The following is a 57671-nucleotide window of genomic DNA, read 5'->3' as shown; positions in this document are numbered from 1 at the left end:
CGCCTGCCGGGTCACAGCCAGCTTCACCGCACCGTCGGTCCAGCGCTCCAACAGGCCGGCGACGGTGCCGCGCTCCACCACATCCTCCACCTCCTCCAGCAGTCGGCGGCGGGCGTCGTAATCCACGGGCAGGCGGTTGTCGGGATCGACGAGGCTGAGGTTCCACAGCTCGCAGCCCTGATAGATGTCGGGCACGCCGGGGCTCGTCAGCTTCAACAGGGTTTGGGACAGCCCGTTGACCATGCCAATGCGCGCCAACGAGGCCTGGAAGGGCAGGAAGGCCTCCAGGAACGCATTGCGGCGGGTGACGTCGAGGGCATCGTGGATGAAGCTGACGACCGCCCCCTCATAGGCCTCGTTCGGCGCCGCCCAGGTCGAATGGACCTTGGCCTCGCGCATCGACTTGGTCATGGCGCCGACGATGCGCTCGGCGAAGGCGGTCATCGCCGATTGTTCGATCTGCTCGACCGAGGCCCCGGTCAGCTCCGCCGGCCAGGCCCCCAGAAGAAGCTGATAGAATAGATACTCGTCGTTGCGGTCGGGGGGGGCGGTGCCCTCCACGTCGCCGCGGCGGGCGCGCAGAAGCCGGCTCCAGGTCTGGACCTGCCGCTCCCACTCCTCCGGCATCTCGGACAGGGCGTAGAGGCGGGCGCGGGTGTCCTCGCCGCGCTTGGTGTCGTGGGTGGTGCTGGCCAGCATGTTGCCCGGCCAGTTGCGTGCCCGGTCCTGGTTGGCACGGTGGAAGGCAGAGACGCTGACGCCGAAATGGTCGGGATGACCGCCGACCTCGTTCAGCGCCGCCAGCCGGTTGTAGCGGTAGAAGGCGGTGTCCTCCAGTCCCTTGGCCATCACCGGCCCGCTGTACTGCTGGAAGCGCATGGCGAAGCGGGTGACCTGCCGGTGGCTGTAGCCGCTCTTGGGTGCCGCCACCAGATCGGTGGTCAGCAGCCGTTGCAGGAAATCATAGACCGAGCCGTCCGGCCCCTGTTCCGCCCGCCGCGCCTGTGAGATCGCCCAGTCGATGTCGCGGCGGTCGAGATCGCTCGGCACGCCGCCGTCGACATAGGTGCGGTAGACGGGGAAGCGGGCGATGGTCTCCTTCAACGCCTGATGCAGGATGTTGGCGGTGAAATCGGCGGTGGCGGGGTTGGAACGGGCGATGCGTGCCGCCTTGCGCGACAGCACGTTCAGCTCGCTCGCCATCTCGCTTTCCATGATGCGGATCTTGCACTGCCGCACCACCTCTTCGAAATCGTCGCGCCTGCCGATGAAGTCGGCGTAGAGGCGGGTGAAGGTCTCCTCCGCCTTGGGATCGACGAACAGGCCGCCCATCAGGTTGGCGTATTCGTAGCCGGTGGTGCCGTCGATCGGCCAATCCTCGCGCAGCCGCTCATGCCGGGCGAGGATCTTCTCCACCACCAGGTAGAAGGGCTTGGAGGATGCCGCGACCAGCCGCTCGCAATAGCCCCTGGGGTCGATCAGCCCGTCGATGTGGTCGATGCGGATGCCGTCGAGCGTGCCGTCCTCCACCATCTTCAGCACCATGCGGTGGGCGAGGTCGAACAGCTCCGGCTCGTCCATGCGCAGGCCGGCCAGTTCGTTGATGTTGAAGAAGCGGCGATAGTTGATGTCGTCGGCCGCCACCTTGAAATAGGCGACGCGCCAGTTCTGGCAGCCGATCAACTCGTGCAGGTGGCCCCAGCTGTCGATCTCCCCCTGATAGCCGCGGAAGACGGACAGGCGCTGGTTGATCGCGTCGGCCACGTCCGGCCGGGTCGCCACCAGCTCGGCCAGCTGCGCCTTCAGGTCCGACGCGCGACGAAGCTGGTGCGGGCGCGCATCGGCCAGATGGGTGAAGGCGTCGGCAATCCGCTCCAGGTCCGGGTGGTCGCTGCCCAGGATGGTGCCGTAATCCTGCGGCCGCACCGGCAGCTTGTGGGTGCCGTAGGCCCAGACGGCGAAGCTGCCGGTCTCGTTGTCGAAGCGAAGCTCCAGTCCGCCCGACACCAGCACAGCGCCATACTGGTCGCCCAGGAACGGCACCAGCACCTTGCCCTGCAGATAGCGGTAATCGGATTCCCATTCGATGTCGAAATACCCGGCATACGGGCTTTCAGGTCCCCACTCCAGAACGTTCAACCACCATTCGTTGTCGGCGCCGCCGACCCCCATGTGGTTGGGCACGAAGTCCAGGATCTGGCCGAGGTTGTTGCGCTTCAGCGCCTCCACCAGATCGCGGAAGTCGTTCTGGTCGCCGACCTCCGGGTTCAGCTCGTTGTGGTTGACGATGTCATAGCCATGGGAGCTGCCCGGCCGCGCCTTCATGTAGGGGGAGGCGTAGAGATGGCTGACGCCCAGACGGGCGATATAGTCGGCGATGGCCGCGGTGCGGTCGAAGCCGAATTCGCCATTCAGTTGGACCCGGTACGTCGCACGAGGGATCGGCTTGCCGGCGGCGGGGGCCATGGGTGTGTGCTCCTCGGAGTATGGAAGGGCGGAGTTGGGAAGAGCCATTGGGATCGGCTGCGTGATCAACTGCGGGCAGGGGAGGAGGACGGGCGCGCCGCGGCCAGGATGGCGGCGACCGCCGCAGGTTCCGGCGCGTCGGCCAACTCCTCCAGCGTCATCGACAGCTTGCGGCGCCAGTTGGGGTACTGGTCGGTGGTGCCCGGCAGGTTGACCTGATCGCGCTCGCGGGTCAGGTCGTCCAGTTGCGCCACCGCCAGCGCCGCGTTGGTGCGGGCGAGGAAGGCATGCACCGCATGGTCCAGCGTGTCGTCATAGGGACTGTCGGCACCGAAGCCGGCGGGCAGGGCGATCTCGGCGGCGCGTAGCGCATTCACCAGGGCGCCGCGGTCAGCCGACCGGCGGGTGCGCTGCTTCTCCTCCTCGTCATCCGCCGGGTAGAGGCCCTTTTCGGCCTTCAGCGCGATGTCGTCGCCCTCCCACCAGCCGCGCAGCGTGGCGAGGTCATGGCTGCCGACGGTGGCGAGCGCCAGCTCCGGATACTCGTCCGGCCCCTTGAAGGCGCCGTCCTCGGTCCATTCGAAGAAGACGACGCGGTAGCTCAGCACCCCGGCCTCGGTCATCCGTTCGCGGAAGCCCTCCGGAACGGTGCCGAGATCCTCGCCGACGACGAGGCAGCGCTGGCGCTGGCTCTCCAGCGCCAGGATGCCCAGCAGTTCCTCCATCGGGTAGGCGACATAGGCGCCCTCGCCAGGCGAATTGCCGTCGGGGATCCAATAGACATGCTGGAGCGCCATCGCGTGGTCGATGCGCAGCGCGCCGGCATGGCGCATGTTGGCGCGGACCAGATCGATGAAGGGCTGATAGCCGGCCACACGAAGCGCCCGCGGATGGAAGGGCGGCAGTCCCCAGTCCTGGCCAGCCGGATTGAACAGGTCGGGCGGCGCCCCGACATGGGCGGCGTCCACCACCGCCTGCGGCGTCATCCAGGTCTCAGCCCCGCCGGCATCGGCGCCGACCGCGAGGTCGCGGTAGAAACCGATCGTCATTCCGAGGTCGGATGCGCGCTCCGCCGCCGCGCGCAGCTGGTCGTCCGCCAGCCATTGCAGCCAGACGAAATAGGCGACGCGGTCGGAATGCTCCTTGGCGAACTGCTCCACCGCCGGTGCCTCGGCGTCGTGGAACTCGGCCGGCCACTGGTGCCAATCAGCCTTGCCCTCACGCGCAAAGCGTTCGCGCAGCGCCTGGAAGGTGGCGAAGCGCTCCAGCCCGATTCCGCCCTCGGTCCAGAAGGCGTCGAAGGCTGCGCGACGTTCCGGTTTCGCGGATGTCTGGAAGGCGGCGAACAGCTTTTCCAGGATCGGCAGCTTCAGCCTGGATACCGCCGTGTAATCGACATTGGCGGAGGCGCGGGCCGCCTCCAGTGCCTGCCGGAACTCGGACGAGGCGACCTGCCTGCGCAGGTCGGCATCATCGATGAATTCCGGCACCGCGGTGACGTCGATGTAGAGCGGGTTCAGGAACAGCCGACTGGCCGGGGAATAAGGGCTGGCATGTTCGGGGTTGTCGAGGAACATGGCATGCAGTGGGTTCAGCCCGACCACCGCCGCTCCGCGCGCCGCGGCGATGTCGGCCAGCGTCCGCAAATCGCCGAAATCGCCGATGCCCCAGTCATGGTCGCTGCGCAGGGTGTAGAGTTGCGCCGACAGACCCCACAGCTTTTCCCCCACCAGAATCGGCGTCGGCAGATGGCAGCGGGCCGGCGCCAGGATCAGCCGGGTTTCCGCCACGCCATGCTCCGTCTCGACCCGCAGCGTGTGGTAGCCGGCCTTGTCCAGCTTGCCCAGCGGCAGGCGCCGCTCGGCATAGGTCACGTCGCCCACGGTGATGCAGCGGCAGCGCGGCAGGCTGCCGAAGCCGACGACGCCGCTCTGCGTCTCCCCGCTTTCCAGCGTCAGGGTGTAGCGCAGGGTGCGGGTGCCGTGGGGCAGGGTGACCGGCGCCGTCACCGCCTCGCCCGCGCGGCGGACCACCACCGGGGGTAGGGCGCGGCCATATTCCTCCTCGTCAAGCCGGTCGAGAAGGGCAAGCGCGGCGGCCTCGTCCCCCGCCTCGACCCCCATGGCCGATAACAGGGCGCGGATGGTCTCCTCGCTGGCCGTCACCGTTTCCCCGGCGGCATTGTCGAAGGAGCGTTCGATGCCCATGCGGTCGGCCAGCCGATCGAGCGCCGAGGCCTCCTCCAGCCACAGCACCACCGACCAGGGGCCGAGCGTGTCGCCGGTCAGCCCCTCGCCTTCCGTCCACAGCACGCGGCCCGTGGCCTCGGGGAAGCCGGAAGCCGGCGTGTCGGCCAGATTGGCGAAGGCATGCAGCCGGCTGCCGTCGCCCAGCTTCCAGCAGACGGTCAGGCCGGTCTTGCCGACCACGCCATGGCCGGATGCACCGCCGGGAACGCCGTCCAGACGCGGCACGATCTCCGTCCGGCGCAGAGCCAGGGCGCGGCGATACCAGTCGAGCCACTCCGCATGCTCCGGTGTCCCACGGGCGTCCCAGTCCAGCTTGGCCGACTCCGCCGTTTCCGGCGCGGTCGGATCGGGAATGCGGGCGCGGGCGTCGGGGTCCTGGAATTCGGGGAACTTGGCGAACTCCTCCGCCCGGCCCTTGCGCACCGCCTCGGCCAACTCCTCGCCGAAGTCGCAGAAGAAGGGGAAGGGTTTGGCCGATGCCCATTCCTCGCCCATGAACAGCATGGGGATGCCGGGGCCGAGCAGATAGAGGATGGTCGCGGCGCGCACCGCTTCGGCCTTGGCGATGTGGGAGATGCGCTCGCCGAAGGCGCGGTTGCCGATCTGGTCGTGGTTCTGGATGAAGGTGACGAAGGCGGTGGGCGGCAGATGCGCCGACGGCTCCCCGCGCAGCTCGCCGTCGCGGTAGGCCGACGGATCACCCTGGAAGGCGAAGCCCTCCGCCAGGGCGCGGCCCCATTTGGCCGGATCGTGGGCGTAGTCGGCGTAATAGCCGCCGTCTTCGCCCGTGGCCGCGCTGTGCAGGCAGTGGTGCAGGTCGTCGTTCCACTGGGCGGAGTGCCAGCGCGGGTCGCCCTCGCGATGGCGGGCCAGGAAACGCGCCTGGTTGGCGTCGTTCTCCAGCACCAGATGGACATGGCGCTGGTTCTGGAAATGGCTGTGCACCCGCTCCGCCAATTCTTCCAGAACATGGCGATCGCTGTCGTCGATGATGGCGTGGACCGCGTCCAGCCGCAGGCCGTCGAGGTGATACTCCTCAAGCCAATAGAGCGCGTTGTGGATGAAGAAGTCGCGCACCGGCCCGCTGCGCTCGCCATCGACGTTGATCGCCGCCCCCCAGGGCGTCTTGTGGCGGTCGGTGAAGAAGCTGTTGGCGAAGGCGTGGAGGTAATTCCCCTCCGGACCGAAATGGTTGTAGACGACGTCGAGGAAGACCATCAGCCCGCGGGCATGCGCCTCCTGCACCAGGGTCTTCAGGTCCTCCGGCCGGCCATAGGCGCTGTCGGGGGCGAAGGGCAGAACGCCGTCATAGCCCCAGTTGCGCGTGCCGGGGAAGTCGGCCACCGGCATCAGCTCGATCGCGGTGACGCCCAGCTCGACCAGGTCGTCCAGCCGGTCGATGGCCGACAGGAAGGTGCCTTCCTCGGTGAAGGTGCCGACATGCAGCTCGTACAGCACCGTCTCGTGCCAGGGCCGGCCGGTCCAAGCGGCATCGGTCCAGGCATGGACGCCGGGGTCGATCACCTCCGACGAGCCATGCACGTCATCCGGCTGGAAGCGCGACGCCGGGTCGGGCACCGCCAGCCCGTCCGGCAGGACGAAGCGGTAGCGGCTGCCTGCCTGTGCCCGCGCGGTGGTCAGGCTGAACCAGCCGTCGCCCTGGTCCTCCATGCCGACCGGCTGGCCGCCATCGTCGATCGACAGCAGGACCGACGCCGCCGACGGCGCCCAGATGGAGAAGCGGACGGAGCCGTCTGCCTGCACCTCCGCCCCGAAGGGCATGGAATGGCTGCGGCGTCGCTCGTCCACCGGGGCGATGCGGTCACGGTCGCGGCTGGCGATTTCCGGCCCGGCATCGGCGCGGATGATGGCGGTGACGCCGGCCAGCGGGATCGCCACCCAGTCCGGCCGGTTGGCAAGCTCGTAGCCGACCTCGTACAGCGCCTTTTCCAACAGGAAGAGCTTCAGCAGCGCCGGCGCCGCCTGCGGGTCGCGCGGGAAGCCGGGGCAATCGCCGATGGCGTTGCGGTAGCCGTCGAGGAAGGCGGCCGAAGCGGCGCCCTCCCACCAGGAGAGCCACGCCGTGCGGGCATCGCGCGACGGCCCGTCGATGTCGGCCGGCATCGCGTCGCGGGCCATGGCGGCGGCGTAGGCGATGGAGCGCAGCATGCCGGCCACATCGCGCAGGATGCAATGCTTGGCCCGCCGTTCGGCCAGCGGCCGCATCGGCTCGCCTTCGAAATCGACGATCTGCACGTCGCCGCGCGACACCAGCACCTGACCCAGGTGATAGTCGCCGTGCAGGCGCATGGCGCTGAGGTCGGCGGTCGGCGGGATCAGCGCGTCGATCTGCGCCATCATCGCCGCTTCGCTGGCGGCGAGAGCCGTGGCCTGAGGCGCGATGGCCGGGTCAAGCGTCGGTGCCGCGGCGCGCAGCCGCTCCAGCACCCGCTTCGCCAGGGTGCGTACGCCGCCCGCCCATTCCTTCAGCCGCTCCGCCGTCGCCGGCTCCGGTGTGAAGGCATCGCCGCCGCCGGGGGTGGCGAGCGCGCGGTGCAATTCCGCCGTCCGCTGGCCGAGAAGGCGCAGGAAGGCGACGCTGTCGGCGTCGGCGGTGGCATCGCCGGCCTGGGCGGCATCGCTGTCGGCAAATCGGGCGACACGGTCGTTCAGGTATCCGGTGACATGGCCCCAGGCGTCCTTGGCCTCCGGCACCAGTTCCTGCATCACGCACAGGGTGGTGGAGCCGGAGCTGTTGGCCCGCTCCACCCAGCCCAGCAATGCCGGCGTGTTGGGGAACTGCGCGACCTCGGTCAGGAAGCGGCTGACCTCCAGTTCCGGGTGGGTGCCGGGCTCCAGCTTGCGCAGGCCCTTCAGAATGGCGACGTCGCCGACGCGGATGGAGGTGTTGGATTGTTCCGCCGTCATCCGGTGCAGCGGGGCGTCCGCGCCCAGCCTGTCGCCCAGCGCTTCGCAGGCGCGGGTGTGGCCGGCGGTGAGGCCGGGGGACAAGGCCGTTTCGCCCGCTTCCAGGTTACGGTTCAGGACGGCGCCCAGCAGCGCACGGACCACGCCGTCATCGGCATAGCCGTCGCGCAGGCGGCCGGCGACCGGCAGATCCTCGGTTCCCTTGATCACCGACGGATCCTCCCCCGTGCCGCGGTCGAGGATCAGCGGAAGCTGGTAGAGCTGCGGTTCCCGCCCCGGCGGCTCGACGCGCAGCAGGCAGAGCTGCGCCTGCGATCCTCCGGCCAGGGGCAGGGGCAGGGCATCGACGATGCGCACGACCGGACGGCCGGCATCCTTGGCAGCATACCAGCGGCGGGTCAGCAGATGGTCCGGCAGCAGGGAGTCCTGGAGACGCGACAGGATCTCGCCTTCCAGAGGGCTCGCCAGGACATTCGAATGGGCGTGTGGCTGCGGCGCGGTGGGCACGAGGGCTCCTCCCCTGTTGAGCGCTGGGTGGCACGTCGCTCAAACAGCACGGAGGGAGGGAGTTCCCGCACCCGCGAAGCCGCTTCTACGAACGACCGCGCCCTTCTCCCGAAAGAGTGGTCAGACAGTCCGCGGGTGGTGCGGCAGATGGGCAAGGCGGCCGATCCGCTCGGCCACTTGCAGAGCCTCGACGACGTCGTCGAGCCGCCCGTCGCGCATCAGGTTGTGCGCGTGGGTGTTGAGCGCGGCGACGACGGCCCGTTCATCGGACACCCCGCGCGCCGGCTGACCGTCCGGGTCGAGCACGGTGGCGCCCAGCGCCGCCATTGCCTCCGCGGTCAGGTTCACGGCCTCGGACAGGGCCTCTTCGTCGTCTTCCGCTGCGGTCAGGATCGGTTCCAGAAGCTCCGCAAGGAGACGGGGGGTCATGGTGCTAATCCTCGGTGACATTCTCAGGCCGTCCCCATCGACGTCGATGCTGCATGTTCTTTCGATACAACAGCCGGAACGAAGGAAAGGTCCGTCCCGCCGCTCCACCCGCGGCGACAGCCGCGCAGGTGGAGACGGCACATGGGAACCGAGTGCAGGGCTGGCAAGCGGGAGCCGCCGTCAACTGCCCCGATGGGAGAGGGGCAGGGCGGCCGGCTACGCCGTCAGGTCGAAGAAACCGCGAACCAGTTCGCAGAGACCTGGGACCGGGTTAGGCCGTCGAGCGAGAGCGTGAAGGTGTTGTTGGCGTCGCCCGTCACCGACAGCCCGAATTCGCTGGTGGTGAAGCTCGCCACCACTCCCATCCCGTCGGCACGGTCGTTGAAGCGCGCCATGATGTCGGAAAGACTGAGCGAGCTGTGGCGGAAGCTCAGCACGTCGACACCCGGTTGGAAATCGGTGACCGTCGTCACCGACGTGCCCGACCACAGGACATAGGAAAGGTTGCCGCCGCCCCCCGGATAGGAGGTCCAAGCCTTCGGATCCTGCCAGAGCAGGTTCGGGGGAGTGGCGAAGTCGACGAGGACGGTATCGGCACCGGCGCCGCCGGTCAGGCGATCGTTGCCGGTCCAGGCCACCAGCGTGTCGTCGCCGTCACCGCCGTTCAGCGTATCGCTGCCCGATGCCAGCCACGTATAGAAACGTGCGTCGTTGAATCCGACCGCCAGCAAATAGTCGTTGCCGGTGCCACCCTCCACGACCGCGCCGCCGCCGCTGCCGAGACCGCCATTCAACGTGTCATTGCCTGCGCCGCCCAGAAGGCGGATCGGGGCGGTGGTGCCGCCTGCACCGATCCAGTCGTCCCCGGCACTCCCGGCAACGGTGGGAACCGATGGATTGATGATCGGGGTGATGAACACCCGCAGCCGCTCGACATTAGCCGGCATGGAGTGGTTGAAATAGCCGCTGTTGCTGTCTTCGATCAGGACAACTTCATCGATCCCGGCATTCGCACCTTCGGTCACCAGAACGCCGGACGAATGAACGTAGTAGGTGTCGTTGCCGCTTCCGCCATTCAGGGTGTCGTTCTGCGCGCCGTACAGCGTGTCGTTGCCGGTTTCGCCGAACAGCACGTCGCTGAAGTCGCTGTAGCCGATGTAGGCGCCGACCATCGTGCTGTTGGAGATCGTGTATCCGTCGATCCCGTCCAGGATGTCGTCGCCGGCACCGCCGTTCAGGATTCGGACATGGCCGGGCGCGCCGTCGAAGGCGATCCAGCGGTCGTTGCCGGCAAGGGCCGCCATGTCGTTCGGCATCCGGCCTTCCCGCTTGCCGAAAACGTCGTAATGGACGCGGGCGGTCATCAAGCCGGCATTCACCGCATCGCGTACGTCCGGGTAGGCCTGGAGATACCACGCCTCGTCGAAATTCCCCGACGGGGCAGGGGGAAGCGGCGGGGTCGGCTTTGCGTAGAACGCCACCCCTTCGTAGCGATAGCTCGGCAGGGCCGCCATCACCCCGTCCCGCTCGCTTTCCGACGCGGTGAGGAAATGGTTGCCGGTGGCCGTGTCCAGGAACCGGTAGACGGGCTGGGAGAATTGATAATCCGGCGTCGCGGAAACAAGAAATGCCTCCGAATCCTCCAGGCGGAAATTGTCCGACATGTTCTGGAGGATGTAATCCCGCTCGACGGCGCTGGCGGTGTAGAAATGCTCCCCCGTATCCAGCCTGATGAAGCGGGCCACCGACACCGGAGTGCTGGCACTGCCTCCCGGCAGGAAAGCGACGCCTTCATACGTCATGTCGGCTCTTGCGGCGATGATGCCATCCCGTTCGGCCGTGCTCCCCGTATAGAAATACTCTCCCGTCCTACGGTTGAAGAAGCGGAAGGCTTTGGAGGATACAACGCCCATCTCAGTGGCCGCCATATGGTTAATTAACCACAAGTAGGCTAGGGCAATAACCCTTCAAAATCAAGACCCATTTGTTTCGCAGTATCGACAGAAGATTACTTGGATCATTCCGCCGGGATGGGAGCGTTGAGGGACCGCTCGACGAACTGGTAGACGACCACATCCGGCTTGCGCTCCTCGATCAGCGGCTTGTCGAAGCGCAGCCCCTTGTGCTCGGTGACGACTGCCTCGCGGAAGGTTTCGGCAATGTAAGGGATCATGGAGATGGTGAAGGAGTCCCGGAACCACACCACGCTCGGCGCGGTCGGCAGGTCGGCACGCAGAATGTTCTGGACGATGCCGTTCGGCATCGAGGCGTCGGCGCTGCGAAGCTTGGGCGGTCCGGCGAAGTCATAGCGGACCTCCTCCTCCTGGTAAACCGCCGCCAGTCCCAGCATGCGGGCGAGGTCGAGGTCTGCGCCCTGGCGCATGGCGAGGGTTCGCTTCATGTCGGCCGGGGTCAGCGGCGTGAAATCCGGACGGACCGTCTTGATCCACTCCATGATCCCCTGATATCCGATGGCGAAGGCGGCCTCGACCGTCCAGTGCGTGTCGGCCTGGTGGTAGACTTTCATGTCCTTCTTGGCGGCGACGAGGTCAGCGGTCATGTCCTTGAACACCAGCGGCGAGCGCCGCTCCGCCAGTCGCCGGACGATCTGGTCCATCCGGCTTTCCGGGTTCACCAGGGTGGCCCAGGCCGGCAGTTCCTCGCGGTACACGCGCTCCTTGTTGGGAATGGCGACCATCAGCATGGGGATGCCGCGCTCCGCCAGCCAGGCCTGCCGCCGCTCCATCACGTCGATCCAGCGGTCCAATTCTTCCGGCGTGAAGCGGTCGATGCCGCGCGTCTGCTCGAGCGCATGTTCGCCTGTGTAGAACAGCCAGCCGTCCCGGCCGAGCACGACCAGCGGCGAGGTGCTCTGGCCGAAAACCTTGACCCGGATCAGGTTGTTGGCGAGCACGAGATGGTTGCGGAAGCCGAAATGGTCCTTCAGCCATGCCTCGAAGCGCTGCGGCAGGACGGAGAACTCCTCGACGGTACCGGGCAGGTCGGGCAGCGCGTTCGGCGCCCGCATCTCGGTCGCCGTCACACCCGTTCCCACGGATACGATCTGGCCGATCATGGGCAGCAGGAGGAGCGCCAGAAAAAGTCCGATGCACAGCTTCTGCAAAAGCGTGCTGTGCACGATACCGAGAGTCACCGTTCGCATGGTCAGAACCGGAAGTAGATGAACGGGTTGTAGGTGCCGGCAGCGAGACTCATGACGGCCAGCGCGAACATGCCGAGCAGACCGGCTAGGTACAGCGCCTCGCCCGTGCCGACCAGGATGCGCCCGCCGGCCGCGCTCCGCGCCGCGTCAAGCCCGGCCCGCACCAGCCGGCCAAGCACCGGTGTCGCCGCGACCACGCCGATGACCAGCGCGGTGGCGGTCTCCGGCGTCAGGAACTGGAGGACGTGGGGCGCCAGAGGGCTTGGCTGGCCGGCTCCGGCCATGGCCTTCAGGAAGGTCCAGGCATGCCCCAGCGTGTCGGCGCGGAAGAACACCCAGCCGATCATCACCACCAGCAGCGTGTAGGCGTGGCGGATCGCCGGCACCGACCGGTCGAGCAGCCGCGCGATACCCAGCCGCTCGAACACCAGGAAGGCGCCGTGCCACAGACCCCAGACCACGAAGGTCCAGTTGGCGCCATGCCAGAGGCCGCACAGGAAGAAGACGACGAGCAGGTTCCGGTAGGTGACCAGCGGCCCGGCACGGTTGCCGCCCAATGGAATGTAGAGGTAGTCGCGGAACCACATCGACAGCGAGATGTGCCAGCGGCGCCAGAACTCGGTGATCGACTGTGCGATGTAGGGATAGTTGAAGTTCAGCGGGAAGTGGAAGCCGATCATCAACCCCAGCCCGATGGCCATGGTCGAGTAACCGCAGAAATCGAAGAAGATCTGCAACGTGTAGCAGAGGATGCCCAGCCACGCGACCGGCAGGCTCAGCCCTGTGGGTCCAGCGCGAAAATCTGGTCCGCCGCCACCGCCACCGTGTTGGCGATCAGCACCTTCTGCGCAAGGCCGATCACGAAGATCTGAATGCCCTCGGCGAACAGGCCCGCGTTGACCCTGCGGTTGTGGATCTCGTCCCGGATGTCGTGGAAGCGGATGATCGGCCCAGCCACGAGTTGAGGGAACATGGTGATGTAGACGGCGACGTAGATCAGGCTGCGCTCCACCGGAACCTGCCGGCGGTAGACATCGATCAGGTATGACAGCGCATGGAAGGTGAAAAACGAGATGCCGAGCGGCAGATGCACCTGCGGCGGGTCGGACAGCAGGTTCGGGGCCATCGCGGCCAGCATTTCGTAAAAGAAGCCCAGGTATTTGAAATAAACGAGGATGCCCAGGTTGACGACCACACCGGCACCCAGGGCGAGTTTGCGGCTCCGCCCCTCTCCCCCGGCGATCCATAGCCCGAAGGCATAATTGATGAGGATCGACAACAGCATGACGTAGGTATAGATCACCTCGCCATACGCATAGAAAATCAAGCTGAATAAAAGGAGGGTGGCGTGCTTAAACGGCAATGAGTAATAGCAAAAAAGAAATACCGGCAGAAAATAAAAAATGAACAAGATAGAGCTGAAAACCATATTTCACCCGAATTTCATATTCACTGCGCGCTCATGGTGCCGGACTTTCCAGATGAGAAGCGCGTCGGTCCTGAACGACACTCGGCATACCCCAAATCGGGGAGGTGTCTAGACCCGCTCGACCATGATGGTGGTGGGAAAATGCTCGCCCTTCCTACGGTTGAAGCAGCGAAGCGGTCTGGGAAATACGTGGTCTTGCGCCATAGCCATAGCCGCGGAAATGTTGGTCAACGGCACGCAAATTGACGCAACATCATTCCTATAGCAAACCTCTTTTGTTACCCCTTATGGGGTATGAAATGTCGTACCGCCTTCAGTCCAGAAAATCGTCGCGGCTCAGCCCGTAACGCTTCAATTTGTCGTAGAAGGTCTTGCGCGGGATGTTCAGCGCCTCGATGGCGGCCTTCACGCTGCCGCGATGACGGGCGAGTTCGGACTGGATCAGGCCCTTTTCGAACAGATCCACCTGCTCGGCCAACGACAGAGTGGACGGTGCCGACACCGGCACAGCTGCCACATCCTCCAGCCCCAGCACGAAGCGGTCTGCGGCGTTGCGCAGTTCGCGGACATTGCCCGGCCAGTCCTGGCTCATCAGACGCTGCATCTGCTCGCGAGAAGGCACGCGCGGTTCGCGGTTGTACCGTGTGGCGGCCTGGGCGACGAAATGCTGGAACAGCAGCGGAATGTCGTCCCGCCGTTCGCGCAGCGGCGGGATGGTCAGCACCACCACGTTCAGCCGGTAATAGAGGTCGGCACGGAACGTCCCGGCATCCGCCGCCTGCCGCAGGTCCGCCTTGGTGGCGGCGACCACCCGCAGGTCGACCGGCACCTGCTCGTTCGATCCCAGCGGCTCGACCACCCGTTCCTGAATCACCCGCAGCAGCTTCACCTGCAGCGACAGCGGCATGCTTTCGATTTCGTCCAGGAACAGGGTGCCGCCGCTGGCATGCTCGATCCGGCCGACGCGCCGCTTGGCGGCGCCGGTGAAGGCGCCGGCCTCATGCCCGAACAACTCGCTCTCGAAGATCGATTCCGGCATGGCGCCGCAGTTCAGCGCGACGAAGGGATTCTTGCGACGTCCGCTTGCCTCGTGCAGCGCGCGGGCGACCATCTCCTTGCCGGTGCCGGTTTCGCCGAACACCAGAACATCGGCGTCGGTATCGGCGACTGCTGATATGGTGGTGCGCAGCCGCTCGATGCCGGGGGTGCGGCCGACGATGGTTCCGGCGGGATCGGCGCCGCCGGCGATCTGCGCCCGCAGCCGGCGGTTCTCCATCACCAGCCGGCGCTTCTCCACCGCGCGGCGGGCGATCTCGGTCAGACGGTCGGACGGGAAGGGCTTCTCCAGGAAATCATAGGCGCCGTTGCGCATCGCCTCGACCGCCATCGGCACGTCGCCATGCCCGGTGATCAGGATGACCGGTAGGTCGGGATCGATCTCCTGCACCCGCGCCAGCAATGCCAGCCCATCCATCTGCGGCATCCGCACATCGGTGACGAGGCAGCCCGGCCAATCACGGCCGAGATGGCGCAGCGCCCGCTCCGCCCCGTCGCAGGCCGTCACCTCGAACCCCGCCAGTTCGAGCGCCTGCTGCCCGGCAACCCTCACCGCGCGCTCGTCGTCCACGAACAGGACGCTGCCGGCGTCATCATGGGCGGTGCTTTCGGAAAGGGACCGGGTCATGCAGGCTGCTCCGTGGTCTTGAGCCGCAAAGTGAAGACGGCGCCTTGGCCGGGCTTCCCGTTCCGGTTGGCGGCGGTCAGGCTGCCGCCGAAATCCTCGACGATGCCGTGGCTGATCGACAGGCCGAGCCCCAGCCCCTCGCCGGCCTCCTTGGTGGTGAAGAAGGGAACGAACAGGCGGGGCAGGTCGGCCTCGGCGATGCCGCTGCCGGTATCGGCGATGCTCAGCAGCGCCTCCCCGTCCGCCGTGACCAGCCCGATGCGCAGGCGGCGCACGGGACAGCCTCGCATGGCGTCCGTCGCGTTGCCGATCAGGTTGACCAGCACCTGCTGAAGCCGCACATCCTCGCCCACCACACGGACCGGCCGGTCGGGCAGGTCGACCTCGACCGCGATATCGTCCCGCCGCAGTTTGGACTCCAGCAGCGCCAGGGCTTGCCCGACGGCGGCATGGACCGACACCGGCCCCAGCGTGCCGGAGGCGCGGCGTGCGAACCCCTTCAACTGGCGGGTGATGGCCGCCATGCGGTCGGTCAGTTCCGCGATCTCCGCCAGGTTGTCGCGCACCGCGTCCGTCCGCCCGCGCTCCAGCAGTACGACCGCATTGTCGGCGAAGCTGCGCATGGCGGCCAGAGGCTGATTGATCTCATGCGCGATGCCCGCCGACATCTGGCCCAATGCCGCCAGCTTCGCCGCCTGGGTCAGCTCGTTTTCCGCCGCGCGCAGATCGGCGGTGGCGGCGGCAACCCGACGTTCCAGCTCCGCCCGCGATTCCTCCTGCAGGGCGATGCGCTCGACCAGGGCGACGCGGCGGAGCGCCACGGCATAGGCGGTGAGTGCGGCCATCGCCACCACTGCCGCGGCGAGCAGGCCGGCGACCCAGGCGCGGGCCGTCACCGGATCCAGGCTGGTCAGGCTGTGCAGGGTCCAATCGCCGCCGGGCATGGCCACCGACGACAGCAGATAGTGGCGAAGCCCGCCCTTTTCCTCCAGCGCGATGCGGTCGGACGCGCCGCCGAAGACCCAGGGCAGCACGTCCAGCCCCTCGCCGGCGCCCTGCGGGATGATCGGCAGACTGATCGGCAGCCGGCGGGGCAGGGCGCGATAGCGCCAGGACGGCATGTTGGTGATGAAGACCACCCCGTCGCGGTCGGTCACCAGCAGCTTTTCCTGCCCCGGCGCCCAGGCCCGTTCCAGCCGGTCGAAGCCCAGTTTCAGCACCACCGCGCCCACTGTGCGGTTTTCCGCCACCACCCGGTTGGCGGTGTAGTAGCCCGGCACCAGCGAGGTTGTGCCCCGCGCGAAGTGGTGGCCCTCCCCCTGGTCGATCGCCATGCGGAAATAGGGCCGGTAGGAGAAATTCTCACCCACGAAGCTGGCGGCGTCATTCCAGTTGCTGGCCGCCACCGTCGTGCCCTTGGCGTCCATCACATAGAGCGCCAGCGCGTCCAACGCCTGCGCGATGTCCTCCAGCTTGCGGTTCAGCCGGTCCATCGCCGCCGGCGACGGATAGGCCAGCAGGGCGCGGACCTCCGCATCCTGGGCCAGCGCCAGGGGAACGGCGGCATGCCGCTCCAACTCCGCCCGGAGATTGGCGTTGTAGAGTGTCAGCTGCGCCCGCGCACTGTCCCGCAAATCGTCCTGCGCCAGCGACGACGCCCAGCCGGCCGCCAGAGCCGCCGCCACCGGCACGCCCAGCAGCAGCGCCGCCATCAGCAACCGGCGCGGTCGTTCCAGCGCCCGTGCCACCATCTGCACCGCGCGGGACGGCGGGGCAGGTGCCGGTGGAGCGGCGGAATGGGCGGTGGAATCTGTCGCCGGGTCGTTCGGATCGCTAAGCAACAGCGTCTTTCGTCTTGCTGCGCCGCAACAAAGATGCCGCAGCGCTGTGAAGTGTGCGGATTTTCGCACATCGGAACGGCCCGTGTCGTGCGGATTCTCGCCCTCCGTCATTCGCCAAATGCTTGATGTTGCTGGATTCAGCAATTGGCCCACCGCTTGCTTTCACAGGCAATCAGTTGGGGGCCGCCCGCCCAGCCGGCGCCAAAGCCGGACGAAAGAACGGGCACCCCGTCAGGAACGCCGTTCCAAGGAACGCCACGAGGAGAGCAACATGAGCGCACACGCCATCGACGCGCGCCGGGACGGGGCGAAGAAGCCCTTCTACACCAACCTGACCTTCCAGGTTCTGACCGCCATCACCATCGGCATCCTGCTGGGCCATTTCTATCCGTCCATCGCGGTGCAGATGAAGCCGCTGGGCGACCTGTTCATCAAGATGGTCAAGATGGTGATCGGTCCGATCGTCTTCCTGACGGTCGTGACCGGTATCTCCTCGATCGGCAACCTGAAGAAGGTGGGCAAGGTCGGCGGCAAGGCGCTGCTGTATTTCGAGGTTGTGACCACCTTCGCGCTCGGCATCGGCCTGCTGGTCGTCAACCTCGTGCGTCCGGGCGCCGGCATGAACATCGTGCCCGGCCAGTTGCAGGCCGATTCGGTGCAGAAATACGCCACCACTGCCAAGGAACACGGCTTCATCGACTTCGTCGTCGGCATCGTGCCGGACAACGTCGTCGGCGCGTTCGTCCAGGGCGACATGCTGCAGATCCTGTTCTTCGCCGTGGTGTTCGGTGTCGCGCTGTCCGCCATGGGCCAGAAGGGCAAGGTGGTCGAGGACATCTTCGACAAGATCGGCCACGCCCTGTTCGGCGTGATCGGCATCCTGATGCGCGTCGCCCCGGTCGGTGCCTTCGGCGCCATGTCCTTCACCATCGGCAAGTACGGCATCTCCTCGCTCACCGCGCTAGGCCAGTTGATGGCGTCGGTCTACATCACGATGGCGATCTTCGTCTTCGTCGTGCTGGGCGGCATCGCGAAGGCCTATGGCTTCAGCATCTGGAACTTCATCCGCTACATCCGCCAGGAACTGCTGATCGTGCTCGGCACCTCCTCCTCGGAGTCCGTGCTGCCGCGCATGATGGAGAAGATGCAGAAGTTCGGCTGCTCCAAGCATGTCGTCGGCCTCGTCATCCCGACCGGCTACTCCTTCAACCTGGACGGCACCTCCATCTACCTGTCGATGGCCGCGATCTTCATCGCCCAGGCCTTCAACGTCGACCTGACGATCTGGCAGCAGCTCTACATCCTGGTCATCCTGATGCTGACCTCGAAGGGTGCTGCGGCGGTGACCGGCGGCGGCTTCGTGACGCTGGCCGCCACCCTGTCGGCCACCGGCGTGCTGCCGATCGAAGGTCTGGCCCTGCTGCTGGGCGTCGACCGCTTCATGTCGGAAGCCCGTGCCCTGACCAATCTGGTCGGCAACGGCGTCGCCACCGTCGTCGTCGCCAAGATGGAAGGCGAGTTCGACGAGACCAAGGCGGTCGCCGAGTACCAGCAGCACTTCAAGGAGCCGGCGCTGGCCCGGCTCTGACGATACGCAAAAGACACGCGTCACGCATGCGGGGCCGGATTTGGAAATTCCAAAGATGATCCATCCGGCCCGTCCGCGGATCCTGTAAGGTAAGGGGGACGGTTCGATTTGATTCGAATCGTCCCCTCACCGTTTGCGGGCGATGGTTGGCGCATCAGTCCGAATGGGCTATAACCGCCGATCAGGTGAAGTGAACGCAAAGAATTAACTGAAATCTTGTTAACCGGAGGAAGAGACCCGATGTCCGGCGATTTTGAGGCGATGGCGCTTGAGTATCACCGCAACCCGCGGCCCGGTAAGCTGGCGATCGTCGCGACCAAGCCCATGGCCAACCAGCGCGATCTGGCGCTGGCTTATTCGCCGGGCGTGGCCCACGCCTGCACCGCCATTGCCGAGGACCAGTCGAAGGCGGCGGAGCTGACCTCGCGCGCCAATCTGGTCGCGGTGGTCACCAACGGCACCGCCGTGCTGGGCCTGGGGCACATCGGTCCCTATGCCGCCAAGCCGGTGATGGAGGGCAAGGCCGTCCTCTTCAAGAAGTTCGCGGGCATCGACTGCTTCGACATCGAGCTGAACGAGCTGGACGTCGATGCGCTGGTCGACACCATCGTCCGGCTGGAGCCGACCTTCGGCGCCATCAACCTGGAAGACATCGCGGCCCCCGCCTGTTTCGAGATCGAGCGCCGCTGCCGCGAGCGCATGAAGATCCCGGTGTTCCACGACGACCAGCACGGCACCGCCATCGTGGTTGGCGCCGCCGTGCTGAACGGTCTGGCGCTGGTCGGCAAGGACATCTCCAAGGTCAAGGTGGTCTCCACCGGTGGCGGCGCCGCCGGCATCGCCTGCCTCGACCTGATGCTGTCGCTGGGCGTCCGCCGCGAGAATGTCTGGCTGGTCGACCGCATCGGCGTGGTCCACAAGGGCCGCAACGAGGAGATGAACGAGTACAAGGAGGCCTACGCGCACGACACCGAGGCGCGCACGCTGTCCGACGTCATCGACGGCGCCGACATCTTCCTCGGCCTGTCCGGCGCCAAGGTGCTGAAGCCGGACCTTTTGTCCCGCATGGCCGACAAGCCGCTGATCCTGGCGCTCGCCAACCCGGAGCCGGAGATCATGCCGGATCTGGCACGCGAAGCCCGCCCGGATGCGATCATCGCCACCGGCCGGTCCGACTTCCCCAATCAGGTCAACAACGTCCTCTGCTTCCCCTTCATCTTCCGCGGTGCGCTGGACGTCGGCGCCACCACGGTGAACGAGGAGATGAAGATCGCGGCGACCCACGCCATGGCCAATCTCGCCCGCGCCGAACCGTCGGACGTGGTGGCGGCGGCCTATGTCGGTGAATCGCTGCGCTTCGGCCCGGACTACATCCTGCCCAAGCCCTTCGACCCCCGCCTGATCGTCGAGGTGTCGTCGGCCGTCGCCAGGGCCGCGATGGAATCCGGCGTCGCCACCCGGCCGATCGCCGATTTCCGCGCCTATCGCGATCAGCTGAACCAGTATGTCATCCGCTCCGGCCTGTTCATGAAGCCGGTCATCACCAAGGCCAAGACCGCGCCCAAGCGCGTCGTCTATGCCGAGGGGGAGGATCCGCGCGTCATCCGCTGCGCCCAGGTGGTGGTGGACGACGGCATCGCCCAGCCGATCCTGATCGGCCGCCGCGAGGTGATCGAGCGCGTCATTTCCGAGATGGGCCTGCGGCTGAAGATCGGCCAGGATGTGGAGGTCATCGAGATCATCCGCGACCCGCGCTATCACAACTTCACCGAACATTACCGCAAGCTGATGGGCCGCAGGGGCGTGTCGCCCAGCCATGCCGCCAACGTGGTGCGGACCCAGCCGACGGTGTTCGGCGCTTTGATGGTCCGCCGTGGCGAGGCCGACGCGCTGGTCTGCGGCACCACCGGCCGCTTCAACGAGCATTGGGCGCACATCTGCGGCCTGATCGGCCTTCGCGAGGGCGTGAAGGTCGCCGCGACGATGAACGCGTTGATCTCGCAGAAGGGCGTCCACTTCATCACCGACACCTACGTCAACCCCGACCCGACCGCCGAGCAGGTGGCCGAGATCGCCCGGCTGGCGGCGGACGAGGTGAAGCGCTTCGGCATCGAGCCGAAGGTGGCGCTGCTGTCCCACTCCAACTTCGGCAGCGCCGACACGCCATCGGCCCGCAAGATGCGCGCCGCGGTGGAACTGGCGTATGAGCAGATGCCGGATGTGGAGATCGACGGCGAGATGCACGCCGACGCCGCCCTCGCCCCCGCCATCCGCAAGGAACTGCTGCCCGACAGCCGCCTGAAGGGCGAGGCGAACCTGCTGGTGATGCCGACGCTGGACGCCGCCAACATCGCCTTCAACATGATGAAGATCCTGGGTGAGGCGCAGAATGTCGGCCCGATTTTGCTGGGCGTCCAGCGGCCGGTCCACATCGTAACCCCGTCGGTCACCACCCGGGGTCTGGTCAACATGACCGCCGTGGCGGTGGTCGACGCCCAGCTTGCCGACCCGGTCAACGCCGCCCCGACCCCGCCGGTGGGCGTGGGGGCTTAAAACGGCCGCGAACACGGCTGCGTTTCCGGTGCAACCACCAACTCCCTCTCCCACCGAAGGTGGGGGAGGGTTGGGGAGGGGGCAAGCGTAGCGCCATATCCCTTCCACCGCATTCAATTCGTGCTATCCCTTACCCGTAGCCAACAGGAACGGCACGGGGCATGAGCAACCAGCGCAAATCCGGCAACTCCGCTGCCGCCACCGCCGCGGCGCTGGTGGGCCAAGCCGTGCCGCTGCATCAGGCCGGCCGGCTGGCTGAGGCGGAAGCCCTTTACCGCCAAGCGCTGAGCTTCCAGCCACGTCATCCCGACGCGCTCCACCTGCTGGGCATGATCGCCTGCCAGACCGGCCGCCTCAAAGAGGCCGCCGACCTGATCGGACAGGCGGTGGCGGCCAAGCGTGACGTTCCCGATTACCACGCCAACCTCGCCTACGCCCTCCAGGCCCTTGGCCGTTCGGCGGAGGCGGAGCGGGCGGCCCGCAATGCACTGCGCTTGCGCAACCCATTCCCCGAAGCCGCCAACACGCTCGGCAATGCCCTGAACGCCCAGGGCAAGGCGGAAGAGGCGGCGACCGCCTACCGCGCGGCCCTGCGCGCCCGCCCCAATTATGCGGAGGCCGAGGGCAACCTCGGCGCCGTGCTGCGCAGCCTCGGCCGTTCGGCGGAGGCCGAACCGTTGCTGCGCCACGCACTCGCCGCCAACCCGGCGCTGACGGAGGCGCGCGCCGCTCTTGGCCTCGCGCTGCTCGACCTCGGCAGTTCGGACGAGGGTGAGGCGGCGCTGCGCGATGTCCTGGCCCGCAGGCCCGACCACGCTGCTGCGGCGCTGGCGCTGGCCGGCTCCCTGCGACGCCGTTGGGGGGATGCCGAGCCCGCCTACCGACGCTATCTGGCGTTGGAACCGGCGGATGCCGAAGCATGGAACGCCTTCGGTCTCGCCCTGCAAAACGCCGACCGCATCGAGCAGGCGGCGGAGGCCTTCGCCCGCGCACTGCGGCTGGCGCCGGCGATGGCGGAGGCGATGACCAACCTCGGCACCATCCGCCGCTTGCAGGGTCGGGCCGGGGAGGCTGCCGATCTCCAACGACGTGCGCTGGACCAGCGCCCCGGCTATGCCGCCGCCCATACCAATCTGGCGCTCGCCCTTCAGGATCTGGGCGACGAGGCGGGAGCCGAACAGGAATTCACCCGCGCGCTCGACGCCGATCCGGCACAGGCGCTCGCCCGCTTCAACCGCGCCATCCTGCGCCTGCGCCAGGGACGGCTGATTGAGGGGTGGGAGGATTATGCGTCCCGCTTCGACTCCGGCCGGCTTGGCCCCAAGCGGCCGTTCGGCATCCCGGAATGGGAGGGGAACGACCTCGCCGGGCGCCGCCTTCTGCTGTGGGCGGAGCAGGGGCTGGGCGACGAGTTCATGTTCGGCTCCCTGCTGCCGCAGGTCATCGCCCGCTATCCCGACCTGATCGTCGAATGCGAACCGCGGCTGGTGTCGCTGTTCCAGCGCTCCTTCCCCGGTACGACTGTACGAGCCCCGACGCGCCGGCCCACCGATGTCGACTGCCATCTTCCTTTCGGTTCGCTGCCCCGGCTGATGTGGAGGGCGTCGCCCGTCCCGGCGCCTCCCGCCGGCTGGTTGAAGCCGGACCCGGAACGGGTGGCCGCATGGCGGCAGCGGCTGGATGCGCTCGGGCCCGGTCTGGCGGTCGGCATCGCCTGGACCAGCCAGCGCATCACCACCGAACGCCGCCAGTCCTATACGGAGCTGGAAGACTGGCTTCCTTTGCTGCGCCTTCCCGGCCTGCACCCGGTCAGCCTGCAATATGACGGACGCGAGGAGGAGATTGCGGCGGTCGAGGACCGGTACGGCCTGCGCATCCACCGCTGGTCCGATCTGGACCAGATCGGCGATCTGGAAAGCACGGCGGCGCTGATGGCCAACCTGGATCTGGCGATCACCGTGGCGTCTTCCGCCGGAGAGATGGCGGCGGCACTCGGCGTGCCGGTCTGGCGGCTCGGCCGGCGGGACTGGACCAAACTGGGCACCGGGGTCCGCCCCTGGTTTCCGACCATGCGCTGTATCCATCCACAGGACAATACCGGCATCAGCGACGCCATTCCTCTGGCAGTGCAGATGGTTACCGGACTTTCTGCAGGTGGCCTGTGAGCGTCATCGACCGGTTCGCCGAAGCGCTTCGCCACCATCAGGCGGGCGCTCTTGCAGATGCCGAACCGTTGTATCGGCAGGTTCTCGATGCGGAACCGCATCACGCAGACGCCCTGCACCTGCTGGGTGTCCTCTACCATCAGATCAACAAAAACGAACAAGCCATTGGTTTGATCGATAACGCCGTTGAACTTGCGCCGCATGTCGCCGACTACCACGCCAACCGCGGCATCGTGTTGCAACGGCTGGGCAGGCTGGTCGAGGCGGAGGCTGCCCAGCGGCAGGCGTTGGAGCGGGACCCCGGCCATGTGGGCGCTCACTTCAATCTGGGACTGGTGCTGGCGGCACAGGACCGCTTGTCGGAGGCGGCTTCCCATTATGCGGAGGCTGCCCGCCTGTCACCTGGCTTGGCCGACGCACACTTGAACCTTGGCGCCACTCTGCAAGGGCTCGGCCGGGCGGAAGAGGCGCTTGAGGCCCACGCGAAGGCGGCGGAACTGCTGCCCGGCGATCCACGCCCGTGGACCAACCTTGCGGTCAGCCTGCGCCACCTCGGACGGATGACCGAAGCGGCCGACGCGCTGCGTATGGCCGCGACACTGGGCGGCGGCGGCAACGACCCCGCGACGTTGTCGGCATTGGCCGCTGCGCTCCACGCGGCCGGCCGGACGGAAGAGGCGGCCGAGCGCTACGCCGACACATTGCGGATCGACCCGAAGAACTCGTTCTGCCTCAACGGGTTGGGCCTTTGTCTTAAAGCGCTTGGTCAGCTGGATGATGCCGCCGTCTGCTTCGATGCAGCGAGCGCCAACGAGCCCGACCATGCGGAGGCACTGGACAATCTCGGCAGCATCCGCAACGCCCAAGGCCGTTATGCCGAGGCCGAGGCACTGCACCGGCAGGCGATCGGCCACCGCTCCGATTTCGCTGGGGCGTGGAACAATCTGGGCAATGCCCGCCACGCCGCCGGCCGCACCGCGGAGGCATGGCGGGCGTGGCATACGGCACTGGCACTCGATCCCGCCCTGGCCGAAACCCACACCAACCTTGGCAACGCCCTGCGCAACACCGAGCGCTTCGCAGAAGCCGAACGATCACAGCGCCACGCCATCCTCCTCGCCCCGCTGGAGGCGCCGGCCCGCAACAACCTGGGCCATCTGCGCCAAGGCCGGCACGACCATGCCGGAGCGGCAGGCTGCTATCGCAGCGCCCTGGCGCTGGAACCCGCCTATGGCGAGGCCTGGAGCAATTTGGGGCTGGCGCGCCAGCGGCTCGGCGACGCCAGTGGTGCAGAACGCTGCTACGACCGCGCCTTGTGTCTGCGCCCGGATCTGTCGCTGTCCCACTTCAACAAAGGCCTGCTGCGGCTGGAGGTCGGCGACCTCGACCGTGGCTGGCCCGGCTATGCCTGGCGCTTCGGGTCGGGGCAGGTCGGGCAGGGACGCCAGCCTCGTGCACAGCCATGGCGCGGCGAGGATTTGACCGGCCGGCGCCTGATGATCTGGGGAGAGCAGGGGGTGGGCGACACCATCCTGTTCTCCGCCCTCTGTGCTGAGTTGGCCGGCCGCGCCGTCTCCACCATCCTGGAGGTCGATCGCCGGCTGGTGCCGCTGTTCGCCCGTTCCTTTCCGACCCTCAGGGTCAGGGCGGAGGCATTGGACGGGCAGGGGCGGGAGGCGATGGCGATCCCGGATTACGATCGCCATGTGCCGATGGGCTCGCTGCCGCGGGTCCTGCGCCGCCGGCAGGCCGATTTCCCGCCGCGCCCGTCCTGGCTGGTCCCCGACGCCGCCCTGGTCGAGCGATTGCGCCGACGATTGGAGGCGCTCGGACCCGGCCTGCGGGTGGGCATCGGCTGGCGCAGCCAGATGATGACGGCGGAGCGCAGCACCGCCTATCTGCCGCTCGATGCCTGGGCGCCGCTGTTCGCGCTGCCCGGAATCCAATGGGTGGTACTGCAGTATGGCGATGTGGAGGAGGAGGTCCGACAGGCCGAGCAGCGCTTCGGCATTCGCCTGCACCGCTGGGACGACCTGGACCGCAAGGACGATTTCGACGGCGTGGCTGCGCTGATCGCCGGGCTGGATCTCGTCATCTCGCCGGCGATGTCGGTTGGCGAACTGGCCGGCGCGCTCGGCGCGCCGATCTGGCGCTTCGGCGGTCGGGACTGGACACAGCTGGGGGCGGGGGTGCGTCCCTGGTATCCATCGATGCGCCTGTTCCAACCCCGGCCCGGCGAACCGCTGTCGGCGACGCTGGACGACATGGCCCGCTGCCTGACAAGGCTCGCTTCCAAAGCGGTTCCTCCTTCAGGAAGTGGTTCAACCCCTTCCAGCAAGCCGTTGTCGGAGCGAGCTGTCTCCTTGCATCGACAGGGTCGTTTGGCCGAGGCCGCCGCCCTCCACCGCAAGGCCGTTGCCGCCGATCCGCTGAACCCGCCGGGCTGGACCAACGGCGGTCTCACCCTGCTCGGATTGGGGCGAGGCGAGGCCGCCATCCTCTGGCATCGGCGGGCGCTGGTCCTCAACCCGGCTTTCACCGAAGCGATGGGCAATCTCGGCGTCGCCCTGCAGGCTGGTGGCCTACCGGTGGAGGCCGCGGCCCTGCACCGCCGCGCCGTCCGGCTGCGTCCTCAGACCGCCGAGAACTGGGGTAACCTCGCCGCCGCCCTGCTCGTCGGCAGACGCTATAATGAGGCCGAGGTCGCCTCTGCCCGTGCGGCGGCGCTGTCGCCGGCCCTCGCCGGGGTGCTCACCACGGCCGCCGCCGCACTGAAGGGACTGGGACGCTTCGAAGAAGCAGCCCGTCACAGCCGCAGGGCACTGCGTATCCTTCTGGTTTCGGCCAAGGGCTGGTCGAACCTGGGCATGGCTCTGGCCGGGCTCGGAGGGTGGAGCGAGGCAATGCACGCCCACCGTCGCGCCGTGGCTCTCGCTCCCGCTCTGCCGGACATTCTGCTCAACCACGGCCATACGGCGCTGATGCGGGGGGAGCGCAGGCTCGCCCGCGCCTGCGCCGAACGGACCCTGAGGCTCGCGCCCGGCCGGGGGGAGGCGCGCATGAACCGCGCCCTGCTGCGGCTGGCCGAAGGCGACATCGCCGGCGGATGGGAGGATTATTCCCACCGTTTTGCCGCCGGCGACGCGGCACCCCGCCGCTTCTGCATTCCCGAATGGCAGGGCGAGGATTTGGCGGGCCGCAGCATCCTGGTGTGGGGCGAGCAGGGGCTGGGCGACGAGATCCTGTTCGGAACCACGCTGCCCGATCTGCTCCGCCAAGCCAAGCGGGTGATCGTCGAGTGCGACCGGCGCCTGACCAGCCTGTTCGCCCGCGCGCTGCCGGAGGCCGAGGTGCGGGCGCCGACGCCGGATCATCGGATCGGCCTGCGGGACGCCGATGTCCATGCGCCGATGGGCACGATCGCCGCCCGGCTGCGGCCCGGCCTGCGACATTTCCCGGCGACCTCCCCATTCCTGACGCCGGACGACACATCGGCCGCAATCTGGCGTGCGCGGCTGGCGGCCCTGGGTCCTGGCCTGCGGGTGGGCATCTGCTGGCGCAGCAGCCGCATGACGGCGGACCGTGCCGGCGCCTACAGCCGCATCGCCCAGTGGGGACCGCTCCTCACCGTGCCCGGCATCACCTTCGTCAGCCTTCAGTACGACGAGCATGCGGCGGAGCGGGCCGACGCCCTGCGCCACTTCGGCACGACCCTGCACCACTGGCCCGACCTCGACCAGCGCAACGACCTGGACGGGGTGGCGGCGCTGATGGCCGGCCTCGACCTCGTCGTCACCGCGCCCACCTCCGTTGGGGAACTCGCCGCCGCGCTGGGCGTTCCCGTCTGGCGGATCGGCATGGCGGCCGGCGACTGGTCGTCCCTTGGAACGGCGGTCCGGCCGTGGTTTCCATCCATGGCGCTGGCCATGGCGTCGACCGGCGATCCGGCCGGCCATGATGCCGCCCTATCGACGGTGGCACAGCGCCTTCGCCGTCTGGCTGACGCCGCTGGCACCGCGACCTGACCATCCGAGCGGAAGCGTCAGCGCGATTCCGCATTGCGATTCCCGTTCGCGCCCATTATCGACTATGCCCGCCGGGTCCCGCGCGGGGTGGATGACCCGGCGCCCGCGCCGTCGTAAGCTGCATCGTCGGCCGGCCGGCATCAGCGGGAATTGAGAGAAAGGACGGTCGGTGCGGTCTGAGGACGCTCTTGCCAACATAGACGTCGCGGTGCTCGCCGGCGGGCTGGGCACGCGTATCCGGAGCGTTCTGGGCGACACGCCGAAGGTCCTGGCCCCGATCGCTGGCCGTGCCTTCCTCGGCCATCTGCTCGACTATTTGTCCACATACGGATCGCGCCGCGTTGTGCTGTGCCTGGGCCATCTGGCCGACCGGGTGACCGCTTGGCTCGCCCGCGGCGATTCGGCCGGAACCATCGACGTGGTCTGCCAGATCGAGCCGCGGCCGCTCGGCACAGCCGGTGCGCTGGGCTATGTGCGAAAGGAACTGCGCAGCAGCACCATCCTGGTGGTGAACGGCGATACGTTCCTGGATGCCGATCTGCGCGCCTTCGTCGCCTCGCACCGCCTGTCGGGAGCGGAGGCATCGGTCCTGTGCGTGACGGTCGAGGATGCCTCCCGCTTCGTGCGGGTGGAGATCGGACCGGACAGCCGTATCCGCAGATTCCCGGCGAAGGCGGCGGGGGCCGGCACCATCAATGCCGGGGTCTACCTGTTCTCCGCCGCCTTCCTCGACCGCTTCATCGCGGCGGGGGCGGTCTCGCTGGAACGCGATGTGCTGGAAAAGCTGCCTCCCGGCACGCTGAACGCCCATGTCGCCAAGGCACGCTTCCTCGACATCGGCACGCCGGAAAGCCTTGCCACCGCCGCCAGCGTGATCGCCGGCCGGGAAACCTGACGGCCGCTATTTGCCCCTGCGCGCGCGGTGGTCTGTCGCTGGACAGGCGCAAGGTGCCGCGCCAAGATGCGCTGACCGACTCGATCCCGCGTGCCGTGGCGGACTCGCCGCGCCGCCTCTTCCGGACCAGTGCCATGGCCGTCATCCTCATCCGAGCCGACGCTTCCCCCACCATCGGCACCGGCCATGTCATGCGCTGCCTCGCCGTTGCGGAGGTTCTGCGCGACCAGGGGCACGAGACATTGTTCGCCGCCGTGGAGTCCACCCCGGCCATCGACCGCCGCCTGTCGGCGGACGGCTTCCGCCATGTCTCCATCGCCGGCCCGGTGGGGGAGGCGGCGGATCTGGCCGCCACCCGCTCTCTGCTGCGGCGGGAGCATGGCAGCGCCGTGATGCTGGACGGCTACCGCTTCGGCGAGGCCTATCGCGCCGGGCTGCAGGCGGCGGGCGCGCGGGTGCTGGCCTGGGACGACCTCGGCGACGGCACCCCGTTGCATGCCGACCTTGTCGTCAACGCCGCACCGCAGGCGGCGGCGCTGCCCTATGAGGCGATGGCGCCGGGTGCCCTTCTGCTGCTCGGACCCGGCTACGCCCCACTGCGGCGGGAGGTGCGTCTGGCCGCCCGCGAACCGATGCGGAGCATCGCCGAACGGCCCGTCCTGCTGGTGACCTTCGGTGGTTCGGACCCGCTGGGGCTGACCGGCCCGGTGGTGAAGGCGCTCGCCGCGGCACGGCCGGACGGCTGCCGGATCGTCGCGGTCGTTGGCGGCAGCAACCCGCGCGCGGCGGAACTGGCGGCACTTGCCGACGGCCTCGGCCCCGATGTTGCGGTGGAAATCGATTCCCCGCGCATGGGCGCGCTGATGGCCGACAGCGGGCTCGCCGTTTCGGCCGGCGGCGGCACCATGGGGGAACTGGCCGCCTTGGCGGTGCCGACCCTGCTGGTGGTTACCGCCGACAATCAGGCGATGGCGAGCAGCGATGCCGCGGAGCTCGGCTGGAGCGAGGCGGTGGACGCCCGCGGCAGCGATCCGGCAAGCGCGGGAAAGACCATTTCCGAACGAGCGCTCGCTCTATGGACCGACGTCCCGCGGCGGCAGCGGATGCAGGACGCCGCCGCTGCGCTGCCGCTGGATGGGGAAGGGGCGGTGCGCATCGCCCATGCTTTGACCGGACGAGCGCCGTCGCTCTCTCCCATGGCCGGTAGTGCCGCCCGGCGACGGACGGCGCCGGCCTGAGCCTTCCCCCTCACGCCGTCAGCTGACCACGCGCCAGGTTCCGTCGCCCTGCTGGCAGGCCGTGCCGAAGCCCTGCTGGGTGCGCCCCTGGACCACGATGGTGGTCTGGTATTCGCGGCAGAGCTGGCCCTGCGGCCCGGTGCCCTCGCGCACGGGCGTGTAGCTGCCGTAATTGCCGGTATCCGGATTGTTCCAGCGCACGGTGCTGCCGGTGGGGGCGCTGTAGGCGTTGACCGCCGCCTGCTGGGCATAATTCTGATCGGCACGGTCGAGCGAGGCGCCCGCCGCATTGCCCAGCGCAGCACCCAGCAGCGTGCCGACGCCGACCGCCACCAGCTTGCCGCTGCCGCCGCCGAACCGCGAGCCGGCCAGACCGCCGACCACGCCGCCCAGCACGGTGCCGGCCGTCTGCTTGTTGGCGCTGACGCCGCCGTAGGAGTCGCCGTAGCCGGGCTGGGCACAGCCGGCAAGCGGAGCCGCGAGCAGGCTGGCGGACAGCGCGGCGGCGAGGAAGGGGCTGGCTTTCATGGTGGCTCTCGTCCTGTTGGGTCCTGTTTGGATCGGCACGAAACTGTTCGTTCCTGACGCTATCAACATGGCAGACCCGCGACTTATTCCCGGTGCGTGACGCGGTGCCTCGCTTGCCCCTATGATCAGGTCAACGGTTCCGCAAAGGAACCAATGACAAGCCCTTGGGAGGGAACGAACATGCTGCCCAACGCGGACAGCTATGAAGGGGTGTCCCGCGCCTTCGCCTGGCGCGTCCCCGATCGCTACAACATCGGTGTCGACGTCTGCGACCGCTGGGCCCAGTCCGAGCCGGACCGCATCGCCCTGATCCACAAGCGGCGCGACGGCGGGGTGGAGGAATACCGCTTCGCCGACATCCGCGCCCTCTCCAATAGGTTCGCCAACGCGCTTGCCGCCCAGGGCATCGGACGCGGCGACCGCGTCGGCATCCTGCTGCCCCAGGCGCCCGAAACCGCGGTCAGCCATGTCGCCGTCTACAAGCTGGGCGGAATCGCGGTGCCGCTGTTCTCGCTGTTCGGGGTGGAGGCGCTGGAGTACCGGTTGGCCAATTGCGGCGCCCGCGCGGTGGTGACCGATGCAGCCGGGGCGGCGAAGATCGCCCAGATCCGCGATCGCCTGCCGGAGCTGCGCGCGGTCTTCCGCATCGACGGTTCGGGACCCGGCTGCCTCGACTGGCACGCGCTGTGCGACGCGGCGTCGGACGACTTCGCCCCGGCGGACACCGGTCCCGACGACCCGGCCCTGATCATCTACACCTCAGGCACCACCGGCCAGCCGAAGGGGGCGCTGCATGCGCACCGGGTGCTGCTGGGCCATCTGCCGGGCGTGGAGATGTCCCACGACCTGTTCCCGCAGCCGGGCGACCGCATCTGGACACCGGCGGACTGGGCGTGGATCGGCGGGCTGCTCGATGTGCTGCTGCCGGCCTGGCACCATGGGGTGACGGTGGTGTCCCACCGCTTCGAGAAGTTCGATGCGGAGGCTGCCTTCGCCCTGCTGGCCGAGTTCCAGGTGCGCAACGCCTTCCTGCCGCCGACGGCGCTGAAGATGATGCGGTCGGTGAAGGCCCCACGGACACGCCACGCCATCGCCATGCGCTCCGTCGCCAGCGGCGGCGAGACTTTGGGTGCCGGGCTGCTCGACTGGGGGCGCGAGACCTTCGGCGTCACCATCAACGAGTTCTACGGCCAGACCGAATGCAACATGATCGTCTCCTCGGCCGCCACGCTGATGGCGCCGAAGCCGGGCATCATGGGGCGCCCCGTGCCCGGTCATGACGTGGCGGTGATCGACGGCGAGGGCAACCGCCTGCCGCCGGGGCGGATCGGCCTGATCGCCGTGCGCCGGCCGGACCCGGTGATGTTCCTCGGCTACTGGAACAACCCGGACGCCACCGCCGCCAAATTCATCGGAGATTGGCTCGTCACCGGCGACCAGGGGGAGTTGGACGAGGACGGCTACATCCGCTTCGTCGGGCGCGACGACGACGTCATCACCTCGGGCGGCTACCGCATCGGTCCCGGCGAGATCGAGGATTGCCTGATCGGCCACCCCGCTGTGCGCATGGCGGCGGTGGTCGGCGTTCCCGACCCGCTGCGCACGGAGATCGTCAAGGCCTTCGTCGTGCTGCAGGAGGGGGTGACGCCGGACGACGCGCTCGTCGCCTCGATCCAGGAGCATGTGAAGACGCGGCTGGCCGCGCACGAATATCCCCGGGCCATCGAATTTCTCGAAAGCCTGCCCATGACCACCACCGGCAAGATCATCCGCCGGGAGTTGAGGAACCGCGCCTAATATCATGATAGAATTGATTTTATTGGCTGCGGCCTTCCTAGCCGGAGCGATGAATGCCGTTGCCGGCGGGGGCAGTTTCCTGACCCTGCCGGCCCTGATATACGCCGGGGTGCCGCCGGTCGCCGCCAACGCGACCGGTACGGTCGCCCTGCTGCCCGGCTATGCCAGCGGAGTTTACGGCTACCGGCAGGATCTGACGCCGGTCGGCAACCTCAGCCTGCCGCTGCTGTCGGTGGTCAGCCTCGTCGGCGGTCTGGCCGGGGCGGGGCTGCTGCTGGTGACGCCGGATTCGGTGTTCCGCGGGATCGTTCCCTGGCTGCTGCTGCTGGCGACCGGGCTGTTCGCCTTCGGCAACCTGCTGGCGCAACGGCTGCGCAGCCTCGGCCTGCACGGCAACGGGGCGATGCTGGGCACGCTGTTCGCGGTGTCGGTCTATGGCGGCTATTTCAACGGCGGACTCGGCATCCTGCTGCTGGCGCAGCTCAGCCTGTTCGGGATGACCGATCTGAACGCCATGAACGGGCTGAAGAACCTGTTCTCCGCCGTGCTGACCGCCATCGCCGTGGTGGCCTATGCGGCCGGCGGGGCGGTGGAATGGCCGAAGGCTTTGCTGATGACGGTCGCCGCGGTTGCCGGCGGCTATGTCGGCGCACGGGTCGGGCGGAAGATCCCGAAGCCGGTGCTGCGCATGGGCATCATCGCCGTCGGGCTGGTGATGAGCGCGGTGTTCTTCCTGAAATGATCGCGCTATAGAGGGCGCCACCCGCCCTTGGCCCCGCTGCGACCGGATCCGTTGCCATGCTGACCGTTTCGGACCTCGACCTGTACTATGGTGACGCCCAGGCGCTCGACGGCGTCACGCTGCAGGTGGCGGCGGGGGCGACCACCGCCATCGTCGGCGCCAACGGGGCGGGCAAGACCTCGCTGATCCGCGCCATCGCCGGAATCCTGAAGCCGGCGCGCGGAAGCATCCGCTTCAAGGACCGGGAGATCGCCGGCCTGCCCAGCCATGTCGTCTGCGACCTCGGCATCGGGCAGGTCGCCGAGGGCCGGCAGATCTTCCCCAGCCTCAGCGTGCGGGAGAATCTGGAGATGGGCGCCGTCATCCCGCGGGCGCGCGCCACCGCCCGGCAGACCTACGACCGCGTGCTCGACCTGTTCCCCCGCCTGCGCGAGCGGCTGGACCAGGCCGCCGGCACCCTGTCCGGCGGCGAGCAGCAGATGCTGGCGATCGGCCGCTGCCTGATGGGCAAGCCCGACCTGATCATGTTCGACGAACCGTCGCTCGGCCTGTCGCCGGCATTGGTGCAGGAGCTGTTCCGCATCATCCGTGCGTTGGCGGCCGACGGGATGACGATCATCCTGGTCGAACAGAACGTCGCCGCTTCGCTGCGGATCGCCGGTCAGGCCTATGTGCTGGAGAACGGCCGGGTGGTGCTGTCGGGAAGCGGCGAGGCGCTGCTGGCAGATCCTGCGGTGAAGCAAGCCTATCTGGGGCTGTGACGGAGGAGAGGGTGCGACGGCCCCCTCCCCACGGCCCGCAGCCAGTTCGTCAGAACAGCCCCTGCGCCTCGCGCGCATAGTCCAGCAGCTTTTCCACCGAACGGGTGCGGTCGCCCGTCTCGGCGAAGCGGGCGCGTGCCGCTTCCGCTGCCTTCGACCTTGCAGCGGCGTCCTGGCCCAGCGCCACCGCGAGTTCGAGGTAGGCGGTCTCGTCCGCCACCGCCATGGCCGGGCCGGCGACGCCCGCCACGTCACCCCTGGCGTAGGTCACCACCGGCAGACCTTCGGCCAGAGCGAACGCCGCGCTGCCGCCACCACCCTGGCGCGGCGGATTCAGATAGGCGGTCGCCACCCCGTACAGCCCGCGGATGCCGTCCACATGCCCCAGCGCCTTCATCCGTGCGGCGTTGCGGGCGCCCGCGATGCGGGCGGGCAGATCCTGCACCGCACCGGCAAAGGCGACCTGCGCGTCGGGCACCCGATCAAGCAGGCGGTCGAGCGTCTCCAGGAAATCACCGCCGACCTCCTGGTCCAGCCGGTTGCCGACGACGACATAGAGCGGCACGCCGTCGGACAGGCCGAAATCGGCACGACTGCGGGTGGGCCCGCCGTCCGGAAGGGTCCAGCCGAAGGAGAAGGGGCGGAAGCGGCCCTGTGCCTCGGCCGGCCAGCCGGCGGCGTTGTCCTCCGGCGCGTAGCCCGGCAGGATCGTGGCGAGCGACGGCGGCAGGCCGCTGGAGGTGGGCAGGAGCACCACCGGGCGGCTGCGCGCGAACAGGTCGGCGACGGTGTTGGAAGCACCGAAGGCGACGATCACGTCGGGATCGAATCTCTCGACCGCGTCGACGATGGCGGTCAGCTTCTCCTCGTCGAATCGGGGCTGGGGGAAGGACAGCATGCGCACCGCCGCGCCATGGGCGGCGATGGTCTGCTCCCCGTCATACTCCTCGGTGACGTTGTAGCTGTATTCGGGGACGAAGCCGTTCTCGCCCGACACCGCCATGGCGTTGGGGTTCAGGATCAGCACCTCGCAGCCCTGCTCGTCCTGCAGGCGGCGGGCGTAGTCGAAGGCGTCGGCGGTGGGCTGGTGCCCCTCGCCCAGCATCTGGTTGGTGATCAGCGCCACGCGCTTCACCACGGCGCGTGGGGCCGCCCTGCGCAGCTTGGGTTCCAGTCCATAGCGGCGCGCCGTTTCCTCCACCAGCAGGCGGTAGAAGCGGCGGAACTCGCCGTTGGTGAAGGCGCCGACGTCACCCTTTCGGACGTCGCCCTGGAACAGCCGCATGGCGATGCCCCAGTAGGCGTAATGCAGCGACGGCACGGAGAAGCGAAGGGGATCGTCCAGCACCGCGTTGACCAGTACGCGGTAATGGGCGACGTCACCGGTCAGCAGGAACAGCAGCGACTGGCGCCGCATCACGTCGCCCATGGAATAGCGGGCATCGACCTCCTCCGCCGCGGCGGCACGGATGTCGTCGTCGTAACGGCGGATCAGGTTGGCGAGCGCCCCGACATTGCCCCAGCCGTCGCCCTCGTTGGTCAGCAGGCTGAGCGCGCGCGCGAAACTCAGTGCCGCCTCGCGCTGGCGCCCGCAAGCGTGCAGGGCGTGGCCCAGATTGGCATGGAACAGGGGAGAGCCGTCGTCGCCGGCCACCGCCTGGGCGATGCGGTCCACCGCCTCCTCCGCCCGGCCGGATTGCAGGGCGATGACCCCCAGCAGATGCAGGGCGTCCGGATGGCCGGGCGACGCGTCCAGCACGTCGCGGTACAGGCGCTCCGCCTCCGCGGTGCGGCCGGCGCGGTGATGTTCCGTCGCGACGGCCAACGTCTGCTCGATCTGGTCCATGATGCACGTCCTTGCTGTCGGGGCGGCCCCCATCCCCCGGAAGCCGTCGTCCCCTGCTGTTTACCCTGTTTTAGGAAACACGCGATCAACTTTCCGCATGCGTGGAACTACGACCATTCGGGGAGGCGACGGCCAAGGCGCCACCCCGCGTCTGACAACAGCCGTCGGGCCCATCCCGGCACGGTGCCTTTTGCGGGGGCTCGCCGCCCTTTGCATCGCCATGGCGGCGCCGATAGGCTCGGCGGCGGCGCAGATGGCGGCCGAGAGGCCGGGGATTGCGGCCGATGGGCCGTCGATCGCCATCAGCCTTGCCGACCGCCGGCTGTACCTGACCGCGTCGGACGGCACGACCAGCAGCTTCCCGGTAGCCATCGGCCGCCCCGGCGTTCCGATTCCCATCGGCGACAGCACCATCCAGCGCAAGCGCCGCGACCCGACCTGGAGGCCGACCGCCAACCAGCGGCGCGAGAAGCCGTCCCTGCCGCGGGCGGTGCCGCCCGGACCGAACAACCCGCTGGGCAAATTCGCGCTCGACCTCGGCTGGACAGCCATCGCCATCCACGGCACCAACGATCCGGATTCGGTGGGGCGGCAGGCCAGCGGCGGCTGTTTCCGCATGCTTCCCGCCGACATCGAAACCGTCTTCGCCGCGGCGGAGGTGGGGACCCCGGTGCGGGTGGTGCGGGACACTCTGGGGGGAAGCCCGCCGAAGCCAACGGCTGTTCCGCCGGCAAGGACGCTTCCCGTCGCGGTCAAGGCAGTACCGCAAGCTGCGCAGCAATCGCCGAGGCCGCTGCCGGTACCCGCTCCGGCCCCAGAGCCGCCACCCCAGCCGGTGGCCGACCCTCGCTGCCCAATGGTCACGGCGCCGCTCAGGCGGATGATCTGCGATGTGCCGGCGCTTGCCTTGCTGGATGGCCGTGCCCGCGGGGCACAGGAGCGGTTCCTGGCCGGCATCGCCGATCCGGCCGCCCGCGCCGCCGCCGCCTACGACCTGATCCAGGAGGAACGGCGCTTCCACGAGAGGATCGCCGCGCTTTGCTGGATCCGCAGCGGAACGGAAGGCGACCCGGATGTCGCAGCGTCGGCGCAATCCTGCCTGACCACCGCGCTCGACCGCCGGCTCGACGACGTGGCGGAGCGGATCGCGGTGTTGCGCGGCGGTGCACGTATGGCGGCCCGGCCATAGGGCTACCTATCGGAACGGTCGAATCGCACGGCGGCAGCGTCATTCTGGCTTGCCTGCATCCCCCTTGGACTGCTAACCCGCAGAACCCAACCGTTCGGACAATCCGCCACCCATGCCGATCGACTATTATTTGAACATCGCGGCCTCAGGGTTGCTGACCGGCCTGGTCTATGGGCTGGCGGCGCTGGGGCTATCGGTCATCTTCGGCGTGGTGCGCGTCGTCAACTTCGCCCATGGCGAGATGATGGTGGCGGGCATGTACGGCGCCGTGCTGCTGGGCGGCTGGTGGGGGCTCGACCCGCTGCTGTCGGCGCCGGTCATGGCGGCGCTTCTGTTCGCCTGCGGCTGGCTTCTGCAGCGCGGACTGGTGAACAAGTTCGTCGAGCGGCCGGAGCACATGCAGTTCATCCTGCTGCTGGGCATCGCCACCATCCTGGTCAACGCCATGCTGATGCTGTTCGGCCCGGACGCCCGCAACGTGCAGGTGCCCTACAGCTTCGACACGGTGGAGATCGGGCCGATGCTGCTGGATGCCGTGCGGCTGCGCGCCGGGGCGGCGGCGATCGTGGTGGCGGCGGCGCTGTTCGCCTTCTTCCGCTTCAGCCGCACCGGCAAGGCGATCCGCGCCTGCGCCGACAATCCGCTGGGCGCCCGCGTCGTCGGGCTGAACATCGACGGGCTCTATGCGCTCACTTTCGGCATCGGCGCCGCGGTGGTCGGGGTGGCCGGCGCGCTGATGACGCTGCTGGTCGATGCCCGGCCGCAGCTGGCCCCCGAATACACGCTGCTCAGCTTCATCATCGTCATCGTCGGCGGGCTGGGCAGCCTGCCCGGCGCGCTGCTGGGCGGCGTGCTGATCGGCATGTCGGAGGCGCTGGCCGGCTTCCTGCTGACGCCGTCCCTGAAATCCCTGTTCAGCTACGGGGTGCTGATCGTGGTTCTGCTGCTGCGCCCGCAAGGGCTGTTGGGGAAACGGTCATGATCGGCATGTTCAGGCGCATTTCCTCTGCTTCTGCCAAAATTCTACTGGCGGCGATCAAGGCAACAGAGCGGCCGGCAACTGGAATTGTTAGCAGATTCGCTTCGGGCGTAACATGGCGGGGAAGCGCTCTAATATTTTTTGCATTGCTAGCTACTCTTCTGGCCCCCCTCGTCGCCGACCGCTATCTGGTGTCCGTGCTGACCACGGTGCTGTGGTTCGCCTATGTCGGGCAGGCCTGGAACGTGATGATGGGCTTTTCCGGCCTGCTGTCGCTGGGGCACGCGCTGTATGTCGGACTGGGCGCCTATGTCAGCGCCGCGCTGTTCGTGCATTTCGGCATCGGGCCGTGGGCCGGCATGATCCTGGCGATACTGGTGGCGGTGGCGGCCGGCTGCATCATCGGCTTCCTGGGCTTCCGGTTCGGGGTGAAGGGCGTGCATTTCGCCCTGCTGACGATCGCCTTCGCCGAGGTGGCGCGCATCGGCTTCGACCACATCACCTGGGTCGGCGGCTCCGGCGGATTCTTCCTGCCGGTGGAGGCGGGGGCGAGCGACCCGCTGAACCTGCGCGGCTCGCCCCTGCTGTTCTACTACGTGGCGCTGGGGCTGGTGCTGGGCGCGCTGGTCCTGTCGCGCGTGCTGCTGCACAGCCGGCTGGGCTACCAGTGGCTGGCGGTGCGCGAGGAGCCGGACGCGGCGGAGGCGTCGGGCGTCGACCTGTTCCGCGCCCGCATGACCGCGGTGGCGGTGTCCGCCGCCATGACCGCGCTGGGCGGTGTTTTCCAGGCCTTCTACTTCAACAACCTGTTCCCGGAGCAGGTCTTCTCCATGGGTCGCTCCATCGAGATCATCCTGCCGGCCATCGTCGGCGGCATCGGCACGCTGATCGGCCCGATCCTGGGCGCCTTCATCCTGACGCCGCTGGGCGAACTGCTGACCTTCCTGATCGAGGCCGGCGGGCTGGACCTGCCGGGGCTGAAGCAACTGTTCTACGGCGTGGCGCTGGTGGTGATCGTGGTGTTCCGGCCGGAGGGCGTCTGGCCCTGGCTGGCCCGCCGCCTGCGCCTTGTTCGCCAGCCGGGAGATTATCGCCAACCGGGGGAGGGCGCCTGAGATGACCGCACTGCTCGAGGTCGAAGGCCTGTCAAAGCGCTTCCGCGGGCTGAAGGCCGTCTCCGACGTCAGCTTCACCGTGCCGGAGGGGCGCATCCTCGCCCTGATCGGCCCGAACGGTGCCGGCAAGACCACCACCTTCAACCTGATCGCCGGCGTCTTTCCGCCCGACGAGGGGCGCGTCACGCTGAAGGGCCGTTCCCTGACCGGGATGAAGCCCAACCAGGTCTGCGCCGCCGGGATCGGCCGCACCTTCCAGATCGTCAAGCCCTTCGGCCAGCTGACGGTGGAGGAGAATGTCGTCGTCGGCGCGCTGGCCCGCGAGAGGTCGGTCGAGACCGCGCGGCATCAGGCCCGCGCCGTGCTGGAGCGGCTGGAGCTGGCCGATCAGGCCAACCGGCCGGCACGCAGCCTGACGCTGCCCGACCGCAAGCGGCTGGAGGTCGCCCGCGCGCTGGCCACCCGTCCGACCCTGCTTCTGCTGGACGAGGTGCTGGCCGGCCTGCGCCCGACGGAGGTCGACCGCATGGTCGGGGTCCTGCGCGACCTGAACAGCCGCGAAGGCCTGACCATCCTGATGATCGAACATGTGATGCGCGCGGTGATGGCGCTGTCCGACCGCGTCGTCGTGCTGGACCATGGCGAGAAGATCGCCGACGGCGCCCCGGCGGAGGTCGTGGCCGACCCCCGCGTGGTCGAATCCTACCTGGGGGCCGAGGCGCTGGACTGAACCGGCCCCCTCAGTTGCTGAGGTTCGACGGGTCTTCGCGATAGCTGACGGCGGCGACCTCGGCGGTCAGCGGATGGCCGGGATAGGTGAAGCGGCGCAGCCATTCGGTATCGCCCGACGCGCTCCAGAAGCGCAGCATCAGCCGGCCCGGCATGCGCGGCAGCAGCTCTCCCTCCTTGGCCGCGACCTGGTGCACCGGCTTGCCGTCGACCGTCCAGACGATGCCGTCCGGCTTCCAGTCGAAGCCGTAGCTGTGGAAGCCATCGGCGGCGTCGAACCCGAGATCGACCACCGTGTTGCGGTGCCCGACGCCGTTGGCGACCCAGCTGATCTCCAGCTTGGTGGTGTCCTTGCCGGCGATGCCGAAGGTGATCTCGTCCCAGGGATCGCCGAAGGGCGGGCCGGTATAGTGGGAGACCGAGGTCATCACCCCATCGGCCTTCACCGCCTTCAGCGATACCGCGTAGTTGCCGTAGCCGTAGAAGCGGTGGGTGGAATATTCGCCGCAGGAATAGCGGTCCCGGCCGCTGATGTTGTCGCTGACCGACAGGGCGAGATGCCCCTTCTCCAACGTGACGTTGGCGCGGTTCCAGCTGCAGTTCATGTGCCCGCCGGCCTTCCAGCCGTCGGAGCGCTGCCAGCGCGAGACCTCGAACTTCCCCGACTTCTCGCTGAAACTGCCGCCGAGGTGGCTGAACAGGCCATCGGCCAGCGCCGGTCCGCCGGCACCGGCCAGCAGGGCCGAGAGCCCGCCGGCAATGAAGGTGGCGATGATGGTCGCTTTCCGCCTGCCCCGTCCAGTGGCGTCGTTGCGCATGGCTGATCCTCCCGCTGCAAACGGGCCGGCGCGCAATTTCGGTCGGCCCACACCCCCATATCGCGAGGGTGGGGCGGTGCGGCAACGGTGCGGGCGGGGGGTGGCCGCCTTCGACGGACTTACCTCCGCCGATAATCATCGGTCCTCAGTCGTCGGTGACGCCGCTCTTCGGGATGCGCACGTCGCGGTGAACCGACATGCTCAACAGCAGGCCGACGCCCACCATCAGCGTCATCATTGCCGACCCGCCATAGGACACCAGGGGCAGGGGGATGCCGACCACCGGGATCAGCCCCATCACCATCGCCACATTGACGAAGACGTAGAGGAAGAACTGCGCGGTCATGCCGACCGCCACCAGCCGACCGAACTGGCTGCGGCTGTTCAGCGCGATGATCCAGCCATAGATGAACAGCAGCAGATAGAGCGCCAGCAGGGTCAGCGCCCCGACCATCCCGAATTCCTCGGCCAGCACGACGAAGATGAAGTCGGTGTGCTTTTCCGGAAGGAACATCAGCTGGCTCTGCGAGCCGGACATGAAGCCCTTGCCGAACATTCCGCCGGACCCCAGCGCGATCTTCGACTGCAGGATGTTGTAGCCGGAGCCGAGAGGATCGGTTTCCGGATCGAGGAAGGTGTAGACGCGCTGCTTCTGGTAGTCGTGCAGGAACTCCCAGGCGATGGGGATGGCGCCGAGGCCGCCGCCGATCACCACCAGGAACTTCCACACCCGCACGCCGGCGGCGAAGAACACCGCACCGCTGCCCAGGATCAGCAGCAGCGAGGTGCCCAGGTTCGGCTGCATCAACACGAGGGCGACCGGCGTGAAGACCAGCAGCAAGGGCGGGATCAACAGCAGCGGACGGCCGATCTGGTCCAGCGTCACCCCGTGGAAATAGCGGGCGAGCGCCAGCGTCAGCGCCGGCTTCATCAACTCCGACGGCTGAAGCTGGAAGAAGCCGAGGTCGATCCAGCGCTGCGCGCCCATGCCGATGCGGCCCATCAGTTCTACCGCGATCAGCAGGCACAGCACGATGAAGAAGATGATGTAGGCCGACTTCATCAGGTGCCGGATGTCCACCAGCGCGATGCCCAGCATCAGGACGAAGCCGGGGATGGCGCGGACCAGCTGCGGCTGGGCCCAGGGCTTCCAGTGGCCGCCGGCGGCGGAATAGAGCAGCCCGACGCCGACCCCGGTGATCGTGCAGATCAGCAGGACCAGCCCCCAGTTGATGAGCCTGAACTTGGTGCCGAGCGTCAGCTGCGACCGCTGCGGCTCCAGACCGCCGGAGCCGAGATGGGAAAGAACCACGACCGTACGCCGATGTTGCCGGGAAAGGGGACAGTGCCGGATCAGCTCCGGCGGCCGGCCGGAGGTAACCGGGCCGGATAATGCGGCAAGCCGCTTCGCGGGTAAAGCCGGCCGGTGCGCCGGCCGATTTTTCTAACCGGAGCCGGGCCCGGGGCAGGGGAAGATGGCAAGGGAAGATGGCAGGGTGCCGGCTCAGGCAATGACCGCCGCCGTGCGCAACGCTGCGGCCGGGAAGAAGCGCACCTGGTTGCGGCCGCCGTTCTTGGCATCGTAGAGCGCGCTGTCGGACTGGGCGATCAGGTCGGAGAACTGGCTGTGTTCCCGCGTCATGCTGACGCCGCCGATGCTGCAGGTCACCGTCACCCCGCCCTCGGCCCCGAGCGGCGCCAACTGGCGTTCGATTGCGCTGCGCAGCCGCTCGGCCAGCATCCGTCCGGCCTCCGCCCCGGTTTCGGGCAGCAGGACGGCGAACTCCTCCCCGCCCATGCGGCCGATCGAATCCTCATGCCGGATCTGGCCGGCGCAGGTATCGGCCACCGCCTGGATCACCCGGTCGCCGAAAGGATGGCCGGCCCGGTCGTTGATCGCCTTGAAGCGGTCGATGTCCAGGATCAGCACCGTCAAGTCCCGCCCATACCGGCGGGCGCGGCGGAACTCGACCTCGCCCAGTTCGAACAGGCGGCGGCGGTTGAGAGCGCCGGTCAGCCCGTCGGTGTGGGCCAGCTTGGTCAGTTCGCGGTTGAATTCGTCGCTTGCCATCAGGATGTAGTTGATGGCGCCGATCACCGTGCCCAGCAGGGACAGCAGGAAGGTCGCGCGCTCCACGGTGTCGTCGACGAGTTGGCCGAGCGGCGCCTCCTGGCTGAGACCGGCCCCCATGCGGACCAGGTAGACGACGGCGAGCGCAACCGACAGCAGGCCGGTGACATAATGCGGAACGCCGCGGTGCTCGTAGCGGACCAGCACTTCGAAGGCGATGACCAGCAGCACGGCGGAAGCCGCGAAACTGACAAGGGTGCGGACCTGGGACAGGTCGCCGCCCGCCAACAGCAGCAGCAGGCAGCAGAGCGCGACGGCGCACCCCACGGCTGCCGGTCCGAACGGCCAGACCGGCCGGTTCTGCAGATGGCGGACGCAGGTGTAGTTCAACGTCAGCCCGACGAGCCCGATTCCGTTGGCAAGCGGGATGAACAACTCCGGCGTCTCGCCGCCGCGCAGCCCGGCGATGAGAAAAGCCGAGCCCAGCAGGAATTTGCCGTAGGCATAAGCCCGCAGTGAATTGCGGATGTGGCGCGGATAGCGGCCGGACGCCACGACGATGGACAGGCCCACGGCAAAGCCGATGACGGTGATCACCTGCGCGATGAAGGTCGTGTCGAAATTCATCCGCCGATCCGCCACGCCCGATTACGTCAGTATGTCATCGGCACGCTATACGAACCCTATGCCGCTGACAAGTCGTCCGAGACGAACTCTGGATCGGGAGTTCTCTCTATTGCCGATCTATTGTTATCGAGGACGATTGCGGAACCTTACCGCTTGTCCGGCGCATAGCCCTTCACGAACAGGTCGACCGCCGCATCGACGAAGCGTTCCAGTTCCTCGTCGCTCGGCCGCTCGCTGAGGCACAGCAGCAGCTTCATGTGCATGTTCGCCTTCAGCAGGCCGAAGAACTGATGGGTGGCGAGGTCGCAGTCGGCGATCGCCAACTCGCCATTGGCCGCCACATGGGCCATGAACTGGCCGGCACGCTGGAAGGTCTCGGCCGGGCCGCTCTCGTAGAAGGCCTGGGCAAGCTGGGGTTGGCGCAGCACCTCGCCCAACACCATCCGGTAGACCCCCAGCGCCTTCGGCGAGGCGATGAAGCGGACGAAAGTCCGTCCGATCAGGCGAAGTCCGTCCGCCGCCGGCAGACGCATCGCGTCGTCCCAAACGCTGCTCATGACGGAATTGGCGCATTCGCAGGCGACCATCGCCCGGAACAGCTCTTCCTTGCTGCCGAAATGCGCGTACAGCGTGGCCTTGGACACGTTCGCCTTCTTGGCGACCGCATCCATGCTGACGGCGCTGTAGCCATGCTCCAGGAACAGGGCGCCCGCGGCCTCCATGATCTGGGCCGGCTTGGAACCTGCTTCGGGAGTGGGGGCAACCAAGGTGGTCATACGCGCCTCGCCTGAGTCCATGTTCCTGGCCCCTACCGCGTTCCGCATCGCCCGACAAGCCCCCAGACACGCTGTTTTCGAAAACTGAACCGTTCAGTTCTGTCTTGACAACAGATAGGCCCTTCGCCATCTTCCGGCAAGACTAAACTGAACGGTTCAGTTTCTTTTCCGCGGCGCCGGCAAGAGCGCAATCCGGAAAAGGGGGCTTGGACCGCGGTGGATTGGGGATAGAGACAATGGCGAATGGCGTGCGGAAGATCGTGCTGTCGGGCGTTGCGCTTGCCGTGCTGGCCGGCGGTGCCGTCGCCGGAGAAAATTGGTGGCGGGAAGGCCGGTTCATGGAATCGACCGACAACGCCTATGTGCAGAGCGACATCACCGTCGTCAGCCCTAAGGTCTCCGCCTATGTCCGGGACGTGAAGGCCGCAGAGAACCAGCTGGTCCGGGCCGGCGACGTGCTGGCGGTGCTGGACGACCAGGATTTCCGTGCCAAGGTCGCGGAAGCCGAAGCTGCGGTGACGGCCCAGCGGGCTGCGCTCGGCACGCTGGACACCAAGCTGGAGCTGCAGCGCACGGTGATCGACCAGGCCGCCGCCACGCTGGCGAGCGCCGAGGCCGAGCAGCGCCGCGCCCAGCAGGAGTTCGAGCGCAGCCGCTCGCTCGCCAACGACAGCTGGACCAGCCGGCAGAAGCTGGAGACGGCCGACGCCGACCTGCGCAAGGCGGTGGCCCAGGTCGCCAAGTCGCGGGCGGCATTGGCCTCGGAGAACGAGCAGGTCAACGTCCTGCGCGCCACGCGGACGGAGACCGAGGCCCATCTGGCCCAGGCCGAGGCGACGCTGAAGACCGCGCGCATCGACCTGGAGAACACGGTGGTGCGGGCGCCGGTCGACGGCGTGATCGGCAACCGCGGCGTCCAGGTCGGCCAGTATGCCCGGCCGGGCGTGCAGCTGCTGTCGCTGGTCCCGCTGCCCGATGTCTATGTGGTCGCCAATTTCAAGGAGACCCAGCTGTCGCGCATGCGCCCCGGCCAGCATGTCAGCATCTCGGTCGACGCCTTCCCCGACCGTCACCTGGAGGGCATTGTGGAGAGCTTCGCCCCGGCCTCGGGCTCCAAGTTCTCGCTCCTGCCGCCGGAGAACGCGACCGGCAACTTCACCAAGATCGTCCAGCGCGTGCCCGTGCGCATCGCCCTGCCGCGCGACAACGCGCTGGCCGGCCTGCTGCGCCCCGGCCTGTCGGTGGTGGCGGAGGTCGACACCCGCGGTGCCGACGCCCTGCCGCATGTGACCGCCGGCGGCGTGTTCGGCGCGCTCGCCGACAAGCAGGCGGTGGCCGCCAAGTAACGGCGGCCACGGTCCGGCGGGGACGCCGCCCACCTCCCCCCTTCTGGGGCGGCGTCCCCGTCACCAATCCCAGCACTGTTTTGGCCGGAGCCATCCCCGGGCGGGATTCCGTCGGCCGCCATCGAAGGCAGCGGTTCCATGGCTACTCCGGCCCAGGGCATGCGCCCGCTCTCCACGCGCGACATCGTCGGCTTCTTCGCGATGGTCGTCGGCATGTTCATGGCGATCCTGGACATCCAGATCGTCTCCAGCTCGCTGTCGGAAATCCAGGCGGGGCTGGCGGCCAGCGCCGACGAGATCTCGTGGGTGCAGACCTCCTACCTGATCGCGGAGGTCGTGATGATCCCGCTGTCGGGCATCCTGTCGCGCATCATGTCCACGCGCGTGCTGTTCACCGTTGCGGCCGCCGGCTTCACCCTGACCAGCGTCGCCTGCGCCTTCGCCGGCAGCATCGAATCGATGATCGTCTGGCGTGCGCTCCAGGGCTTCATCGGCGGGGCGATGATCCCCACGGTCTTCGCCACCAGCTTCATGATCTTCCCGCCGGAGAAGCGGGCCGGGGTGTCGGTGATGATGGGCCTCGTCGCCACCATGGCGCCCACCATCGGCCCGACGCTGGGCGGCTATCTGACCCAGCACATGTCCTGGCACTGGCTGTTCCTGGCCAACGTGATCCCGGGCATCATCGTGACCTCGCTGGTCTGGCTGCTGGTGGATGTCGACCGGCCGAATCCGGAGCTGCGCAAGGGCTTCGACTTCATCGGCCTGCTGCTGATGGCGACCTTCCTGGGCAGCCTGGAATATGTGGTGGAGGAGGGGCCGCGCAACGACTGGTTCGACGACGAGGCCATCCTGGCGCTTGCCGTGGTGGCGGCGATCGGCGGCATCGGATTCTTCTGGCGGGTGCTGTCCTACCGCAATCCCATCGTGGAACTGCGGGCCTTCGCCGACCGCAATTTCGCCATCGGGTCACTCTACAGCTTCATCCTCGGCATCGGGCTCTACGGGTCGGTCTATCTGCAGCCTCTGTTCCTGGCGCGCGTGCGCGGCTTCAACAGCCTGCAGATCGGCGAGATCATGTTCGTGACCGGCGCCTTCCAGTTCATGTCCGCCCCGATCGCCGGCGCCCTGTCGAAGCGGATGGATTTGCGCGCCATGCTGGCGCTGGGGCTGATCCTGTTCGGCAGCGGCGTCTGGATGAACAGCCACTTCACCGCCGAGACCGGATTCTGGGAGCTGTTCGTGCCCCAGGCGGTGCGCGGCATGTCGCTGATGCTGTGCTTCATTCCGATCAACAGCGTGGCGCTCGGCACCCTGCCGCCGGACAAGCTGAAGAACGCGTCCGGCCTGTACAACCTGATGCGCAACCTGGGCGGCGCCATCGGACTGGCGGCGATCAACACGGTGCTGACCGACCGCAATGCCCTGCACCTGAACCGTCTGGGCGACAACGTGAACCTCGCCCGGCCGGAGGTGCAGCAGATGGTCGACAACCTCAGCCAGCGCTTCGACGGTCTGGTCGCCGATCCGACCGCCGCGGCGATGGCCCGGCTGGTCGGGCTGGTCCAGCGCGAGGCGCTGATCCTGACCTTCAACGACGCCATGCTGCTGATGTCGGCGGTGTTCTTCGGCGCGCTGCTGTTCATGCCGCTGGTGCGTCGTCCGGGCGGGCCGGTGAAGGCGGACCATTGAAGGAGAGGCCTGCGAGCGGCATAGGTTGTCGCCCGCGGGTTGTGCTATAGCTTGGCCCGGTCCGTCCGATTCCTGCCGAGCCCCCGCCGACCGCCATGAGCAAGCGCCAATACACCCGAGCCGAGGTCAAGGAACTGCTGGGCGCCCTGGAGCGCCAGTGCCGCGAAGCCTCCAAGCTGGCCCAGCTGGCGGAGCATGAGGCGAGCAAGCACAGCTTCGGCGCCTACCGCGACTTTCGCGACAAGGTGGGGGAGTTCCAGGCGCTGGTCATCCTGATTGAGCAGCGCATGCGCAATCTGGTCGATGCGCGGTCCGACGACCTGCGCGACCAGTTCGAGAAGCTCGACACCGTCATGCTGGCCCTGCTGGTGCGCGCCAGCATGCGGTTCTTCTTCGTGCTGTCGGCCAATCCGATCCTGCCGATGGGCGCCCGCGAGATTTTCGTCGCGGAGCTGCGCAGCCTGCACGACGCGGCGGAAAAACTGCGGCGTCCCAACTACGTGGGCAAGCTCGGCCCGGAATTGGAGCGGGAACTGGAGACGGCGTCGCTGATCCTGGAAGAGATCATCGACAAGGCGCCAAGCCTGCTGAACTTCCGCGGGGCGCCGGTGGGGGAGTAGGGGGCCGGCTGCCGATCCCCCCTCCCTAACCCTCCCCCGCCCTCGGCCGGCCGAAGGCCGGTCCGATCGCGGGAGAGGGGACTGCCGCCGCTATGCAAATCGATCACGCCGACAAGCGTTCTAGCCCCTCCACCGCCAAAGGCGGGGGAGGGATGGGGAGGGGGCACCGAAGCCAGCGCCCCAAAGCCCCTCACTTCGCCAGAAACTGCGCGATCGTGTCCCCCGCCTTGGCGATGTTCGCGACACCGTCGAGATGACCCAGCGTCGAGGTGATCGACTCGGTGTACTCCACGCCGTTGCCCTGCTTTTCCAGACGGTCCTTCAGCGGGCGCATGTTGCGGTCGGGCGGGAAGACGAGGTCGTCGGCGGACGGGATCAGCAGGACAGGCGCCTTGATCTTCGCCAATCCATCCTCAAGCGAGGCGCCGTTGCCGGTGACGAAGGTCTGGTTGGCCTTCACCAGATAGAGGAAGTGGTTGGCATCGCTGACCTCGGCGCGGCCGGACGCCGCCTTGTCCAGCCAGGCTTCGATGGCATACTGGTTGCCCATCGCGGCCTTCGGGTCCTTGCCCTCTTCCGCCCATTTGCGGCCGAAGGCGGCGTCGGCCCATTTCCAGTGGCGGGCGTGCAGGGTGACCAGCTTCAGCGCCTCGGTCAGGCCGGCCTTCGGCTCCGTCTTGCCGTAATAATCGCCGTTGTTCCAGTTGGGATCGAGCTTGATCGGCGCCGCCCACAGGTTCAGCCAGCCGATCAGGAAGGGATCGGCCTCCGGCCCGCCGATGGCGGCGACGACGCGCTTGACCATGTCCGGATGGTCGGCCGCCCATTCGAAGGCCTGCAGCGAGCCCATGGAACCGCCCATCACCGCCTGCAGGGACTTGATGCCCAGGCTGTCGATCAGCGCCTTCTGGACATTGACGAAGTCCTTGATGGTGACGATGGGGAAGCTCATGCCATAGGGCTTGCCGGTGTCCGGGTTGATGCTGGCCGGGCCGGTCGTGACGACGGTAGGGTCCTTGGGCGACAGGTTCACCAGCGTGTCGGAGCTGATGATGAAGTATTTGTCGGTGTCCAGCGGCTTGCCCGGACCGATGATGCTGTCCCAATAGCCGGGCGCCGCATCCTCCGCCTTGTATTTCCCGGCGGCGTGGCTGTTGCCGCTGAAGAAATGGGTGATGAGGATGACGTTGTCCTTCGCCTCGTTCAGCTTGCCGTAGCTTTCCCAGCCGATGCGGACGTTCTTGATCGTCCCGCCGCCGACGGTGGTGTAGGACGGCATCTCGAAGACCTTCTTCTCGACGATGCCGTCCAGCGCCAGCGCCGGCAGCGCGCCGAACAGGCATGCGGCCATGGCGAGCCCGCCGAGACGAGCGGACCAAGTGGACCCGCGGACAACCCGAGGCATGGGCAACCCCCTCCCAATTGTTTGCTGGACGGGCAGTCTACCCATACGGTTGTGTCTGTCCAGACGCCTTCGCTGACGCTTACGGTTAGGTGCGCCGTCAACGCAGGCGGACGGCGGTGCCGTTGACCGACACCATCAGCATGCCGTTCTCCTTGCCCAGGACCTCGTAATCGACGTCCACTCCGACGATGGCGTCGGCGCCGAGCGAACGAGCAGCATCCTGCATGTCGGCGAAGGCCGCCTCGCGCGCCTCGCGCAGCGCCGCCTGATAGCCGCCGGCCCGGCCGCCGACGATGTCGCGCACGGAGGAGAACAGGTCGCGGAACACGTTCACGCCCATGATCGCCTCGCCGGCGACGATGCCCAGATACTGGGCGACCGGGCGGCCTTCCACGGAATCGGTGCTGGTGACGATCATGGTCGCGTTTCCCCTTGCGGTTTCGATGCCGCACAGATGGGGCCTTTACGGCGGAGTCCAAGGCGGCACTGCGAATTCGCACGCATGCCTAGCCCATCGCGCCTTCCCTCACCCCGTCGGTACCGTGTAGGACAGGGGTAGGCACGCCGGGGGGCGATAAGGGCAGGTCAGGGGGAAAGCGATGGACGACACGCGGCGCGCCATCCTGCGCTGGATGACCGGTGTCATGGAGGCGAAGGGCTGGAGTGCCGGCGGCTGGGCACGGCTGGCCGACGTCACCGCCACCAACCTGACCCGCTTCCTGCGCGATCCCGTCATGGGCAGCGTGCCCAGCGCCGACACGCTGGCCCGGCTGGCCCGCGTCGCCGGGTCGGAGCCGCGCTTCCTCGACGACCATGCCTATGCGCCGGTCTCCCGCGTGCCGGTGCTGACCCTGGAGCAGGCCCACATCTTCCTCGATCTCGGCAGACGGGCAGGGGAGGCGTTCCTGGCCGGAGCGCTGAAGGACGGCGCGTCGTCAGTCGCCATGGACGGCCGGACCTCCCGCCGCGCCTTCGCGCTCCGCATCCTGTCCAAGAGCCTGGATGCGGCGGGCGTGCTGCCGCGCGATTGCGTGGTGCTGGAGCCGCTGGACGTCCTGACGCCGCAGACCGGCGACGTGGTGGTGACGGTGGGGGAGGGCACCATCTGCGGATACCGCTTCTTCCCGCCGCATCTGATGCCGATTTCGACCGATCCCGACTGCCGCCCGACCGCCATCGACCGCGCGCATGTCGCCGGAGTCGCGGTCCATGTGGTGCGAGCGCTTCGCATGTAAAAGGGCGCGCCGCGCCGAGTCGCGGCGCGCGTTCCAATCCGCCGCGACTCGCAAAAACGGACGTGTCTACTCCGTCCGTTTTGTCTTGTGACGACTCCCGCCAGAAGACACCAAATATAGCGTGTTTCCAGGACTTTGCGCTGGTCTACGGCCAAGCCATAGGTTCACGTTTTGTTCTTGAAAGCTGCGTGTTCGCATCCCATATTCAGGGTCCGGTGAGGCGGCCTGAAAATGATGCTGCGATATCGCAGCGACGGTTACGCTTCGAAGCCGGAATGGCGGCCTCCAAGCAAGGGGCCGGAACCGGAGTTGTCGGGGCAGCATGGCGATCACTCAGGCGCAGCGGGAATTGAGGGCAGGGCGGATCGGCTCGTCGGACGCCACGCGCGTGATGGCCGGCGACTGGCTGTCGCTGTGGCGCGAGAAGACCGGCCGGGTCGATCCCGACAACCTCGACCTCGTCGCCGCCGTGCAGATCGGCATCGCGACCGAGCATCTGCACCCGCGCTTCGTCGCCCATGCGACCGGGATACCCTGCGTGGCGGCACCCGACACCTACCGCCATGCCGATCATGACTGGATGGTGGCGCACCCCGACTTCCTGACCGGCAGCGAGGCGGGCGGTGCGCTCGACACGATCGTGGAGGCGAAGTTCAACAGCGGCTTCCAGAGCGATGCCGACCTCGCCCGCCGCTATCACTGGCAGATCCAGCATCAGCTGGAGGTGGTAGGGCTGGACCGTGCGCTGCTGTCGATCCTGCGCCCGACCGGCCACAGCCTGGTGACGGTGGAGCGCCGGCCGGACGATGTCGAACGGCTGGTGGAAACGCTGGAAGCCTTCTGGTGGCACGTCGTCAACGACGTCGAGCCGTCGGACCCGCTGCCGATGGACGGCCCGTCCTATGAGAACGGCCGCGTCTTCGACATGGGGCGCCACAACCGCTTCCGGGCCTTGGCCGACCGGCTGGTCGCCAACCGGACGGCGGCGCTGGAGGTGAAGGAGGATGAGGCTGCCCTGAAGGCGCTGATGCCCGACGATGCCCGCATCGCCTTCGTCGCTATCGACCAGCCGGACGGCCGTTCCGGCGGCCTCTATCTCGCGCGCGATCGCGAAGGCCGGCTCAGCCTGCGCTACGGCGCACCGCCGCGCCGTGCCCTGGCCGACGCGCAATCCTGGCCCCAATCACCTGAAGAGCACTCCGCTGACCCGAACGCGGTGGAACTCAGCCTGGAAACAGTGCTGACCGCCGGCTGGGGTGAGGGGAGAGCCGAAACGTTTGGACAAGAAGGACCCAAATCATGGGACGCATGAGCAAGACCGACCACGTCATTGCCGACACTGAAGCCGCCGAATCCAACGTGGCAGAATCCGGTGCCACCGAGTCCAACGTGACGGAGACCACTCCGGTCGAACCGAAGTCCGGCGGCAGCCGCGGCTCGCAAGGCTCCAAGGGGTCCGCCGGCGGCAGCCGGGCGGCGGAGCCGCAGCGCATCGACACCATGTTCCTGTGGAACCGGCTGAAGCGCACCGACCCGAAGGCGACCAAGCCCTTCACCCGCTCCGGCGGCTTCCGTGGCACGCAGATCGACCCGACTTGGCGCTTCCAGATGATGACCGAGGTGTTCGGTCCGATCGGCAAGGGCTGGGGCTATGAGCAGGTGGACTGGACCATCGCGGAACGGATGATCTTCATCTGCGCCCGCGTCTGGTACATCGACCCGGAGACCAGGGAGAAGTGCTTCACCGGCCCGCAATGGGGCGGGACCGAGATGGTCCGCCGCCGCAACGGGATGGAGATGCCGGACGACGAGTGCTTCAAGATGTCGATGACCGACGCGGTCGGCAAATGCCTGCTGCAGCTGGGTCTGGCCGCCGACGTCTATATGGGCCAGTTCGACGACAGCAAGTACCGGGAGGAGTCGGAGGCTTTCTATGCCGCCAAGTCCAACCCGGACCTGCAGCCCGCCGCCGTCGAAGCCTTCGAGGCGGAGGTGAAGCGCCGGCTGGGCGCCTGCCTGGATCTGGATGATCTGGAAGAGGTCTGGCGGTCGGGCGTCGGCACCCGCCTGCGGGAGATCGGCACCGTCGACCGCGCCGCCCAGCACCGCATCACCGGCCTGTTCGCCCAGAAGAAGGCCGAGATTCTTAAGCGCGAGGAAGAGGACGGGCGGGAAGCCGCCTGACGGATGGCCATGACCCAGACGACTCATGACATCGGCGACCGGTCGCCCAGCGGGTTGTTCCGCATGAGCGCCTGGGAAGGCGAGTTCGAACGCGCCAACGCCCAGCTGCCCCGCTGGTACTGGAACCGCGACCAGCGCCGCCGCCACTACGCCCGCTGGGTGGAGGCGGAAGCCGAAACGTTGGCGATGCGGCTGTCGGGACTGCTGCGGTCCGACACCCCGGCGGAGAGCGCAGGGGCGGCACGCGTCCTCGTCGATTCTCTGGCGCGTGACATCGACTGGGCTCGACGGTTGGAAGACTCGGAATCGGAAGACGGGCAATCGAAAGACAGGACGTTCGCCCACGCCGCCTGATGGCAGGCGGCATCAAGGGAAGGATATCATCTCATGACGATAGAAGAGGTCCAGGCGCGTCTGCGCGCCGCTCAAGCCCGCATCGGGCGTGAGGGCCGCTTCGCCCTCACCCTCAGCCTGGACGGGCGCGAGGAATGCTACATCACCCATTGGTTCCGCCCCGAGCCGCACGCCTTCGAGGACTGCCGCGCGGTCGGTTCCGGAACCCTCAGCGAATGCCTCGAAGCGCTGGACCGCTATGTGGCGGCGAACCGGGTGCGTGACGAGGCTCCGGTGCTGATGGCGGCCGAATGACATCCCCGTAACGGCCAAGCCATCGGCCTTTGTCCCCTCGTTCCCCCCGCGGACGAGGGGACTTTTTTTGTCGAGCGTTCGTGCGCGCCCGCGGTTGTGCTATCGTCTCCACTTTCAAGCGGAAGGGGAGCGATCATGGATCCCGTACTTGCCTTCGTCAGCATCGCCGGGGCCATAGCGGTCGGTGCAGCCAGCCCGGGGCCTAGCTTCGTGCTGGTCGCCCGCACCTCCGTCGCCGTATCCCGCCGGGCCGGTCTGGCCACCGCGCTCGGCATGGGAATCGGCGGGGTGTTCTTCGCGTCCCTGGCCCTGCTGGGGCTGCATGCGCTGCTGTCGCAGGTCGGCTGGCTCTATGCGATTCTGAAGCTGGCGGGCGGTGCCTACCTGCTCTATCTCGCCGTCCGCATCTGGCGCGGAGCCGCCGAGGCGCTGGTGGTGGCGGATGAGGGGCAGACCGCGCCCGCCGGGCTGATGCGGCCGCTGCTGTTCGGACTGCTGACGCAACTGAGCAACCCGAAGACGGCACTGGTTTACGGCAGCATCTTTGCGGCGCTGATGCCGGCCGAGCCACCGATGTGGCTGTTCGTCTTCCTGCCGCCGGCGGTCTTTCTTATCGAGGCCGGCTGGTACGCGATCGTCGCCGCCGCGTTTTCCGCCGGCCGGCCGCGCGCCGCCTACCTGCGGTCCAAACGCTGGGTCGACCGGGTTGCCGCCGCCGCCATCGGCGGATTGGGTATCCGTCTGATGTCGGACGCTCTGCCCCCTCCCTAACCCTCCCCCACCTTCGGTGGGAGAGGGGACAGCCGCCGCATCGCAAACTCACCCTCTCCCGTCGAAGACGGGGGAGGGAGGGACCCGCGGCGACGCCGTGGGAGGGAGGGGGCATCCGCTCCCTAACCCTTACTTCTTCTTGCCAGACTGCGCTCTGGCGAACGCCTCGGCGAAGGCGCTGTTGACCGGCTCCGGCGCCTTGGCCGGTTTCGATGCAGCCTTGGCCGCGGGCACCGCCGGACGACGGTCCTGCTGCGGCGCCCCCTGCTGCGGACGCGCCGATCCCCGTTCCTCACGGCGCTCCTCCCTCCGTGGGGGACGCGGGGCTTCCTCGCCCATGCGCATGGTCAGGGCGATGCGCTTGCGGGGGATGTCGACCTCCAGCACCTTCACCTTCACCACGTCGCCGGCCTTCACCACTGTGTGAGGATCCTTCACGAAGCTGTTGGCCAGCTGCGAGATATGCACCAGCCCGTCCTGGTGGACGCCGATGTCGACGAAGGCGCCGAAGGCGGTGACGTTGGTGACGACACCCTCCAGCATCATGCCGGGCTGGAGATGCTTCAGGTCCTCCACACCCTCCTTGAAGGTGGCGGTCTTGAACTCCGGACGCGGGTCGCGGCCGGGCTTCTCCAGTTCCTTGATGATGTCCTCGATGGTGGGCAAGCCGAAGCGCTCGTCGGTGAACTCCTCCGCATCCAGGCCGCGCAGGAAGCGGGCGTCGCCGATGACGCTGCCGAGGTCGCGGCCGGTGGTCTTCACGATGCGCTGGACCACCGGATAGGCTTCCGGATGGACGGCGGAGCCGTCGAGCGGATTCTCGCCGTCGCGGATGCGCAGGAAGCCTGCGGCCTGCTCGAAGGTCTTCGGACCCAGCCGCGCCACGTCGAGCAGCTGCTTGCGCGAGCGGAAGGCGCCGTTGCGGTCGCGATGCTCGACGATGTTGCGGGCGATGGTTTCGTTCAGGCCCGACACGCGGGTCAGCAGTGGGATGGAGGCGGTGTTGAGGTCGACACCGACCGCGTTCACGCAATCCTCGACCACGGCGTCCAGCGAGCGGGCCAGCTTGCCGCCGGCGACATCATGCTGGTACTGGCCGACACCGATCGACTTCGGCTCGATCTTCACCAACTCGGCCAGCGGGTCCTGCAGGCGCCGGGCGATGGAAACCGCGCCGCGCAGGCTGACGTCCAGGTTGGGGAACTCGTGCGCCGCGGTTTCCGAGGCCGAATAGACCGAGGCGCCGGCCTCGCTGACCACCAGCTTGGTCAGGGACAGCTCGGGATGGCGCTTCATCAGGTCGGCGGCCAGCTTGTCGGTCTCGCGCGAGGCGGTGCCGTTGCCGATGGAGATCAGCTCCACCTTGTGCCGCGCCGCCAGCGCCGCCAGCACGGCGATGGAGCCGTCCCAGTCGTTGCGCGGCGGGTGCGGATAGATGGTCGTCGTCTCCACCAGCTTGCCGGTGGAATCGACGACGGCGACCTTGACGCCGGTGCGGATGCCGGGATCGAGCCCGATGGTGGCGCGCGGGCCGGCGGGGGCGGCCAGCAGCAAATCGTGCAGGTTGCGGGCAAAGACGCGGATCGCCTCGTCCTCCGCCCGCTCACGCAAGGCGCCCATCAGGTCGGTTTCGATATGCGGACCGATCTTCAGCTTCCAGGTCCAGCGCACCACGTCGGACAGCCACTTGTCGGCCGGGCGGCCCTGGTCGCGGATGCCGGTGTGGACGGCGATGGCGCCCTCGGCCGGGTGGGGCTGGCCCTCCTCGACGGGCAGGTCAAGGCGGATGTCGAGCACGCCCTGCGCCCGGCCGCGGAACAGGGCCAGCGCCCGGTGCGACGGCAGCTTGGACCAGTTCTCCGAGAAGTCGAAATAGTCGGAGAATTTGGCGCCCTCCGCCTTCTTCTCCTCGATCACCTTGGAGGTGACGACGCCCTTGTCGGCCATGGCGGTGCGCAAGCGGCCGACCAGTTCGGCATCCTCACCGAAGCGTTCCACCAGGATGTGGCGGGCGCCGTCCAGCGCCGCCTTGACGTCGGCGACGCCCTTTTCGGCATCCACGAAGGCGGTAGCCTCGGCCTCCGGCTGCCTCGTAGGGTCGGCCAGCAGCGCGTCGGCCAGCGGCTCCAGCCCGGCTTCACGGGCGATCTGGGCCTTGGTGCGGCGCTTCTGCTTGTAGGGGAGGTAGAGGTCCTCCAGCCGGGTCTTGGTGTCGGCTTGGCGGATCTGGCGTTCCAGTTCGGGCGTCAGCTTGCCCTGCTCCTGGATGGTCGACAGGATGCTGGCACGGCGGTCCTCCAGCTCCCGCAGGTAGCCCAGCCGCTCCTCAAGGGTGCGGAGCTGGGTGTCGTCCAGGCCGCCGGTCGCCTCCTTGCGGTAGCGCGCGATGAAGGGAACGGTCGATCCCTCGTCGAGCATGGCGATGGCGGAAGCGACCTGGGACTCGCGGACCGACAGTTCGTCGGCGATGCGCTGGCTGATGGACAGCATGAGGCAGGGATCCTGCGGACTGGTGACAACATGAAAGGGCGTCTGTCATACCGCGTCGGGGCAGTGCGGCGCCACCCCGCCCTTTCGGCAGAGAGCCCGATGGAGGAAGCTGAAGCGGAGCTATTCGGCCTTGCTTTTCGCAAAAAGGTGGTAGTGGCCGATTTTCCGCATCCCTTCATCCGCCGTTAACCATGTCGGCCCCATACCTCTGCTTGCAACTTGGTTGCGTTTCCTCCCGAACCAAACTGACGGGCGGCCCGGCGGCGATAGCGCGGGGCCGCCCTTTTCTTTTTTGTGCGACGGGATGCCGCGATCACACAGCGATGAACGAAAAAGGGCCGGGACGGACATGCCGTCCCGGCCTTACCCCGGAAGTGTCTGCCGCCGGTCGAAACCGAAAGGATCAGGGAAGGCGGCTTTCAGCGAGACGCAGGCGGCCTTCCGGGGACAAGCGGGACAGGGTGTCGGCGACGCGTGCCTCGAACTCCCGCCGAAGCGCGGCATCGTTGGCGTGGATGTTCTCGAACAGGGCCGTCAGCCGCTTGGGATCGAAGGGTTCGGCCATCAATTCGGTGCGCAGGCGCGGCGCGAACTCCTCACGGCCGACGCGGATGCGGACGAACAGCGGCCGCGCATCGTCAAGCGCCTTGCGCAGGATCGCCGCGTCGGCCGGCGACAACCGGTCCGACACCTCGTCGACCAGCCGTTCCAGCATGTGCTCCGGTCCGGGAGGCGGCGGGGGCGGCCGGAAGCTATGGGCGACGACGAAGCCGCCCGCCAGCATGTTCAGCGCAAGAGACCCGACCAGAAGGAACCAGGGCCAACGGCGCCGGATGGACGGCGTCATCGCACGTCTCCCAGATAGCTGACGATCATCACGCCCGACAGGTTGGGCGTGCTCGTCTTTTCGAAGGTGACCAGACCCTGGCTGTAGCTGAGGAACCCGATCACCGCCATGCCGGCCAGGAATCCGGCGAGCGGGGCAGGGCGGAAGGGCGGTCGCGACAGGAACCACGGCACGAATTCGGGGACGACCCGCTGGGACAGACAGTCGGCGATGCGGGCATAGACCTGCGCCTCCCGCCTGGACGAGACCAGTGGAGTCGATGCGGCATCCAGCAGCGTATCGGTGACGGCGGCGTCGGCCAGCAGGTCACGGGCCTCGGCGCTATCGTCCAGAAGGGTCAGCGCATCCACCCGGGTGGAGCGCGGCCACCGGTCCAGATCGGCACCATAGGCCGCGGCGTAGCGTTTGAACTCTTTGAGCGTCATGACCGTGCACCGTCCTTCTGACGGATCAGGGGTTGAAGCCGGGCCCGCACCACGCGGCGCGCCCGGACCAGCAGACTTTCCATAGCCGAAACAGACACCTGCAATATTTCCGAAGCCTCAGCGCACGTCATCTCCTCATGGTAGCAGAGACTGAGCGCCGCCCGTTGGCGTTCGGGCAGCGCCGCTATCGCGGCATCCACCGCCGCACCGATCCTGATGCCGTCGATCACCGTTTCGGCGCTCCAGGCCGGATCGGCGATCTCGCCGGCATCGTCGAGCGGGGCGAAGCTGCGCCGCCGTTTGTAGTCGATGGCGCGGTTCACCACGATCCTGTACAGCCAGGTCGTGAAGCGGGTTCCGTCGCCGCGCCAGCGGTCGGCGTTGGCCCAGATCTGCAGGAAGGCGTCCTGCGCGACCTCTTCAGCGTCGGCGGCGTTCCCGACCACCCGTTGGGCCAAGGCGATGCTGCGGCGCAGATGTCGGCGCGTGAGTGTTCCAAACGCTTTCCGGTCGCCGGCCGCGGCGCTCGCCATCAGCGCCTCGTCCGTCACCGTCTCCTCGGTAGGCTCCACGCCGTCTTCCGCCCGCTCCCGGTTGCCGTCATCGGTTTATACGCCTTAAGTGCAGGATCCCTGCGCAGGCACCCCGCGATTTTTCGATCAGGGATTACCCGCAGCCCTGCCCCGGTCACGCCTTATTTTACATAAGAACCGTTATGCGTTTTTTGTGTGTAGGCGCAAAGCTAAAATGTCAGTCCAGCGCAACATAGAAGTGTCAGTCTTCCATCCCGTTTTCGACGGCTGGGAGGCTGGCGATGGGCTGGATCACGATGAGCGAACGAGACTTGCAACGGGTCGAGGTTCTCGGCGA

At 67.8% G+C, this 57671-nt stretch carries 43 protein-coding genes (1 of these 43 running past the window's edge); 22 read left to right on the top strand and 21 right to left on the bottom strand.

Features of this window, described 5'->3' with window-relative positions; translation table 11 throughout:
- From treY to VD964_RS23840, 9 genes are all read right to left on the bottom strand, one after another.
- Positions 1–2466 carry the 5' portion of a malto-oligosyltrehalose synthase gene (treY, locus tag VD964_RS23880; protein ID WP_324870992.1) on the bottom strand. The gene continues 315 nt to the left of window position 1, outside the view, so 2466 of the gene's 2781 nt are visible here — the first part of the coding sequence; it begins with the start codon at positions 2464–2466; its stop codon lies off the left edge, out of view.
- Between the two features lie 65 nt (positions 2467–2531).
- Positions 2532–8150, bottom strand: a complete 5619-nt coding sequence (treZ, locus tag VD964_RS23875; RefSeq protein ID WP_324870991.1) for a malto-oligosyltrehalose trehalohydrolase — start codon at positions 8148–8150, stop codon at positions 2532–2534.
- 120 nt (positions 8151–8270) lie between these two features.
- Positions 8271–8579, bottom strand: coding sequence for a hypothetical protein (locus VD964_RS23870; RefSeq protein WP_109086367.1), 309 nt, complete (start codon positions 8577–8579; stop codon positions 8271–8273).
- Positions 8580–8803: 224 nt separating this feature from the next.
- Positions 8804–10492, bottom strand: coding sequence for a hypothetical protein (locus VD964_RS23865; RefSeq protein ID WP_324870989.1), 1689 nt, complete (start codon positions 10490–10492; stop codon positions 8804–8806).
- A 104-nt stretch (positions 10493–10596) separates the two neighbouring features.
- Entirely contained in the window at positions 10597–11718 is a 1122-nt protein-coding gene (locus tag VD964_RS23860) for an alginate O-acetyltransferase AlgX-related protein (RefSeq protein WP_324870988.1), read from the bottom strand.
- 26 nt (positions 11719–11744) lie between these two features.
- Positions 11745–12479: an MBOAT family O-acyltransferase gene (locus VD964_RS23855; protein ID WP_324870987.1), complete on the bottom strand. Its 735-nt coding sequence runs from the start codon at positions 12477–12479 to the stop codon at positions 11745–11747.
- A 38-nt stretch (positions 12480–12517) separates the two neighbouring features.
- Complete coding sequence (locus VD964_RS23850; RefSeq protein WP_324870986.1) at positions 12518–13171, bottom strand: hypothetical protein; 654 nt, start codon at positions 13169–13171, stop codon at positions 12518–12520.
- Between the two features lie 313 nt (positions 13172–13484).
- Positions 13485–14855, bottom strand: a complete 1371-nt coding sequence (locus VD964_RS23845) for a sigma-54 dependent transcriptional regulator (protein WP_324870985.1) — start codon at positions 14853–14855, stop codon at positions 13485–13487.
- The gene (locus VD964_RS23840; RefSeq protein ID WP_324870984.1) at positions 14852–16696 is read right to left on the bottom strand and encodes an ATP-binding protein; all 1845 of its coding nucleotides are present in this window, start codon (positions 16694–16696) and stop codon (positions 14852–14854) included. The genes VD964_RS23845 and VD964_RS23840 overlap by 4 nt, the downstream gene beginning before the upstream one ends.
- A 271-nt stretch (positions 16697–16967) precedes the next feature.
- Here VD964_RS23840 and VD964_RS23835 point away from each other — a divergent pair, with 271 nt between their 5' ends.
- The 6 genes from VD964_RS23835 to pseG all read left to right on the top strand — a co-directional run bounded on the left by VD964_RS23835 (position 16968) and on the right by pseG (position 29160).
- Complete coding sequence (locus tag VD964_RS23835) at positions 16968–18284, top strand: dicarboxylate/amino acid:cation symporter (protein ID WP_324870983.1); 1317 nt, start codon at positions 16968–16970, stop codon at positions 18282–18284.
- A 240-nt stretch (positions 18285–18524) separates the two neighbouring features.
- The gene (locus VD964_RS23830) at positions 18525–20837 is read left to right on the top strand and encodes an NADP-dependent malic enzyme (protein WP_324870982.1); all 2313 of its coding nucleotides are present in this window, start codon (positions 18525–18527) and stop codon (positions 20835–20837) included.
- A gap of 161 nt (positions 20838–20998) precedes the next feature.
- The gene (locus VD964_RS23825; RefSeq protein ID WP_324870981.1) at positions 20999–23002 is read left to right on the top strand and encodes a tetratricopeptide repeat protein; all 2004 of its coding nucleotides are present in this window, start codon (positions 20999–21001) and stop codon (positions 23000–23002) included.
- Positions 22999–27027, top strand: a complete 4029-nt coding sequence (locus VD964_RS23820; RefSeq protein WP_324870980.1) for a tetratricopeptide repeat protein — start codon at positions 22999–23001, stop codon at positions 27025–27027. The genes VD964_RS23825 and VD964_RS23820 overlap by 4 nt, the downstream gene beginning before the upstream one ends.
- A 169-nt stretch (positions 27028–27196) precedes the next feature.
- Positions 27197–27922, top strand: coding sequence for a nucleotidyltransferase family protein (locus VD964_RS23815; protein ID WP_149228094.1), 726 nt, complete (start codon positions 27197–27199; stop codon positions 27920–27922).
- A 53-nt stretch (positions 27923–27975) separates the two neighbouring features.
- Complete coding sequence (gene pseG, locus VD964_RS23810) at positions 27976–29160, top strand: UDP-2,4-diacetamido-2,4,6-trideoxy-beta-L-altropyranose hydrolase (protein ID WP_324870979.1); 1185 nt, start codon at positions 27976–27978, stop codon at positions 29158–29160.
- An 18-nt stretch (positions 29161–29178) separates the two neighbouring features.
- Here pseG and VD964_RS23805 read toward each other — a convergent pair whose 3' ends face one another.
- Positions 29179–29688 carry an RT0821/Lpp0805 family surface protein gene (locus tag VD964_RS23805; RefSeq protein WP_324870978.1) on the bottom strand — a complete coding sequence of 170 codons (510 nt, stop codon included), beginning with the start codon at positions 29686–29688 and terminating at the stop codon, positions 29179–29181.
- 180 nt (positions 29689–29868) lie between these two features.
- Here VD964_RS23805 and VD964_RS23800 point away from each other — a divergent pair, with 180 nt between their 5' ends.
- From VD964_RS23800 to VD964_RS23790, 3 genes are read left to right on the top strand one after another with little or no spacing between them, the layout of a single operon-like run.
- Positions 29869–31485 carry an acyl-CoA synthetase gene (locus tag VD964_RS23800; protein ID WP_324870977.1) on the top strand — a complete coding sequence of 539 codons (1617 nt, stop codon included), beginning with the start codon at positions 29869–29871 and terminating at the stop codon, positions 31483–31485.
- Between the two features lie 4 nt (positions 31486–31489).
- Positions 31490–32227 carry a sulfite exporter TauE/SafE family protein gene (locus VD964_RS23795; RefSeq protein ID WP_324870976.1) on the top strand — a complete coding sequence of 246 codons (738 nt, stop codon included), beginning with the start codon at positions 31490–31492 and terminating at the stop codon, positions 32225–32227.
- A 56-nt stretch (positions 32228–32283) separates the two neighbouring features.
- On the top strand, positions 32284–32988 hold the full coding sequence (locus VD964_RS23790) for an ABC transporter ATP-binding protein (protein ID WP_014188326.1): 705 nt from the start codon (positions 32284–32286) through the stop codon (positions 32986–32988).
- Positions 32989–33037: 49 nt separating this feature from the next.
- Here the strand turns inward: VD964_RS23790 and VD964_RS23785 are convergent, their stop codons facing one another.
- Positions 33038–34834, bottom strand: coding sequence for a tetratricopeptide repeat protein (locus tag VD964_RS23785; protein WP_324870975.1), 1797 nt, complete (start codon positions 34832–34834; stop codon positions 33038–33040).
- 220 nt (positions 34835–35054) lie between these two features.
- Between VD964_RS23785 and VD964_RS23780 the strand changes: the two genes are divergently transcribed.
- The 4 genes from VD964_RS23780 (at position 35055) to VD964_RS23765 (ending at position 38847) form a co-directional block, all read left to right on the top strand.
- Positions 35055–36023 (top strand): L,D-transpeptidase, encoded by a 969-nt coding sequence (locus VD964_RS23780; protein WP_324870974.1) that lies wholly within the window; start codon positions 35055–35057, stop codon positions 36021–36023.
- Between the two features lie 112 nt (positions 36024–36135).
- Positions 36136–37005, top strand: a complete 870-nt coding sequence (locus tag VD964_RS23775) for a branched-chain amino acid ABC transporter permease (protein WP_014188329.1) — start codon at positions 36136–36138, stop codon at positions 37003–37005.
- Between the two features lie 143 nt (positions 37006–37148).
- The gene (locus tag VD964_RS23770) at positions 37149–38117 is read left to right on the top strand and encodes a branched-chain amino acid ABC transporter permease (protein WP_324870973.1); all 969 of its coding nucleotides are present in this window, start codon (positions 37149–37151) and stop codon (positions 38115–38117) included.
- Position 38118: 1 nt separating this feature from the next.
- Entirely contained in the window at positions 38119–38847 is a 729-nt protein-coding gene (locus VD964_RS23765) for an ABC transporter ATP-binding protein (protein ID WP_324870972.1), read from the top strand.
- A gap of 10 nt (positions 38848–38857) precedes the next feature.
- Here VD964_RS23765 and VD964_RS23760 read toward each other — a convergent pair whose 3' ends face one another.
- The 4 genes from VD964_RS23760 to VD964_RS23745 all read right to left on the bottom strand — a co-directional run bounded on the left by VD964_RS23760 (position 38858) and on the right by VD964_RS23745 (position 43138).
- Positions 38858–39664: a family 16 glycosylhydrolase gene (locus VD964_RS23760; RefSeq protein WP_324870971.1), complete on the bottom strand. Its 807-nt coding sequence runs from the start codon at positions 39662–39664 to the stop codon at positions 38858–38860.
- Positions 39665–39809: 145 nt separating this feature from the next.
- Entirely contained in the window at positions 39810–40976 is a 1167-nt protein-coding gene (rodA, locus tag VD964_RS23755; RefSeq protein ID WP_324870970.1) for a rod shape-determining protein RodA, read from the bottom strand.
- Between the two features lie 192 nt (positions 40977–41168).
- On the bottom strand, positions 41169–42362 hold the full coding sequence (locus VD964_RS23750; RefSeq protein ID WP_324870969.1) for a GGDEF domain-containing protein: 1194 nt from the start codon (positions 42360–42362) through the stop codon (positions 41169–41171).
- Positions 42363–42508: 146 nt separating this feature from the next.
- Positions 42509–43138 (bottom strand): TetR/AcrR family transcriptional regulator, encoded by a 630-nt coding sequence (locus tag VD964_RS23745; RefSeq protein ID WP_324870968.1) that lies wholly within the window; start codon positions 43136–43138, stop codon positions 42509–42511.
- 236 nt (positions 43139–43374) lie between these two features.
- Here VD964_RS23745 and VD964_RS23740 point away from each other — a divergent pair, with 236 nt between their 5' ends.
- From VD964_RS23740 to VD964_RS23730, 3 genes are all read left to right on the top strand, one after another.
- Complete coding sequence (locus VD964_RS23740) at positions 43375–44484, top strand: HlyD family secretion protein (protein ID WP_324870967.1); 1110 nt, start codon at positions 43375–43377, stop codon at positions 44482–44484.
- Between the two features lie 138 nt (positions 44485–44622).
- Positions 44623–46176, top strand: a complete 1554-nt coding sequence (locus VD964_RS23735) for a DHA2 family efflux MFS transporter permease subunit (RefSeq protein ID WP_324870966.1) — start codon at positions 44623–44625, stop codon at positions 46174–46176.
- 95 nt (positions 46177–46271) lie between these two features.
- Entirely contained in the window at positions 46272–46796 is a 525-nt protein-coding gene (locus VD964_RS23730; RefSeq protein ID WP_324870965.1) for a hypothetical protein, read from the top strand.
- A gap of 190 nt (positions 46797–46986) precedes the next feature.
- On the opposite strand, the gene VD964_RS23725 is transcribed toward VD964_RS23730, so the two are convergent.
- Complete coding sequence (locus VD964_RS23725) at positions 46987–48201, bottom strand: E22 family MetX-like putative esterase (RefSeq protein WP_324870964.1); 1215 nt, start codon at positions 48199–48201, stop codon at positions 46987–46989.
- Between the two features lie 97 nt (positions 48202–48298).
- Entirely contained in the window at positions 48299–48619 is a 321-nt protein-coding gene (locus tag VD964_RS23720) for a heavy metal-binding domain-containing protein (protein ID WP_014188340.1), read from the bottom strand.
- 181 nt (positions 48620–48800) lie between these two features.
- Between VD964_RS23720 and VD964_RS23715 the strand changes: the two genes are divergently transcribed.
- The 6 genes from VD964_RS23715 (at position 48801) to VD964_RS23690 (ending at position 53039) form a co-directional block, all read left to right on the top strand.
- The gene (locus VD964_RS23715) at positions 48801–49436 is read left to right on the top strand and encodes an XRE family transcriptional regulator (protein ID WP_324870963.1); all 636 of its coding nucleotides are present in this window, start codon (positions 48801–48803) and stop codon (positions 49434–49436) included.
- A gap of 322 nt (positions 49437–49758) precedes the next feature.
- On the top strand, positions 49759–50748 hold the full coding sequence (locus VD964_RS23710) for a YqaJ viral recombinase family protein (protein WP_324870962.1): 990 nt from the start codon (positions 49759–49761) through the stop codon (positions 50746–50748).
- Positions 50736–51620, top strand: a complete 885-nt coding sequence (locus tag VD964_RS23705; RefSeq protein WP_324870961.1) for a hypothetical protein — start codon at positions 50736–50738, stop codon at positions 51618–51620. The genes VD964_RS23710 and VD964_RS23705 overlap by 13 nt, the downstream gene beginning before the upstream one ends.
- 9 nt (positions 51621–51629) lie before the next feature.
- Positions 51630–51974 carry a hypothetical protein gene (locus VD964_RS23700; protein WP_324870960.1) on the top strand — a complete coding sequence of 115 codons (345 nt, stop codon included), beginning with the start codon at positions 51630–51632 and terminating at the stop codon, positions 51972–51974.
- Positions 51975–52007: 33 nt separating this feature from the next.
- Positions 52008–52268 carry a hypothetical protein gene (locus VD964_RS23695; RefSeq protein ID WP_324870959.1) on the top strand — a complete coding sequence of 87 codons (261 nt, stop codon included), beginning with the start codon at positions 52008–52010 and terminating at the stop codon, positions 52266–52268.
- 135 nt (positions 52269–52403) lie between these two features.
- Entirely contained in the window at positions 52404–53039 is a 636-nt protein-coding gene (locus VD964_RS23690; RefSeq protein ID WP_324870958.1) for a LysE family translocator, read from the top strand.
- 129 nt (positions 53040–53168) lie between these two features.
- Here VD964_RS23690 and VD964_RS23685 read toward each other — a convergent pair whose 3' ends face one another.
- From VD964_RS23685 to VD964_RS23670, 4 genes are all read right to left on the bottom strand, one after another.
- A complete protein-coding gene (locus tag VD964_RS23685; protein WP_324870957.1) occupies positions 53169–55529 on the bottom strand; it encodes a Tex family protein in 2361 nt (786 codons plus the stop codon).
- A 403-nt stretch (positions 55530–55932) separates the two neighbouring features.
- Entirely contained in the window at positions 55933–56376 is a 444-nt protein-coding gene (locus VD964_RS23680) for a periplasmic heavy metal sensor (RefSeq protein ID WP_324870956.1), read from the bottom strand.
- Positions 56373–56801 carry a hypothetical protein gene (locus VD964_RS23675; RefSeq protein WP_324870955.1) on the bottom strand — a complete coding sequence of 143 codons (429 nt, stop codon included), beginning with the start codon at positions 56799–56801 and terminating at the stop codon, positions 56373–56375. The genes VD964_RS23680 and VD964_RS23675 overlap by 4 nt, the downstream gene beginning before the upstream one ends.
- The gene (locus tag VD964_RS23670; protein WP_014188350.1) at positions 56798–57373 is read right to left on the bottom strand and encodes a sigma-70 family RNA polymerase sigma factor; all 576 of its coding nucleotides are present in this window, start codon (positions 57371–57373) and stop codon (positions 56798–56800) included. The genes VD964_RS23675 and VD964_RS23670 overlap by 4 nt, the downstream gene beginning before the upstream one ends.
- Positions 57374–57671: the final 298 nt, after the last annotated feature.

Origin of the sequence: Azospirillum sp., from assembly GCF_035628975.1 — a bacterium.
Classification (GTDB): Bacteria; Pseudomonadota; Alphaproteobacteria; order Azospirillales; family Azospirillaceae; genus Azospirillum.
Note: the sequence above shows the minus strand (reverse complement) of the source record. Positions and strands in the feature narration are given on the sequence as shown.

Coding starts and splice junctions, on each gene's coding strand:
- VD964_RS23775 (WP_014188329.1), top strand. CDS start 36,136: ATGCCGATCGACTATTATTTGAACATCGCGGCCTCAGGGTTGCTGACC.
- VD964_RS23740 (WP_324870967.1), top strand. CDS start 43,375: ATGGCGAATGGCGTGCGGAAGATCGTGCTGTCGGGCGTTGCGCTTGCC.
- VD964_RS23865 (WP_324870989.1), bottom strand. CDS start 10,492: ATGGGCGTTGTATCCTCCAAAGCCTTCCGCTTCTTCAACCGTAGGACG.
- VD964_RS23700 (WP_324870960.1), top strand. CDS start 51,630: ATGACCCAGACGACTCATGACATCGGCGACCGGTCGCCCAGCGGGTTG.
- VD964_RS23835 (WP_324870983.1), top strand. CDS start 16,968: ATGAGCGCACACGCCATCGACGCGCGCCGGGACGGGGCGAAGAAGCCC.
- VD964_RS23675 (WP_324870955.1), bottom strand. CDS start 56,801: ATGACGCTCAAAGAGTTCAAACGCTACGCCGCGGCCTATGGTGCCGAT.
- VD964_RS23745 (WP_324870968.1), bottom strand. CDS start 43,138: ATGACCACCTTGGTTGCCCCCACTCCCGAAGCAGGTTCCAAGCCGGCC.
- VD964_RS23805 (WP_324870978.1), bottom strand. CDS start 29,688: ATGAAAGCCAGCCCCTTCCTCGCCGCCGCGCTGTCCGCCAGCCTGCTC.
- VD964_RS23825 (WP_324870981.1), top strand. CDS start 20,999: ATGAGCAACCAGCGCAAATCCGGCAACTCCGCTGCCGCCACCGCCGCG.
- VD964_RS23850 (WP_324870986.1), bottom strand. CDS start 13,171: ATGGTTTTCAGCTCTATCTTGTTCATTTTTTATTTTCTGCCGGTATTT.
- VD964_RS23800 (WP_324870977.1), top strand. CDS start 29,869: ATGCTGCCCAACGCGGACAGCTATGAAGGGGTGTCCCGCGCCTTCGCC.
- VD964_RS23790 (WP_014188326.1), top strand. CDS start 32,284: ATGCTGACCGTTTCGGACCTCGACCTGTACTATGGTGACGCCCAGGCG.
- VD964_RS23845 (WP_324870985.1), bottom strand. CDS start 14,855: ATGACCCGGTCCCTTTCCGAAAGCACCGCCCATGATGACGCCGGCAGC.
- VD964_RS23870 (WP_109086367.1), bottom strand. CDS start 8,579: ATGACCCCCCGTCTCCTTGCGGAGCTTCTGGAACCGATCCTGACCGCA.
- VD964_RS23780 (WP_324870974.1), top strand. CDS start 35,055: ATGGCGGCGCCGATAGGCTCGGCGGCGGCGCAGATGGCGGCCGAGAGG.
- VD964_RS23760 (WP_324870971.1), bottom strand. CDS start 39,664: ATGCGCAACGACGCCACTGGACGGGGCAGGCGGAAAGCGACCATCATC.
- VD964_RS23720 (WP_014188340.1), bottom strand. CDS start 48,619: ATGATCGTCACCAGCACCGATTCCGTGGAAGGCCGCCCGGTCGCCCAG.
- VD964_RS23750 (WP_324870969.1), bottom strand. CDS start 42,362: ATGAATTTCGACACGACCTTCATCGCGCAGGTGATCACCGTCATCGGC.
- VD964_RS23765 (WP_324870972.1), top strand. CDS start 38,119: ATGACCGCACTGCTCGAGGTCGAAGGCCTGTCAAAGCGCTTCCGCGGG.
- VD964_RS23680 (WP_324870956.1), bottom strand. CDS start 56,376: ATGACGCCGTCCATCCGGCGCCGTTGGCCCTGGTTCCTTCTGGTCGGG.
- VD964_RS23695 (WP_324870959.1), top strand. CDS start 52,008: ATGACGATAGAAGAGGTCCAGGCGCGTCTGCGCGCCGCTCAAGCCCGC.
- VD964_RS23690 (WP_324870958.1), top strand. CDS start 52,404: ATGGATCCCGTACTTGCCTTCGTCAGCATCGCCGGGGCCATAGCGGTC.
- VD964_RS23785 (WP_324870975.1), bottom strand. CDS start 34,834: ATGGACCAGATCGAGCAGACGTTGGCCGTCGCGACGGAACATCACCGC.
- VD964_RS23715 (WP_324870963.1), top strand. CDS start 48,801: ATGGACGACACGCGGCGCGCCATCCTGCGCTGGATGACCGGTGTCATG.
- VD964_RS23795 (WP_324870976.1), top strand. CDS start 31,490: ATGATAGAATTGATTTTATTGGCTGCGGCCTTCCTAGCCGGAGCGATG.
- VD964_RS23730 (WP_324870965.1), top strand. CDS start 46,272: ATGAGCAAGCGCCAATACACCCGAGCCGAGGTCAAGGAACTGCTGGGC.
- VD964_RS23830 (WP_324870982.1), top strand. CDS start 18,525: ATGTCCGGCGATTTTGAGGCGATGGCGCTTGAGTATCACCGCAACCCG.
- VD964_RS23735 (WP_324870966.1), top strand. CDS start 44,623: ATGGCTACTCCGGCCCAGGGCATGCGCCCGCTCTCCACGCGCGACATC.
- VD964_RS23685 (WP_324870957.1), bottom strand. CDS start 55,529: ATGCTGTCCATCAGCCAGCGCATCGCCGACGAACTGTCGGTCCGCGAG.
- VD964_RS23710 (WP_324870962.1), top strand. CDS start 49,759: ATGGCGATCACTCAGGCGCAGCGGGAATTGAGGGCAGGGCGGATCGGC.
- VD964_RS23725 (WP_324870964.1), bottom strand. CDS start 48,201: ATGCCTCGGGTTGTCCGCGGGTCCACTTGGTCCGCTCGTCTCGGCGGG.
- VD964_RS23705 (WP_324870961.1), top strand. CDS start 50,736: ATGGGACGCATGAGCAAGACCGACCACGTCATTGCCGACACTGAAGCC.